The following is a 54,710-nucleotide window of genomic DNA, read 5'->3' on the forward strand; positions in this document are numbered from 1 at the left end:
GGTCGCCGATGCCGCCGTGCGACGAAGGCGTATTCACGAGCACACGCGACGTCTTCAAACGTTTGCCGAACAGCGCGACGCGATCACGCTGATTGTCCTGATCCGTATACAGCACCGACGTGTGGCCGATGCCGCCGAGTTCGACGAGCGCTTCGGCAATTTCCACCGCATGAGCAAAGTCGCGCGCGCGATACATGGCGAGCGTCGGCGACAATTTCTCGTGGGCAAAAGGTTCGTCTTCGCCGTATGACGTGACTTCCGCGATCAGGATCTTCGTGTTCTCGGGCACGCTCACGCCCGCGATATCCGCAATGGTCACTGCCGATTGCCCGACGATATCGCCGTTGAGCCGGCCGCCGACGATCAGGAAAGTGCCCACCGCGCCCGCTTCTTCCGGCGACAATATATGCGCGCCCGACTTCGCGAAGCGCTCGCGCACCGCGTCATAGATTTCATCCACGACGATCACCGATTGCTCCGACGCGCACACCACGCCGTTGTCGAATGTCTTCGACATCAGGATCGAGGCGACCGCGCGCTTGATGTCGCTGGTTTCGTCGATGACGGCGGGCGTATTGCCCGCGCCCACGCCAATGGCCGGTTTGCCCGACGAGTACGCGGCCTTCACCATGCCTGGGCCGCCCGTCGCGAGAATCAGGTTGATGTCGTCGTGCGTCATCAGGTGATCGGAGAGTTCGGCAGTCGGTGCATCGATCCAGCCGATGATATCGGCGGGGGCGCCTGCTGCAACCGCGCCTGCGAGCACGATGCGCGCGGCTTCACAGGTCGAGCGTCGCGCACGCGGATGCGGGCTGAAAATAATACCGTTGCGCGTCTTCAGCGCAATCAGCGCCTTGAAGATCGCCGTGGAGGTGGGATTCGTGGTCGGCACGATCGCGCAAACGAGCCCGACCGGTTCCGCAATCGTCATCGTGCCCGCGCTTTCATCGACGGCAATCACATCGCAGGTCTTTTCGTCTCGCCAGGCGTTGTAAATGTATTCCGACGCGAAGTGATTCTTGATGACCTTGTCTTCGAGCACGCCCATTCCCGTCTCTTCCACCGCCATGCGTGCAAGGGAAATGCGTGCTTCGGACGCGGCGAGCGCAGCGCTGCGAAAGATTTCATCGACTTTCTTCTGCGGGAAAGTGGCGAATATTTCCTGCGCTTTTTTCACGCGCGCAATCAGGGAGTCGAGCTCCGTCCTGCTGGCGACGAACATAGACAATCCTCACAAATGATGCAACACGGCCCGGCTGGCCGTGCTTCTGCAAATCTTCAACTGGCGATTTCGGCGCTCACAATCGCTATCAATATGTTGGCGCTAGACACCGAGATCGCGCGGCATATTGGTGCGCCACAATTGCATGACGGTCTCGAGCGAGGTGGTGCCGAAATCCATGTCCGAGAACATTTCCTTGACGGCGAATCCAATGTCGAGATCGCCTTCGAGCACGATCCGCCGGCTATAAAACAGCGTGTCGAAAGGCGTTTCGCCGCCGATCACCGAGCGAAAGTCCTCGAACGTCGCGCTCATTTTGAGGTCGACTTCGCCGGGCTCCGGGAGCGCTTCGAATACGCCATCGCTGACCGCGAAATCGAAACGCACGCCGATGTCGGCGACCTGCGCCTGCAGCGCGCGACCTTCGAGCAGCGAGAGCGTTTTCGCGGGGATATCGTGCCGCAGGGTTTTATTCAGCACGTTGACGAGCGCTTCGGAGCCGGGAAGCGTCGGCATGCACGACAACATGCCGCCGAGCGCGACCGAAATGCGATAAAGATAGTCATTCATACGGCGAGCCTTTCTGGATATCGATCATGTCTGGACCTCGTGCTGCGAGTGCTTGATGCGCCGTTACGTCGCCCGTTGCCACGTGGGGTTTTTTTATCCACGCGGCAACGGGCGAATTTCCAGCGCCTGAAGCACGCCGGAAATTCACGTGGCTTGCACGTTTAAAGCCAGTTGCAGAAACCAGAGTGCCGCCCGGTGCGCCGGCGCAGCACGGACACTGGATCTACTAGAAAACTCGCATCCAGAGTGCTGTGATCGGCATCGCCAACACAAGCGCGGGTAGCATGTTGGCGACAGGGAACATCTTGATTCCCGAGATACGCAGACCGGTTGCCAGCATGATTAGCCCGCCTACAGCCTTGAAGTCTGCGATCATGGGTACGGATGTCAGCGGCATGATCAAGGTCGCGCCGTATGCCAGCAGGAGTTGCACTGCGAGCACTACCACAGCGATCGTTGCAACGGAGTAGCCCAATGTGATCGCGAAGATCGCAGCGGTAAACAGGTCCAGGAACGACTTTGCGATAAGAATAGTCGCGTCGCCCGTCATGCCTTCGTTCATAGCGCCGAAAATGCCAGTTCCGCTCGCGCCGAACAGCACCAGTATGGCGACAAACTTCTCGAGAAACTCGGCTTGGGTAATCCCCTTGGGTGCTGGCGCAACTTTGTCGATGACAGCTTTGGTGCTTGCGCCAAGCTTTCCGATTGCACCCTCCAGCCCAATCAGTTCGCCAATGAGTGCGCCCAGGATGGAAGCGAGGACCATGACGGGCATGTGAGCGACCTGGGAGATCATCACGACACCCATTGCCATGGACGCTGCACCGAATGTCAACGGCATCGCGGTGCGGACATTTGCCGGAATGCGCGCGGAGAGCGCCGCGCCAGTCGACGCTCCAATCAAGACGGCAGAACTATTGATATACGGTCCGATGATCATGTTTTTGCCTCTTCGGCGGTTATGTCTGGCAATGACTCGCCCCAGCGTGGCAGGGCATCGGAGTCGAATCCCAGCAGGCCAATCGCTCGGGCCACGCTGTGGCTGATAATCTGGTCGACAGTTTGGGGTCCTGCATACAAGGCCGGTACCGGTGGGAATACGGTCGCACCGAATTCGGTCACGGCAGCCATGTTGCGGATATGGCCGAGATGCAGCGGTGTCTCGCGCACCATGAGCACAAGTCGTCGACGCTCTTTCAGAACGACGTCGGCCGATCGGGTTAGCAGGTTATCGGTAACCCCCGTGGCAATTGCTGCCAGTGTGTGCATGGAGCACGGCGCCACCAACATGCCAGCGGTGCGAAACGAGCCACTTGATATTGCAGCGCCCACTGCGCCGGTCGGGTAATAAACGTCGGCCATTGCAATCACGTCTTCGCGAGAGTAGTTCGTTTCCTGCTCTCGGGTTAGTCCGGCTGCATTCGACATCACCAGGTGCGTCTCGACCTCCAACTGCCGCAGCAGTTGGAGGGCCTTGACGCCATACTGGAAGCCCGTTGCGCCGCTAATGCCGACCACAATTCTTGGCTTTTGCATGGCGTCCTCCGCTTACTTCCGATAACCGGGAACGAAGCGTTCGGCGTCGACTTCGAGGAATTGCGAGCGCTGGAAGTTCTTCTTCAGATCGAAGGGAACGGTGCAGTCGAAGATCGTTTTGCAGGTGATGCCATGATCGCGAATCGACGAACTGAAAGCCGGATCTTGCGACGGGTCAAGCGGATGGCAGCGCACGCCGGGAATCGTGATCGTATCGACATCGCCTTGATAGCGTGTCGTCATGGCCCACATCACGTCGTTCGTGTCGAAGATGTCCACGTCTTCATCGACGAGATAAACATGCTTGAGCTCGGAGAATGCGGTGAAAGCAATCAGAGCGGCTTGACGCTGACGGCCCTCATCTTGACCCGTCCGTTTCTTCACCTGGATGAACGCGACATACTTGCCGGTGCCCGGCGACGGACAGTGGACATTCTGCACGAGACCAGGCAATGCCAATTCGGTCAGCGCGAGGATGCTGGCCTCAGTGGGGATGCCCGCCATGTTTGTGTGCTCATCGGACGGTCCGATGCAGGTTTGAAGAATCGGATCGCGGCGGGTCGTAACAGCCTTGACCTTGATAATCGGCACCGCTGCCTTTGCTTCACCCGTATAACCCGGAAACTCCGGCATCGCCTTGCCGGTATTTGTGTTCTGATCTTCACGCACGCGTACGTTCGGAAGCAACTCGCCTTCGATCACGATTTCGGCGTTGGCGATACCGCGTGCGCCCTTGACCACCGCACCTTCGACCAGTTCAACGGCCTTGCCGCGCAGACCGCCCGCGATCGAAAGTTCGTCATAGCCGAGCGGTGTCGTGGGCGCTTCGAAGCATGCGCCGATCTCAATGGCCGGGTCTACACCAATCGAAATGGTGATCGGCATCGGCTTGCCGGCTTTTTCGTACTTCTGGCGGAACTGGTCCAGATGACGGCCGGGAACGAAATACATCGAGATCTCGTCCTTGCTCTGTACGCACAGACGATGAATGGTCACGTCGTGCTCACCAGTTTCCGGGTCGGCACCGTAGCACATGCCCAACGTGAAGTAGGGGCCTGCGTCCTCCGGCGTATTCTTCGGAGCGGGCAGCAGCTTGCGCAGATCGAATTCAGCATCGCTTGCGAGGTGAATCACTTCTTGGCAGACGGCGCGTTCGCGGGGCACAACGACTGGTGCGATCGCGTTCTTCACGGCATCGCGCATCTGGAAACCGAGCTTTTCCATATCCATGCCGAACATGCGGGCCACGCGTTGACGCGAAGCGAGCATGCCAATCAGAACACGGATACCCGGATAGCCCTTGACATTGTTGAACATCAGCGCAGGCCCGGTTTGCGTCGGGCGCATGACCGTGCCTCCTGCGCCGACGTGTCGATACACGCCCGACAGTTCGGCTTCGGGATCGACCTGTACGTCGGTCTCAACATACTCACCGTCGTGTTGCTTGAGCAACTCAATGGCCGAGCGCAGGTCTGTAATGGCAGATGCCGCGGGTGTCGTCATATGGATTCTCCATTCAAGTTAGCGACGAGGTGTCAGGAAACATCTCGATCGTTCAAAGGACGCGCCTCGTTGCCGACATGGAGTCGTCACGATTCAGATGGGTTGTTTAGCTGATTGAAAATATGATTTTTTGAAACATATTTTGTAATGCTAAATTTAATCTAATGTGATGACTTTAAATCGAATTATTCGGCACTTCCTCGTGGGAATTCAATATAACTTGGCGAGGCTTGGAAACTTTGTCAAATTCTTGCAGGGCTTGAGTAAAAAGCTAAATGGCGACGTTCTGGCATGGACAGATCGTCGCGCGAAACAGGAGGGTTTTATTTTGTAAGTTAATGGAATGGCGATGCAGAATCGGCACCTTCATCATGGTGCCGAACTCGACTTATAGACGGAGAGCCCGTCAGTGCTGGCTTCGAGGGATGGGAGGGAAGACGGAATACATGCAGATATCTCACCGATATTTTAGGTTCGTGAGGTGAGGCTCCGTCATTGATCGCGTTGGCATGAATCAGCGCGGGTGTCCAGGAACGGACCGCTGCGGACGGTTGTCTGTGGCAAAGCACCACATGAGTATCACGTCGAGATCGCTGGGTTATCAACGTGGAGGCCAAAGGCCTCCACGTGTCGGCTTGAGTCGCGCCGGCTATCTGAAGCACGGCGTGAGCGGTGCATGCCCGCCGGTTATCAGATGCGCTGGAAGATTCGTAGAGAATGTTCTCAGCATCCGTTATTCAATTTTTTAACGGATGAGAAATTTGAGTAGATGTCGTCGAAAATTTTCTTCGCGACGGTTCAATACGTTCCGTACGCACACTGATGAAATTATCGACTTTTGATATTGGACGGCGGACTCTGACTCAGGTCGATATATGAATAGTTTTGGGACGGCAGATCGATCTTGGCGATCAAGCCGCCGTTGGTGCCGTTGTGTAGACTCAAATCCCCGCCATGAGCCTGAATGCAGTCTCGAGCGATCGCGAGGCCCAGCCCGACGTTGCTCCCGGCCTCACGGTGCCTCGACTCATCCATCTGAAAGAATGGCTCGAATACGCGTTCAAGCATATCCTCGGGTATCCCGGGACCATCGTCGGAAATCTCGATACGCAGGCCATCGTACCCGCGGTCGACAAGTTCAACGACGACGTGGTTTCCGTGCCTGAGCGCGTTTTCCATCAGATTATCCAATGCTCGGCGAAGCGCAGTGGTGCGGCAACTGTATGGAAGGCGCGTAGGTGAATTAAATCGGACTTTGCGGCCCAAGGCTAACCGATCATCGCAAATCTCGCCTAGCAATTCCACCAGGTCAGTTTCCTCGCTGCGCTCGGCGCGCGCGTCCTGTGCCGCGAACGTCAAGGTTTCGTTCACCATGCCGCGAATTTGCTCGAGCATGCGCAGAATTCTCGTCCGTTGTCCGCTCGACGGAAGCATTACCGCTTCCAGTTCGATCCCGGTGAGTGGGGTTCGCAAGTCATGACTGATTGCCGCAAGCATGCGGGTTCGTTCATCGACGAATCGTGTGATGCGTTGATGCATCTGGTTAAAAGCATTGGCAAGCTGACGAAGCTCTTCCGGACCCTGTACCGTGAGCGGATCGAGTCGTTCGCCACGACTCATTCTGTGAACCGCGTCGGTAAGCGCGGTGGCCGGTCGAAGGATTCGATTGACGAAGAGATACATTAAGATGAGCACTGGCGGAATCCCGATCAGCATCGAGATACGCAGTTCATCCCAATTGTCGGACCACGGCATGCGTATGGGGAGTGCCTGCCGCGTGTGCAACCATCTTCCCTCGCCAAGCGGGACGCTGATATCAACGCACTGAGAACCCGGATCTAACTCTTGTAGCGTCACCCAGCGCTGTGCATCAAGGCAAGGCATGTGGACAGCGACCACCTGTGTACCGAGCCTCTGTCGCACGGCGTCAGCGAGCGAGCGTTCGTCGTCATTCATCTCGATCACGCTCGGCACCCTGTCAATCCATAAGTGCGCCAGCGGGCCGTTGAATGAATCTAGCCATGAGTCGCCATCGAATAGAGGGTGCCTGGCGAGTCGGTAGGCCGTGGCTGCTCGAGATAAGGCATGTTCACGGGCTATCGGATGGAGTTTTCCCGCTTGCGACCAGGTCGCAAGCGCTGCGATTACGGCACCTAATAGAAACCCTCCCAGCATTAACACCACCAGTTGGGCGCCCAAACTGCGCGGGATGATCCTCACGACGCTTGTGCCTCAACCTGTGCCGCAAAAATGTAGCCTGAACCCCAAATAGTCTTGAGGAGTGCAGGGTGGCGGGGGTCGGGTTCCAACTTCCTGCGCAGCCGACTTACCTGGCTGTCGATGCTACGGTCGAAGGCCTCACTATCGGGGTCTACCAACGCGAGCAGATCTTCGCGGCTAAGCACGGTATCGGCGTGCTCCAGGAACGCCTGGAGAAGACGGAACTCAACGCAACTTAACGCGACTTCGTTCTGTCCGGGATCACTCAGGCGTCTGTGCAACAAATCGAGTGACCAGCCTTCGAAAGTCAGACGACGCGGGCGTTCATTGATGGACCGGGGAGAGCCAGATGTTCGTCGTAATACGCTGTGTACACGAGCAACCAGTTCACCGACGTTGAATGGCTTGGTCACATAGTCATCTGCGCCTAAATTGAGGCCGGCGATTCGATCCGCGAATTCGACTTTGGCGGTTAGCATGATAATTGGCGTACCATAATTCTGGCGTATATGTCTGCATACCGAAAGACCGTCCTCTCCAGGCATCATCAGGTCCAGAATTATCAGGTCGAAACGCCGCTCGCTTAGCCGTAATCTCGATGATGCTCCATCGTGCGCTGTTGAAGTTTCAAATCCTTCCTGACGCAGATATGCCGCTAGTGGCTCGCGAATTGACTCGTGATCGTCGACGACTAAAACGTAAGACATAGGAAGAATGCAGTTCGTGGTGAGTCCGCTTGATGAGGGCGCGTTGACGAAAAATCCGCGTGGACAATCGGATTTTGTCGATAAAACAAAGGGTTCGGGTGTTTTTGGCGAAATACGTGCCTGCGGTTGCATCACTATTCTGAGATGAAATTCATTATATCGAGATGGTGCTTGAGCTATGGGTGTTCTCCAATGTAATTGATCCATGTCATTTTTTATGAATTAATTCGAATGTTTAATTAATTTGTTTTATGGATTTATATGGCGTGTGTGATTGTGCGAGGGAGAAGGTGTTTGATGATTTTATGTATCGCACTTATCGATAAATGATAAATTTATTTATTGCGAGAATATTTTATTAAGTGTCGTATTTAATATAATTAACTGTATATTTTTCTATTCGATTGATTAACATGACTGGCAGCCGTGGCATGTGTCAATTGAGCGTCGACGTTGTATCGCGGCCAAGAGGACCGCTCCGCAGCGCCACGGTTCGCAGGTCAACGTTTCAGGAGACAGAGGCGAGGTGTTTCGATTTAAATAAAAGTCAACTGCGCGCGACGCTAGCGAAGTGACATGCGTGCATGACATCCATGCGCACCATAGGGGGATGCAGCCCGCAAGCGTGGTTGTGACAGTCAGTGGAGACTAGAGCGGTTCATCACGCTGCCAAAGAGTCTTTCTGGCGAAAACAAGAGAGTTATCTGTCAATTTTATTTGCGTGATCGATAGCCGCCACAAATCGGTGGAGCGCAAACGCGCAACGGGATGTCGTGCAAGATAGCGAGTCATCGCTGTCTCGAGATCGTCTCCAGAAACCAATGTGGCATCAGCCGAGAACTGAACGCCTCGAATATCGCGTATGTGCTCGGGTTGCCCGGAAATCGTTCCGGAAATCTGCTTATTCTCTTGCATGGCATGACCGTGCCTGGTTTTGACGCTTGTCATCACAAGAACGCTCGCGGTCATGGGGGCGAACGCGTAGAAGCAGCTCGCCGACCACGGTGTGCCGCCATCAATCACCGCAAGGCTGAGAACGTGATGGTCAGACATAAATTCGGTAATGCGAGACGGGAGTGGAAGCATGGCGAGTACTTCTTCATAAGGTGTGAAATACATTTGAATGCAGCGCGTCGATTCGCTCTTGCTTAGTCGATGACAGCCGTGGAATTGCCGACTTTGTCTGCAGGCTGAGATTCGCGTGCAAGGGGAGGCGCAGTTCGCTTCCTTTCAGAACGATGACAGTGGCCAAATAGAAATACGGCATCCTGAGCACCTTCGCGCGCGAGAAATATAGCGCATTTGCATCAGTAAATTGTGTATAGATGTGGCAAGCTAACTCTGTGGTTTGGGGGGGCGCGAATCGTGCCCCCAGACTTGAATGTGCGCAGATAAGGGCGCGATCACGACGATCAGCCCATCCAGCACGCACGCCATCAGCCCTCCGCGCCGGGAAATGATCCGGCTTGGTGCGCATCCGCACTTATCACCTTACAGTTTGCGATCACGATCTTCCGACTGGTCAGCAGGAGGAAGTCGATGACTGCATCGAACGAGTGGACGGCCTCGGATGGATTCGCGACAGTGAGTCCCGCAAGCGCGCAGGCGCTGGCCAGATCGATGGACGAATATGGGGTCGGCGTGCTTCACGAGATTGTCCCGGCGGCGATGCTCGCGAAACTGCGCAGTTTCATCGAGCAGCAGATCGAACAGCACGGCGGGCAGTACTTCAGCTTCGAAGGCAAATCATGGATGACCGGCACCTGTCTGCAGCCCTTATTCGAGGATGCGGGTCTGCAGGGTCTGCTGCGATCCCTCTATGAAAGGAAGATGCGCGCGTCGCCGCCGAGCAGCCGGATCTTCCCGGTTCTGCGTGTGCTGACCGGTACGCATGGATTGCGGCATGCGCTCAATTTTCACTACGACTCGTATGTCGTGACGGTGCTGATCCCCATTCTTATTCCCAATGCGCCGGGTGAACCGCCGGGTCATCTGGTGATGTTTCCGAATTTGCGCAATGCGAGGCGTTTTGCGGTGGTGAATATCCTCGAAAAACTGCTGGTCGAGAAACTGCTGAAGCGGTTATGGCGTAATGAGGGCGTGCAGCAACGCATGTCGGCGAAGCTGGTGCCGCTGACGCCGGGGAATCTCTACTTCTTCTGGGGCATGCGCTCTTTGCACGCAAATCAGGCCTGTCTGCCGACGAGCGTGCGGAGCACGGTGTTGCTGCATTTCGGCGATCCTCACGAAGACAGCGTGTTTAAAGGTCTTTCCCAGCAAATGCACGCAAGACGACTGCGACGCATGGCGAGAGATTGAATAGCGCAGCGAGTGCGGGTTCACGTCGGTTATTCAAATTCATGGTGCGCTCCATCGTTTCTCGCCGCGTGCAGCAACGCCGCTGCTTTCCACTATTCAGTAAAAAGAAATAGCTACTTTGAATAGTTGAAATTAACGCGTAAGCCGTCGCCACAATGCAGGGCGTAGCGCCCTCATTCATCTGGCGTCTCCATCAAGAACCCTTCGTCCAGCAGATCGACGTGATCGGCCGGCACGCGCACGCGTGCTGTTTCGAGTCATCGCGCCGGATTGTTCAGAATCGCCTCAAGGTAATGTGTATGTAATGATCTAAAAATACAAAAAATATGGATGACGCATTCGCATCGCGTCGGAGTTATCACAGAAAAGTGCTTGGTGGAATATTGATTTCTTCTTGACGACGTTTTTTAGCATTTGTATAAATAAACACAAATAAAGCAAAACATCGCTTTTTTCATCGTCGACCACGATGACATGACGCTTCGCGCCTGGCACGTTGGTCCGCGATCTTCGCCGACGGATTTCGACCGGATTGAAGGTGTATCGGGCAGGCCCGCTGTTCCGGTCGGATCCGCGATTGGATCCGATTCCCCACTCATCTATCACGTATCGATTAGTAACCCTTATGAAAAAAACACCACGCCTGCTGCTGGCCGGCCTCATCTTCGGCCTGATCGGCGTCGGCACGGCTCACGCGCAAAGCAGCGTTACGATGTACGGCATCCTCGATGCGGGGCTCAGCTATCTGAAGACCAGCGACGGCAATCGCTACACCTTGCAGAACGGCACGATCTACGGCAATCGCTGGGGCTTGAGAGGCAGCGAGGATCTCGGCGGCGGGCTTCGGGCTATCTTCCAGGTCGAGTCCGGTTTCCAGATCGGCACCGGCAAGTCGTCGCAAGGCAGCCGGTTGTTCGGGCGTCAATCGTTCGTCGGGCTGTCGAGTTCGCGCTGGGGCACGGTCGACGCCGGCCGCATGTATGAGCCGATCGTCGATCTCGTCCATCCGCTGACGGCGGACGGCTCATACGGTAGCGTCGTGTTCGCGACGCCGGGCGACGTCGACAACAACGACTTCAGCTCGCGTGTATCGAACGCGATCAAATACGTTTCTCCGATCATCAACGGCCTGAAGTTCGAGGCGCTGGTCGCGCCAGGCGGCGTCGCGGGTTCGCTGGGGCAGGGTTATACGTGGTCGACGGCGGCGGTCTACAGCACCGGTCCGTTCAGGATCGCGGCCGGTTATCACGACTCCGTCAACGCGAATTCGACCAATGGCGGGTTGCGTACCGGCTGGACCAGCAGCACCGACGACGGCCAGTTCGAAGGCGGCTCGATCAACTCCGCCTACGAAACCGCGCACGTGCTGGGCATTGGGCAGGCCGCGGTGCAATACGACAGCGGCCCGTGGCAGATCGGCGTGGGCTACAGCAACGCCCGCTATACCGCCGACGGCGAATCGACGTTCGCGAACACGGAAACGTACAACACGGGACGCGCGTACGCCTTCTACCGGATCACGCCTTCGGCCACCGTCGGCATGGGCTACATCTACACGTCGGCGAAGGGCGATGCATCGGCGCATTACAACGACGTGAGCGCGGGCGCGTTCTATTCCGTGTCGAAGCTGACCGAGCTGTACGCAGTCGCCACCTTCCAGCGCGCGAGCGGCGTGCAGCGCACCGCGGATGGCGGCCTGCAGGAGGCGCGCGCCGACATCTCTTCGTATGGGATCGACGGCACGGGTACGCAGACGATCGTGGTCGTCGGCATGTACCACTCGTTCTGATCCATTGCGCTAGCGGACGCCCGGCCGTGTCATGGCCGGCCGTTCCGCGTTCAACGCATCATGGCGCTGCCGGACAGCTCACCGGCTTAGCCTTGCCGTGCTCGACCTGAAGCGAGCGGACGCCACCGGCGATGGCCTGCGAGAGCGCATCGACGGCGCGTCGATGGCCGGCCACCAGCGCTTGATAACCGTCGCCGACCGGTTCATTGAGCACGCTGCGGCAGGTCATGACGATCTGCGAGTCGAGCGAACGCACGCTCCAGACCGCGTCGATCAGCGCGTGCGAGCCGGGCCACGATTCGAAGCGCTGCACGTTCACGCTCACGCGATAGACGGGCACGCCTGCGGGATGCGGCGAGCCGTACACGTCGATGGTGTTCATCTGCTGCGTGAGATCGCCCGAAAGCGCGCGGCGAATCTCGTCGCCGGGCATCGACGCCCAGCGTTCCTGTTCGAGCACGCGCACCTGGTTCGCGTCGTTCTGTACGACGAACTGCGCTTTCGCGACTTGCGGCGGCACGTCGACGGGCGCGAGTTCGATCAGCCACGCCGGATTGCCGCTCGCGGCGGCAGCGGGTTGAGTGCGCGTCGCGTCGTCGCTCGGACTCAGCGTATAGAAGTGGCTGACGGGCGACGCGCAGCCCGCGAGCGCCGCCGCGAGCGCGAGTGCCGGAACCGTGGCCCGAAGCGGCATAAACCGGAACGTCATGGTTTGTCTCCTGATTTGCCGCGCAGCAGCGACTCCGGATGGCGCTCGAGGTAATCCGAGAGCGAGTTCAGCGATTGCAGCGTGCGCGTCAGTTCCTGCAGCGCCTGGTGCACGTCCGACTGCAGTGGCGAATCCTGCTGCAGCGTGGACTGAGCGGCGCTGAAGGTTTTCTGCGCTTCGGCGAGTGTGCCCTGCATCTGGGGCAGCAGCTCGTTGTTAACCTGACCGAACATCTGATTCGCGCTTTTGAGCGACTCATTGAGGTTGTTCCCGATCTTGTCGAACGGAATCTGATTGAGTTTCTTCGTGATATCGGCGACCTGCTGCTGGAGTTCGTCGAGCGAATTCGGCACGGTCGGCAATTGCATCGGATCGTGGTCGAGATCGGCCTTCGCGGGCGCCGCCTTCGGGAACATGTCGAGCGCGACGTAGAGCTGCCCCGTCAGCAGATTGCCGTTGCGCAACTGTCCGCGCAGGCCGTGTTGCACGAGGCGCTCGATCAGCGCGTGGCTCTGCGGCGAATCCGGCGGCGGCGTCGGACTGCCGCGCGAGCGGCGCACGAGTCGCAGCGGATAAAGATTCATCGTCACCGGCATCGTGAAATTGCCGCTCTTCGCGTCATAGTCGATGCCGATGTCGGTCACCTGGCCGAGCACGATGCCGCGGAAATCCACGGGCGCGCCGACCGACAGCCCGCGCAACGACTGGTTGAAGTTCATCACCACGCGAACGGGCTTGCCGTCGGGCTCGTGCATCGCTTCGCTTTCGTCGGACGCGAGCGTGAAGCCCGCGTTCGCCGGCGCCTGAACGCCAGCCGCTTCGCCCGGCGGCGTTTCGAACGCGAGGCCGCCCGCCATGACGGTGGCAAGCGACTGCGTGTTGACCTTGAAGCCGCTCGAATCGAGCTGCACGTTCACGCCGCTCGCATGCCACCAGCGCGTGTTGACGCCCACGTACTGATCGTAGGGCGCGCGCACGAACACCTGCACGGTCACGCCCGAGCCGTCCTTGTCGAGCGAATAGTTGATCACCTGACCGACCTGCATGCGGCGATAGAAGATCGGCGTGCCGATATCGAGCGAGCCCAGATCCTTGCTGTGCAGCGCGTATTGATGACCCTTCTCGTCGATGGTCACGGCAGGCGGCGTTTCCAGACCCGTGAAGTCGTGCGCGGTTTCCGCCGAGCGGCCCGCGTCGGCGCCGATGTACGCACCGGAGAGCAACGTGCCGAGACCCGACACGCCACCCGCGCCCACACGCGGACGCACCACCCAGAAGCGGCTGTCCTTCGTCGCGAAGCTGCCGGCGTCCTTCGTCAGTTCGACCGTCGCGAGCACGTGCGAGAGGTTCGGCGAGAGCTTGACCGCACGCACCGAGCCGATATCGACATTCTTGTACTTGACCTTGGTCTTGCCGGGTTCGAGCCCTTCGGCGCTCAGAAAACTGATCGTGATGGTGGGGCCGCGCATGGCGACTGATTTCGCCACGAGGCCGATGCCGATCAGCGCGGCAATGAGCGGCACGATCCAGATGAGCGACGGCAGCCAGCGTCGCGGCTCGACGATATCCGGGTCGTTTGCATCGGGCGGTGCAGCGTCGCCGGAAGGTGGCCGGATGCCTTTCGGACTAGTCATTCGAGTGTTCCTTTGTGTGTTGCGGGCGTTTCTGCGTCGCGCCGGGAACCGGATCCCAGATGAGCCGCGGATCGAACTGCATCGACGCGAGCATCGTCAGGATCACGACGGAACCGAAGGCGATCGCGCCCGGTCCGGCAGTGACGACGCCGAACGAGCCAAAGCGCACCAGCGAAACGGTGAGCGCGATGACGAAGATGTCGAGCATCGACCAGCGGCCGATGAATTCAACAATGCGATACAGCGTGGTGCGTTCCGCCGAGCGCCAGGTGGAACGGCGCTGCGAGGTCAGCGCGAGCAGTCCGAGCGCCGAGAGCTTGAGCAACGGCACCATGATGCTGGCGATGAAGACGATGGCCGCAATCAGCCACTCGCCGGTCAGCCAGAAGTGAACGATGCCGCTCAGGATGGTGTCGCCGCGATCGTGCGCGAGCGTCGCCGTGTTCATGATGGGCAGCACGTTCGCCGGGATATAGAGGATCGCCGCGGCGGACAGCAGCGCCCACGTGCGGCGCAGCGCATCGGGCCGTCGCGTGTGCAGCGGCGTATCGCAGCGCGTGCAGCGCCGGTCGTGCGCGTGCGGCTGCCGCGCCTCCAGTTGTCCGCAGACGTGGCAGCAATCGAGGCCCGCTTCGCGCGCGGTCGTGGGGCTCGTCGCTTCGCGTCCTTCGCCATGATGAGGGTGCTGATGTTGCGGTGACGGCGAACGGTCCGTTCCGCGAGCGCGCAACCTATCGACGACATCCCAGAGCCCGCGCGGATCGAACGCCGCGATGACGGCCAGCATGAGCGTCAGCGCGGCGAATGCGAACAGCGCCGTTTCCGGAATCACGCGTGCGATGCTCACCAGTTTGACGATCGCAACGAGTATCCCGACCATGAAGACTTCGAGCATGCCCCAGGGCCGCACGAAGCGAAGCGCCTTCATCATCAGGTTGAAGCCTGGCGCGACGATGCCGCGGCGCAGCGGCAGCAGCACGTAGAGTAGCGCGACCATCTCGATCAGCGGGAACAAGAAGGTCGCGCAGAACACCAGCGACGCAACGGACTGCATGCCCTCGCGCCACAGCACCACGAGCGCGCCGAGCAGGCTCGACTGCGAGGTGATGCCGTTGGCGTCGAGTTGGATGATGGGAAACGACTGCGCGATGACGAAGGTGACGAGCGCCGCGACCGTGATCGCGCCGATGCGGTCGAGCTGCGCCGCGTTTTCGCGGTAAAGCGCGGTGCTGCAACGCGAGCAGCGCGCCGACTGGCGACGCTGCAGGCGCGGCTTGCGGTAGAGCGCATCGCAGTGGCGACACGCGACGAGTGTGGGGTAGGGCATCCGGGACTATGTGGGGAAAAGCTTGTATAACGATCCGCCTGGATTTGCCGCGTTTTCGGCTGGCAGCGCGCGAGCCCGCTGGAAGGAGCGATCGCCTTGTGCGGCGATCGCCTCCACGTTCGCGGGCCGGCGCCCGGCGATCAGGTCTGCGGCGGCTGCCAGCCCAGGCCCAGACTCTTTTGCAGCGAGACGTAGTCCTTGAGCAACTCCGCCTGGCCCGCGACCACATCCTGCTGCGCCGAAAATTCAGCACGTTGCGTATCCAGCAGATCGACGAGGCTGACCGTGCCCGCGCGATAGCGCTGACGCGTCAGGTCCGCCGAACGCAGCGCGGACTTCTGCACTTTCTCCAGCGTCGCCAGATGTTCGCGCTGGTAACCGAAACGCGAGAGACCGTCGTTGGCGTCCTTGAGCGCGCCGAGCACGGTCTTTTCGTAGTTCGCGATAGCTTCGTCGCGCGAGGCTTCCGCGCCGTGCACCGCGCCCAGCGTGCGGCCGAAATCGAACAGATTCCATGAGAGATAGGGCGCGCCGAGCCACGTGGCGTTCGACTGGCGGAACAGATGGCCGGGGTCGGCGGCCGAATAGCTCAGATCGCCGTACAGCGTGACCTTCGGGAAGAAGTCGGCGATATGTTCGCCAATCTGCGCGTTGCTCGACGCGAGGCGGCGCTCGGCGGCGCGAATGTCCGGACGTTGCGCGAGCATCTTCGCCGGATCGCCCACGGGCACCGTGGACGGCAGCGCGGGCAACGCACGCGGCTGCGCCAGTTCGGCGTCGAGCGCGCCCGGCGCCTTGCCGGTGAGCACCGCGAGTTGATCGAGCGAGATTTCCACTTGCGCGGCGAGCGGCGTGAGCGTCGAGCGGGTGTTTTCGACCTGGGTCGTCAGGCGCTCGACATCGACATCGGCGGCCGTGCCGCCCGCGCGCCGCTGCTCGGTGAGCGTGAGACTCTGCTGCTGCAGGTCGGCGGTGCGCTGCGCGATGAGCAAACGCTGCTGCTGATCGCGCAGATCGATATAGGCCTGCGCGACTTCGGCGGCCATCGAGACCTGTGCATCGGCGAGGTCGGCATTGACGGCCTGGGACTGCGCATCCGCGGCTTCGATCGCACGGCGCGTGCCGCCGAACAGATCGATTTCCCACGAGGCGTCGAAGCCGGCGGTGTAGAGCGAGAGCGGGCCGCGTCCCGACGAACCCGCGCTGGAGTCCGCCGATGACAGCGCGCTCAGATCGGGCTCGCGCATGCGGACCGCGGCGGCGTCGGCGCTGAGCTTGGGCATCTCGGCCGCGCGCTGCTGCTGCAATTGCGCGCGCGATTCGCGCAGCCGCGCCTGCGCCGCGCGCAGGTCGGGGTTATGCGCGAAGGCGGCGGCGATCAGCGTATTCAGTTGCGGGTCGTTCAGCGCCAGCCACCACTGGTTGGGAGCGGGCGCGGTCGCGACGATGCCCTTCGCGGGCGTGCGCACGAAGCTGCCCGCGCTGGCCGCCTCGGGCGCCACGGCGGGCGCGCCGTGGTAGTCCGGGCCCACCGTGCAGGCGGCCAGCAGACTGGCGGCGCAGGCCACGGCGAGTGCGCCCGCACGAGGGCGGAGGGTAAAGGTTGTCATCATGTTCGATTCTTTAGCTTCAGTGACCGGCGGAAGGAGCGGCGCCAGGGCGCGGATTCTTGAGCAGCGCGGCAAGCGGAATGCACGCGAGCAAGGCTATGCCGAGCACCCAGAACGTCTCCGAATAGGTGATGACGGTCGACTGCGTCTGGATCTGGGCAGCCAGCTGCCCCAGCGCCTGCATCTTCGCGTAGGCCATGTCGCCGGTCTGCGCGAAGAAACTCGCCGCGCTCGCGACGATATGCGCCTGTCCGTTGACCGAATTGTTCGTGACGGCCTCGCGAAGCACGGCCGTGTGGAAGGTTTCGCGCCGGTCGATCAGCGTGCCGATAATCGCGAGGCCCACCGAGCCGCCGAGATTGCGCGCCATGTTGTAGATGCCCGCCGCGTCGCCGGATTCTTCCCGCGTGACCGTGGCCATCGCCGCCTGATTGAGCGGCATCATCGAGAGGATCTGGCCGACGCCGCGCAGCAGCTGCGACCACGTGAAATCGTGCCCGACGCTCTGCGCCGTGAGCGTCGTGTCGAGCATGCAACTCCACGCGAACAGCAGCAGGCCCGTGATCACCAGCATGCGGATATCCACCTTGCCCAGCAGACGCGGCAGGAAAGGCATCGTCAACATGGCCGGGATGCCGGAGAGCAGCATCACCATGCCCGACTGCTCGGCGTTATAACCGGCGACCTGGCTCAGAAACTGCGGCAGCAGATACGAAATGCCGTACAGACCCGCGCCGACCATGAAGACGATCACGTTGACGCTGGCGAAGCGCAGGTTGCGCATCAGCGAAAGACGCAGAATCGGCTTTTTGGCGACGAACTGGGAAATGGCGATCAGCAGCATGCCGAACAGCGAAACGAAGGTGAGCGTCACGATCATCTGCGATTCGAACCAGCGTTCGCGTTGTCCCTCTTCGAGCACCACGGTCAGCGAGCTGAGACCGATGGCGAGCCCCATGATGCCGATCCAGTCGGCCTTCAAAAAGGCTTCCCAATGCGGACGATCGGGACCGAGCCCGTAAAGCAGCAGCGTGATCAGCGCGAGACAGACGGGCAGGTTGACGAAGAAGCACCAGCTCCAGCTGATGTTTTCCGCGAGCCAGCCGCCGACCACCGGACCCAGCAACGGCCCGAGCAGCGCGGTCAGCCCGAATATCGTCATGCCGACCGGCAACTGCGAAGGGGGCAGGCGGGTGCGAATGATGGTCTGCGCGGTCGGGATCATCGCGCCGCCCGTGAAACCCTGGCCGATACGCCCGGCGATCATGACGGCGAGCGAGCCCGACCAGCCGCACATCATCGAAAAACCGATGAACAGCGTGGCGTTGACGAGCAGGAAATTGCGCAGGCCGAACACGCGCGTGAGCCACGCCGCGAGCGGAATCATGACGATTTCCGACATCAGATAGCCCGTGGAAATCCACGTGCCCTCGGTGCCGGTCGCGCCGATTTCGCCCTGAATCTGCGGCAGCGCCGAGTTCGTGATCGAAATGTCGAGCGTGGCGATCAGCGCGCCGAGCGCGCCCGCCGCGACGGCGATCCAGTCCGACGTGCTTGCGCGCTCGCCGTGAGCATGCGGGGCGTGCCCCGTCATGCCGGCGGGACTGGTGGCGCTGGCGTTACTCACGATGGTTCTCGGCGTCGATGCGTCGATCGTCGTCGCGCGAGCTTCGCGTATCGACCTCGGCGGTCACCGACATGCCGGGCAGCAGCACCTTGCGCGTTTCCGGACCGGTTTCGAGGCGGATGCGCACCGGCACGCGCTGCACGATCTTCGTGAAGTTGCCGGTCGCGTTCTCCGCCGGCAGCAGCGCGAACTGCGCGCCGGTGCCCGGCGAGAAGCTGTCGACGACGCCGTGAAGCTTGTGTCCCGACAGTGCGTCGACGGAAACTTCCACCGGCTGACCGATGCGCATGCGCCCGATCTGCGTTTCCTTGAAGTTGGCGGTCAGATAGGTGTCCTGAACCGGGACGATCGAAAGCATGCGCGTGCCGGGCTGCACGTACTGACCCACGCGCACCGTGCGGTCGCCGACGCGGCCCGAAATGGAACTCGTGACGACCGTATGGTTGAGGTCGAGCTGCGATTGCGCCGCGCTCGCCTTGGCCGCTTCGAGTTGCGCGCGCGCCTGGCCGAGCTGGGCTGTCAGCGCGCCCACCTGCGAGCGCGCCGATTCGACGGCCGCGTGGTCGGCGGCGAGCGTGGCCTGCGCCTGATCGCGCGAGCTCTTGAGTTCCGAAAGCTTCTCGGCCGTTTCCGCACCCGACGCCGCGAGCGGCGTGTAGCGCGCCACTTCGTCCTGCGCATGGCGCAGGCTCACGCGCGCCACGTCTTCCTCAGCCGCGGCCTGCGCGATCTTCGCGCGCTGCTGCGTGAGCTGCGCCTCGGCCTGCTGGATATCGGCGTTGCGCGCATCGACCGTGGCGCTGGCCTGGTCGAGTGCCGCCTGATATTGGCGCGTGTCAAGACGCACGAGCGGGTCGCCGGCCTTGACGGCCTGATTGTCCGCGACGAAAACGTCGGTGATATAGCCGCTCACCTTGGGGGCGATGGTCACGCTATCGGCCTGGAGATAGGCATCGTCGGTGCTTTCGATAAAGCGCCCGACGACCCACCAGTGGCCCGCCCAGCCTGCGGCGGCGGCGAGCGCCACGAGTGCGCCCCCGATCACCATGCCGCGTCGGGAACCGCGTGCGGGCGCGTTGGAGGTGGTTTCCTGATCAGCGCGCCCCGGCGCTCCAGCAGTTGTCGACATGGTTAAAAAACCTTAATTTATTCCAGATGGACGAATTATTCCACTCGGAAGATATCTGTCAAGTGTTATATTTTGGAAGTTTTCATTGACGCTTCTTTTTGTATGAACGAACCACGACGGCCCCGTCACCCCGGCGAGGGCGGCTACGCACGCGGCGAAGAGACTCGCCGAAAGCTGATCGACGCAGCCATTTCCCTGTTCGGGCAGCATGGCTTCGCGGGCGCGTCGACGCGTGATATCGCGGCGCGCGCGGGCGTCAACGCGCCGGCGCTGCAGTACTACTTCGAAAACAAGGAAGGCGTGTACCGGGCGTGTGCGGAGGCGATCGTCGACGACGCGCTTCAGGTGCTCGAACCGGCGCTGTTACAGGCTCAAGAAACGCTGAAGGACGAGAGCGCGACGCAGGAGGCGCTGATCGAAGCGTTCGTCGCGCTGCAATGCACGATCGCCGATCTGATGTTCAAGAAGGGGCGCGAGACCGACCGCCGGCTCTTTTTTGCGCGCGAGCAGGGTGGCGGCGAGCCGGAAATCGGCACGCAGGTGCTGCGTGAACGCTTGCGTGCGCCGATGAACAAGGTCAATGCGGCGCTCGTGGCGCGCATCACCGGACGTGAGGAAAACGACCCGCTGACCATCGTGCGCATGATCAGCATGTGGGGGCAATATTTTGCGTTTCACGTCGCGCGCGAGTCGACGCTGTCGTTGCTCGGCTGGGGCGATATCGACGGGGAAAACGCGGAGTTCGTGAAGACCGTCGTCAGTGCGCAGACACGGTTGTTGCTGAATTCGTGGCGCAACGAGGCATAGGATTTTGCCGTGATAGTCCGCGCCGGTTCGGCGCGGGAGGCGAGAGTTCACCTCATCGACCAGAAAAAGCGCCGCCATCCTGACGACGCTTTCCCGATCAAGCGTTACGACACCCGCCGCCCGCGCATCAAATTTCCTTCAGCAACGTATCGGCCACACGCAGGCTCAACGCGGCGCCCGTGAGCGTCGGGTTCACGCAGCCCACGGCCGGCATCACACTGCATCCGGCGACGAACAGATTCTCGTGATCGTGCGTGCGGCAATCCGCGTCGACCACCGAATCTTTCGGATTCGCGCCCATGATCGTCGTGCCCATGATGTGCTGGCGGTTCTGATGGTTCACGTCCGTGGACGTGATGTCCGCGTTCAGAAAGCTCGCCATCCGCTGCAGATCCTTGAGCGCGAAATCGCGCCCCGCGTTCCAGTAGTCGTCCACGCTGTAGTGGATCGACGGCACCGGCAACTGCAGCGCGTCGGTTTTCGTTTTGCTCGGCGTGACGCGGTTTTGCGGCAGCGGCAGCATTTCGAAATCCACGGCCCAGTTCATGTCGCGCGCCGAATGCAGGCGGATCTGTTCGTCGAGCTGGCTGCCGAGCACGCCTTTGGCCAGCAGCTTCGAGGTCAGTTGCGCCGTGGGCACCGTGTTGCGGACCTTGGTTTTATAGCTCGGAAAGCGCTTGCGAAACTCGCCGTCGCGATAGTTCATGTAGATCAGCAATTCGGTCGGCCCCTGGCCGGGCCACATATCTTCGTGCGCGAGCATGCTGACGCTGATGCCCGTGTTGTCCATCAGATTGCGACCCACCATATCCGACGAGTTCGCCACGCCGTTCGGGAAGTCGGCCGAGGTGGACATCAGCAGCAGTTTCGGCGACTCGATCGCATGCGCGGCAAGTACGAAATAACGCGCCGTGAGCCGATGCGAAGCCCCGTCGGGCGTCTTGTAGTGCACGGCGCTGATCTTGCGGTCCGGACCGACTTCGATGCGATAGACGACCGCGCTTTCGAGCAGTTTCGCGCCGTGTTTTTCGGCATCGTCGATGTGCATGGAGCCGTCGTACTTCGCACCGATCGGACACACCGGATTGCAGTTGTTGTTGCCCGCGCAGACCGGCCGGTTGCCGTACGGCCGGGTCGCGCGGCCATTCGGTTCGCTGATCGGGTTGTAGCCGCCCGCGCGCAGCATCGCCGATGCGCGGTTGAAGAAATAGCTGTTCGGCAGCCCTTTCATCGGATACGGCTTGCTGCGCGGCGGGAACGGCGCGCCGCCGTTCCCGCCCTGGTCTTCTTCGTCCACGCCGCTCACGCCGAGTTCGTATTCGGCGCGCGAGTAGTACGGCTCCAGTTCGTCATAGGCGAACGGCCAGTCGCGCCCGCGTCCGTACAGCGTCTGGATCTTGAAGTCGTTCGGAATCATGCGCCACAGCGCCGAGCCGAAGTGCCAGGTCGTGCCGCCCACGACGCGCAGATACGCGGTCTTGTAGGGCACGGGCCCGGTCTGCTGAAGATAGTCGCCGTAAGTCGACGGCGCATACGGCATGCTGGGAAACGGCGATCCCGCGCCCTGCAGCTTCATGTTCGCGAGCGACAGTTTCACCGGCGCGTTGCGGAAGGTCTCGACGACGTTCGCGCGCTTCACGCGCGGTCCCGCTTCGAGCACGATGACTGACTTGCCTTCGCGCGCGAGCGTGCTGGCGACCAGCCCGCCCATCACGCCCGACCCGATGACGATGACATCCGCGTCAAAATTGCTCATGACTCTTTTTCTCTTTCGACTCTTGGGACTCTTGGGATAGCGAGCGGCGTGCGCGCCGCATCAGGCCGTGGCGGGCTTGTCGCCCCAGGCGAGCGGCCCCGGACCGTAGGTCGGCACCGCGAGCACGCCGCGCGTCGGGCGATACATCAGCGACTCGGCGTAGGTGATCAGCTCGGCGTCGGCCGCTTCGCCGACGATGCCGAGATACCACGCGGACACCACCTGTTTCGCCGTGCCAAACAGCGCGCTATCGACGGGCGTCGCGGCGAGGAAAGCGTCCATGTCGGCGAATTTTGCTTCGTCGATGCGCGTGATCAGCGCGCCGATTTTCGCGGCGAACGCCGGGTCGCGATGCGACAGCGCCGCGTAAAAGCGCGCGCCGGTTTCCTGGTCGAGATCCCGCTGACCGGTGACGAACATCGACAGGCGCAGGAACGCGGCCCGCAGTGCGCTCGACGCGGCTTCGGCGTCCTGTGCGGCCATGGCGCGCGGCATCAGCGACGCAATTGGCAGCGAGCCCGACGTCAGCGCGGCGAGCGCGGCGCCCGCCGCGACGGCCAGAAAAGTGCGGCGCGACGGGCAGGCCGCGCGCGCCTGAGCCTTGCGTTGCGGCGCGTGCGCCGGTTGTTCTTGCGACATGGTGAGGTCCTTCAAACTGCACGGCTGGGTGGAATCGGCGGGGCGGGTCACGGCGTCGCTCCATGCGGTTTGCCGCGCGTTTTACGTCGCGCGCGCGTCGTCCTGGCGACGAGCACGATCACGACGACGATCACGAGGGCGAGCGCGACGAGACCCGGCAGCGCGAAGCGGCCGAGCAGCGCGAGCGCGGGCGGCTTGCCGCCTTCGCGGACCGCTGCAACGTCCTTGTCGCTCACGCGCACGTCGGGATTGCCGAACTGATGCAGCACGTAATTGGCGACGTCGGCGACGTCCTGGTCCGAGAGGCGATCGGTGAAACTCGCGCTCGGGCCGAACGCGGGCATGAACGCGGGTTTGCCGTGCGCATCGCGTTGCAGGCCGAACAGGATCACTGAGATCAGGTTCGACGGATCGGCCGCGCCGGTTGCCGTGTTGTGATAGAGCGAAGGGTAATCGTGATTGTGCAGTCCGCCGCCGTCGACCTGATGGCACGCCGCGCACGAACCCGAGAAGATCTGCCAGCCGCGCGGCGGCGTGGCCTCGTTGCCGCGCAAGGCGGCTTCGGACATCGGCGTGCCGTAGGCGAAGCGCGGTTGCGTTTCGCTGTCGCGCATCGGCTTCGTTTGCTTCAGATACGCGGCGATGGCGCTCAGATCATCGTCGGAGAGATATTGCAGGCTGTGATCGATCGCCTCGGCCATCGGTCCGGCCGCCTGCGCCTTGCCCGGCACCGAGCCGGTTTTCAGATACTGCACGAGCTCCGCATCGCTCCAGCCGCCGATACCGCTGACCGGGTCCGAGCTGATGTTCGGCGCGTACCAGCTGCCGAGCGAGCCGCCCGCGAAGGCGTGCGCGCTGTCCTCGCCCATGAACGCGTTGCGCGGCGTATGGCAGGCCGCGCAATGCGCGAGCGCGTTCGCCAGATACGCGCCGTGGTTGATCAGCGGCGAGCGCTGCGGATCGGCTTCGAACGGCTTCGTGTCGAGAAACAGGGCGTTCCACACCTTCATGCTCGCGCGCACGCTGAACGGGAAGGGCAGCGCGGTCTGCGGCGGCGTGGCGTCGACGGGCGCGACCGCCTCGCGAAACCACGTGTAGAGCGCGTGCACGTCGGCGTCGCTGAGCAGCGCATAGGACGTGTACGGCATCGCCGGATAGAGATGCTGACCGTCGCGACGAACGCCGCGGCGCAACGCATTCGAGAAGTCGGCTTCGGAATAGTCGCCGATGCCGCCGTGCGTCGAAGGCGTGATGTTGGTCGAGTAGATCGTCCCCATCGGCGAGTTGATCGGGTAGCCGCCCGCGAACGGTTTTCCGCCCTGCGCCGTATGGCAGGCCGCGCAGTCGGCGGCGGTGGCGAGATAGCGGCCGCGTGCGAGCAAGGTCTGATCGGCGCTCGATGGCGCATCGGCGACGGGCGCGCTCGCCACGTCGGCGGCGACCGGCGCGCTGCCTTGTGCGAAGGTTGCGGACGGCAGGCACGCAGCGGACAGCGCGGCAACGAGCGCCGCGGCGAATACGGATTTAACAGGCATGTTATTGGGGGTTGTGCGCGGCTTGGTGTATTCGGACTTCTGGCGACGGGGCGCTGAACGACCCCGAGGCGTCACGACGATGAAGCACGCACCCGCGCGAGGGCGGGCGCGCAGGGAGACGGGCTAGAGCAGCTCGTACTCCATCATTTCGAGCGGCGTTTCGCCGCCGTTCGTGAGCGTGCGCGTGCCGGCTTCGGTGAAAAACGCATCGCCCTTATGCAGCGTCGTTTGCTTGCCGATGTCGCCGGGCGACTGCTCGATCAGACGCTCGCCGGACAGCACGACGCGCAGGCCCGGCCCGAACTGCCGGTACGGCGCGGCGATCTCGCCGGGTTGCAACCGCACGCGCCAGCCGCGCACGCGCGCCTTGTCGAGCACCAGCGAGAAGCCGCTCAGACCCGAGCGGTCGGCGTTGCCATAGTTGCCGCGTTCGAGCGCGATCACTTCGAAGGCCACCTGATGAATCAGCGCATTGCCGATATTGCTGACCTGATCGACGATGCCCGCCGTCTGGTAATCGCCGAAGCGCACCGAGCCCGTCACCATCTCCACGACCTTGCCCGCGCCTTCGCCCTTGCGTTGAATGAAGGAGCGCGATCCGTTGATGATGGTGTTGACGAACGTGAGGTTCTGCGCGTGCCACATCGTCGATTCGCCAGGCCGGATCATGACGCGCATGACGCGAATCTGGCTGTTTTGCATGACGACGTGATGCAGCGGTTCCTCGGACGTCGGTACGACGCGGCTGCCGACCGCCGCGGCCGAAGGCGGGGCGGCGCCCGTGGCGCTGTCGTCGGTTGGCGCGCTGTCGCCGGCGGCTCGCGCCGTGCCCGGCAGGAATCCGGCCACGACCGACAGCAGGGTCGATCCCGCGCCCAGCAGCATGGCGTGGCGGCGCTGGCTGTCTACGCCAGCCGCGCTGCTCGCCTTGTCCGCGTTGTCCCGAGGAATGTCACGTTCAGTCACTGATCTTTGCTCCGTTTCTAAAACCGTTCACGCCTGCGACGAATCGAATGCCGGGTTCCGGCGACCCGCCTGCGAAGTGATGAAAAACAGCATGGCGAGCACGCCCAGCAAATCGATCGCCGCGCCCAGCAGAAAGCCGCTGTCGTAGCCGCCGAGGTATTGCACGGCCATGCCCATCAGCGCCGGTCCGACGATGCCGGACGTGTTGGCGATCAGATGGACGAAGCCGCCCACGCCGCCCACGTGATCGGCGGGAATCAGCTCGTGGATGGTGGCCCAGCAGGCCTGGCACGCGGCGGAAAGAAACATCACGGCCAGTGCGACCAGCGCGACGATCACGGGCGTCGACTGCGCATGCCCGACGCTCAGCACCGAAATGCCTGAGAGCGCGAGCGGCACGATGGCGGTCAGCTTGCGCGCGAGCAGCTTGTTGCTCATGCGCTTGAAGAGAATGTCCGCGACGATGCCGCTGCCGAAGTAGCCCACGCCGCCGCAGAGCCACGGAATGACGCTTACGAGACTCATGGTCTGCACGCTCAGATGCAGGCCGTGCGTGAAGTAACTCGGCATCCACGAAATGAAGACGTAGAGCATGTAGTTCGCGGCGAACAGACCCGCCGCGACGGCGAGCGTGCTCGGTTGCAGCAGGAACGATTTGAGCGGCGCGTGCGGTTTGGCTTGCGTGTGATCTGTGCGGCGGCGGCTCGATTCGATCAGCTCGCGCTCGGCCGCGCCGACGCGGCGGTTCTCCGCTGGACGATTGGTGCCGAAGATCGCCCACGCCACGAGCCACACCAGACCGAGCGCGGCGATCACGACGAACGCGGTGCGCCAGCCGAGCGCGACCGCCGTGAGACCGACCACCGGACCGGCGATCGCGCTGCCCACGGTTTGCCCCGAGAACGTGAAGCCGATCATCGTGGCGGTTTCCTCGCGCGGGAACCAGTTCGTGATGGTGCGGTTCGTGGTGGCGTTCATCGGCCCTTCGCCGAAGCCGAACAAGGTGCGCAGAAACAGCAGCGAGAAGAAACCGGTTGCCGTGGCCGTGAGCCCGCAGATCAACGACCAGCCGCCCATCGCGAACGAGAACACGCGATGCGGGCCGTAGCGGTCGGCGAGCTGGCCGCCGACGAAGGCGAACAGCGAATACCCCACGAAAAAGGCGCTAAAAATGAAACCCATCTGCGCGGGCGCGAGATGCAGTTCGTCGTTGAGGATGGGCGCGACGACGCCGAGCGCCGCGCGGTCCATATAGTTGATGGCCCCGGCCAAAAATAGCAGCGTGGCCACGACATAGCGATATTTACCTGGTTTCATCCCGTCTCCCGGATAACAAAAGATTCTGTATTTATGGGGTGAAGCCGCGAACCGTCCTGGGGGCGCGAGGCCCCGCGCGTGGCTCGCTTTTGGCGCTATTCGAAATGCGCGATCGTCACCCAGTTCGCGTCGCGTCCGCCTGGTGCATCGTGCAGCAGACGCAGCGCGCCGCTTTCGTGATCGATGCCGTACAGCGCGACGCGCGGTGTGTTCTGGCCCGCGACGACCATGAAGCGGCCGGTCGGATCGATGGCGAAACTGCGCGGGCTTTCGAGCGTGGCGATCGTGTCCAGATGCTCGATACGGCCGTTCGCGGCATCCACCGAGAAACGGCTCAGCAGGCCGCGCGTGCGCTCCGATGTGTAGAGAAAGCGGCCGTCGGGACGCATCTGGATATCGGCGCAATAAATGGAGTCGGGCGCGTGCATGTCGTGCGCGGCGAGCGTGACGCCCGAAGGCGGACGCGCGCGGCCGGGCACCATGCCGGTGTCCGCCGGAATCGACGGCACGCATTGTCGTTCGACGAATCGCAGCGCCTGCGCGCCGTTCGCTTCCACCACGCGTTCGAATACCAGCACCGTGCCGAGCAATTCGTTCAGCACATACAGGAAGCGTCCGTTCGCCGACAGTACGGCGTGACGCGGCCCGGAACCCGGCGCGGTCGCGAGCGTATAGGCGGGCTCCGCGCTCAACTGTCCGGAGTCGGCGTCGAAGCGCAGCGCGTGAACGCGGTCGTCGCCGAGCGCGGGCACCAGTACGTGCGCGTTGTCGTGATCGACCACAGTGGCGTGAGGCATCGGGCCGATATCCACGGTACAGGCGGGCTGTTGTTGCGGCAGACCCTGGGCGTCGAGCGCATACGTGCTGACGAGATTCGCGCCATACGAGGCGGCCAGCAACCAGCGCGCCGAAGCGTCGATGCGCAGATTCACGAAACTGTTCGACACGCTCGTTTGCGCGAGCGGCGTGAGCGCGCCCGTGGACGGATCGACACGATAGCTCAGGATGGCAAAGGGCGCGCGACGCACCGCGGCGTGCAGCGTGTTCGTGACCGGGTCGAAGCAGAGCGGCATGACCAGTTGCGCCGCCGGCGTGCGCGCGAGCGGCTGCAGTTCGGCGCGCGCGGGATCGAGCCGATAAGTGCTGATGTCGCCATCCTCGGCGTTTGACACGTAAACGTAGGTATTGGCCATGTCGCAGCAGGCGGCGATCGCCGCGCTCCTCCTGATATCCGGACGTTCACGGCGACGGAGAACCACTGATCTCCGGATGCAGCAACGTGCCGCACCTTGCCGTTGACGATCTTTGTGCCGCCCTGATTGATTTGACGAATTCAATGCATCCATAATACACTAAATCTTGTAACCGATTACAAATTTAAGAGACTTGAAGGCGATCTTCCGGCGCTTGCGTGCGGTGGTCCGAAGGAAATGTCGATGACGAACCCTACGATGGATGGTGCGGGCGGTGCGGCGAAGGAAGTGGCCGAACCGTCGCGAAGCGGCAACAAACCCGCGGCAGCCGCGGTGCCGCGCGCGTTCCGCGACCTGCTTGCGCTGGACGATTTCGAGCGTCACGCAAAACGCGTGCTGCCGCCGATGATCTTTCAGTACGTGGCGGGCGGCGTGGAAACGCAGTCGGCCGTCAAGATGGCGCGCGACGCCTATTCGCGTTACGCGTTTCTGCCGCGCATGTTCGTGGACGTGTCCGGGCGCGATCAGGGCGTGACGCTGTTCGGGCGGCGCTATGCGCATCCCTTCGGCATTCCGCCGCTGGGCGGCTCGGCCTTCGTGTCCTATCGCGCCGACCTGCGTTTCGCCGAGGCGGCCAAGCGCAGCAACGTGCCGATGATTCTCAGTGCGTCCGCGCTGATCACGCTCGAAGACGTCATCGCCGAGAACCGCGATGCGTGGTTTCAGGCCTATCTGGCGGGCGATCAGCCGCGCATCGACCGGCTGGTCGATCGCGTCGAGCGCGCCGGTTACGAGACCCTGGTCGTCACGGGCGACACGCCGATGCTGGGCAACCGCGAGCACAACACGCGCAGCGGCTTCAGCATGCCGATCCGGATGACGCCGCGCGTCATGTGGCAAAGCGCATTGCATCCGCGCTGGCTGCTCGGCACCGTGGCGCAGACGTTTCTGAAACACGGCGCGCCTCACTTCGAGAACACGGATGCCGAACGCGGGCCGCCGATGATGTCGAAGAAGGTGCGCAACACCAACAAGCGCGACGAACTCGCGTGGCGGCACGTCGAGGCGATCCGCAAGCGCTGGAAGGGCAATCTCGTCGTGAAAGGCCTGATGACGCCCGCCGACGCGCGCATTGCGCAGTCCTGCGGCGCCGACGCCGTGATCCTGTCCAATCATGGCGGCCGCCAGCTGGACTACGCCATCGCGCCGCTCGACACGCTGGAAGAAGTCGCGTCGTTCAAGCAGGACATGAAGGTCATTATCGACAGCGGCATCCGGCGCGGGACCGATGTGATGAAAGCGATTTCACTGGGCGCGGACTTCGTGTTCGTCGGCCGGCCGTTTTTGTACGGCGCGGTGCTCGGCGGCACCGATGGCGTGCAGCACGCCATCAAGGTGCTGGCCGACGAAATCGATCGCGATATGGCCTTCCTCGGCGTGCGTACGCTCGATCAGCTCACGCCCGCGCACGTGCGGCGCGTGGCGTGACGTAGCGCGACTTCACGCTACGTCGCGCCTGGGAAGCGCGCCCTACGCGGCGCGCTTCGCATTCCGCTTTCTCCGCTTCCTGGCAAAGGATTCTCCATGTCTACCTCTTCCTCCCGTCTTCCCGTGCGCCTGATGTCGGGCTTCGTCGTGCAGACGCCGTTTGCGGCCGGCATCGTCCCGCGTTTCGAGCAGAGCGGCGGCGCCGTGCAGATCGAGTGGAATCCGACCTCGGTGATCGTCAAGGCGCTTCATGCGGGCCAGCGCGCCGACGTGCTGCTCGTGACGCGCGAGGCGATGGATGCGCTGGTCGAGCAAGGTATCGCCGACGCTGCGACGCGCGTCGAACTGCTCAGCTCGAATCTGGGGCTGGCGGTCCAGCGTGGCGCGCTGCATCCGCGCATCGACACCGTCGAGTCCTTTCGCGACACGCTGCTCGGCGCGCGCTCGGTGGCGTATTCGAAGGGCGGCGCGAGCGGTATCTATTTCAGCCGGCTGATCGAGCAGTGGGGCGTGGCCGATGCCTTGAACGCGCGGGCCACGATCATCCAGGACGGACTCGCGGCGGAGAAGCTGCTGACCGGCGAGGCGGATGTCGCGATCCAGCAGATCAGCGAATTGCTCACGGTGGCGGGCATCGAGATCGTCGGGCCGTTTCCGCCGGGCGCGCAGCAGCCTTTGTCGTTTTCGGTGGCGTGCTTTGCCGGGACGCAAAACGCCGAAGAGGCGAAGCGTTTCATTGCCCACATCAACGACGAAGCGGCGCGCGAGGACTATCGCCGGGCAGGGCTGGACCCGCGCTGACCGGCTCGCGCGCGCCGTCAGGCGCTGGTGGACAGCGGCGAATGCTTGCGCCGCCGGGTGGTAGCTTTCACGGGCGCGGGCCCGGTGCTGCTGCGCACGATCAGCGCCGTTTCGATGCGCGGCAGCGAAGCGGGATGCGGAATCTGGTCGAGGCAGCGCAGCAGATAATCGGCCGCCTGCTCGCCGAGCTGCGTGAGGTCGACGCTCACCGTCGTCAGGGACGGCGTGAGGTGCGCGGCGAAGTCGTAATTGTTGAAGCCGACCACCGAAAGATCTTCGGGAACCCGCATGCCTTTCGACGCGGCCGCGAGCAGCACGCCGAACGCCAGTTGATCGTTGCCGCAGACAATCGCGGTCGGGCGCGTTGCCGGGTCGGCCAGCATCTTCAGCGCCGCGAGGCGCGCTTCGTTGAGGCTGAAAGCGTTGTCGACGACGCGTTCGCGCGGCAACTGAAAACCGCTGCCGCTCAGCCGTTTGCGGATGCCGCGGATACGGTCGGTGACGCGATCGTTGGTGGGCGGAGTGCCGACGATCACGCCGATGTCGCTGTGACCCAGCTGCACGAGATGATCGGCGATCAGATGCCCGATCGCCATGTTGTCGTAGCCGATGCTGGGCCGCCGCGCGTCGATCGCGAGCATCTGCACGCAGGGCACGCCGCGCTGATCCACGCGTTCCCACATCTTGGGGTCGTGCGTATGACCCACGACCATCAGCGCATCCACGCCATGACCGAGCAGTTTGGTCACCGCTTCGAGTTCGGCGGCGGGGTTGAAGTCGGAACTGGCCAGCAGCAGCGTGTAGCCCGACTCGTTGAGCCGGCGCTGGAAGGCGTTCAGCGAGCGCGAAAAGGTCTGCGTCTCGATGGTCGGCACGACAGCGCCGATGGTGAACGTGCGGTTCAGCGAGAGCGCGCGCGCCGCGCCGTTGATCACGTAGCCAAGGGCGTCGCAGGCCTGGCGCACCGCCTCGCGCTTGTCGGCGCGCACCGAGTCGGGCTTGTTCAGCACGCGCGACACGGTCGCGGTGGACACCCCTGCGTGGCGCGCGACGTCGGCCACGCTGACGCGCGGGCGAGCGTCAGATGCCGGTTGGACGGCTTCCGTTGCCATGTTCTGGGCGGCTCCTGGAGTCGAGATCGAAAAGTGGGGCGGCGAAACAGCCATTATCGCGTGAAAGCGCCCGCGCGGCGTGGCGCGGGCAGCGATCAGCGCGACTGGAGCAAGGCTTTCATGCGGGAAACCGCGGCGTCGGGCGCGGTCAGGACCGGCACGGACGTCGTGGCCCGAACCGCGGCGGCCGCGCGCGAGGTCGAGAAATGCGCGAGCATGATGGCGTCGCAGTCGGCGAGTTCCGGCGCACGTTCCGCGACGAGGCGATTGTGGGTCTCGACGTCGCCCTTGCGCAGCAGGTCGATCGCGCGGTCGACGACGATCGTGCGCAGCGTGGCCGCGACGCCCGATTCGCGCACGTATTCGTCGAACTCGTCGGTCATCGTCTTCACCGACGGCCCGAACGTGGCGAGCATGCCGATGCGGGTGCCCAGCGCGAGCGCTTCGCGGAACATCGCTTCGTTCGGCTTCAGGACCGGAATGCCGGCGGTGGCGGCCAGCTTGTCGATCGCGGGGCCGAACGCCGAGCAGGTCACGAGGATGCCGTCCGCGTCCATCGCCTTGCCATAGAGGCCGAAATTCACGAAGCGATCGATCATCTTCTCGCTCAGTTCCGTTTCGCGGGCGCGGTCGATGGTCAGGCCGTCGTCGAGCAGATTGACCGTTTCCGCTTCGGGCCAATGTGCTTCGAAGGCGGTGTGAACCGGTTGCATGGCGACCGGCGTCGCGTGTAACAGGACAATGCGGGACATGACTTCTCCGTCAGGTTTGCTGATGCTAGAATTGTAACCGATTACAAATTTGGGCTGCAGACGGATTGAGGGAATTTTGCGTTACCGCTTTTTTTCCGCCGCTTCGCGCCGTCTGCCGCTCCGTTCCGGTCATCGATCGCTGTCCCGCCGCGCGTGGGGCGCATGGAAACTGCCATCATGAAACCTGATTCGACCTTGCTCGGCTGCATTGCCGACGATTTCACCGGCGCGACCGATCTCGCCAGCATGCTGGTGCGCTCGGGCATGCGCACGGTGCAGACCATCGGCGTGCCGGGCGTGCCGCTCGATACGTCCGCGCAGGCGGTCGTGGTCGCATTGAAATCGCGCACGTCGCCGCGCGACGAGGCCGTGGCCGAGTCGCTGGCCGCGCTCGAATGGCTGCGCTCGCTCGGCTGCAAGCAGTTCTATTTCAAATACTGCTCGACCTTCGATTCGACGGACGAAGGCAACATCGGCCCCGTCGCTGACGCGCTGATGAAAGCGCTCGGCACCGATTTCGCGATTGCCTGTCCCGCGCTGCCGGAAAACGGCCGCACGGTGTATCGCGGCACCTTGTTCGTGGGCGACGCGCTGCTCAACGAGTCGGGGATGCAGAACCATCCGCTCACGCCGATGAAGGACGCCAACATCGTGCGCACGCTGCAGCGGCAAACGCCGTCGAAGGTCGGCTTGCTGCGCTACGACGCGGTGCAGGGCGGTAGCGAAGCGCTCGCGAAGGCGCGCGAAACGCTGAAAGGCGAGGGCGTGCGTCTTGCGATTGCCGATGCCATTTCCGAAGCCGATCTTTACGCGCTCGGCGAATCGTGCGCGTCCGACCTGCTGGTGACCGGCGGTTCGGGTCTCGCACTGGGACTCCCGGGGAATTTCGCGCGCGCCGGTTTGCTGCCCGAGGACGGCGATGCGCAGGCGCTGCCCGCGGTCGACGGGCTGTCCGCCGTGCTGGCGGGCAGTTGCTCGCGGGCCACGCAGGGCCAGGTGGCGCACTGGATCGGCCAGGGGCGTCCGGCCTTTCGCCTCGACGCGCTGCGTCTTGCGGAGAATGCGCAGGCGGTGGTCGACGAAGCCTGCGAGTTCGCGCAACGCCATATCGGTCACGAACCGGTGCTGATCTACGCGACGAGCGCGCCGGAAGAAGTCGCGGCGGTGCAGGCGAAGCTCGGCACCAGCGAGTCCGGCAGTCTCGTCGAGCGGGCGCTCGCGCAGAGCGCGCAGCGTTTGCGCGATGCGGGCGTGCGCCGCTTCGTGGTCGCGGGCGGCGAAACGTCCGGCTCCGTCGTCAGCGCGCTGGATGTGGGCGCGCTCACGATCGGCCCGCAGATCGATCCGGGCGTGCCCTGGACGGTGTCCAACGGCGGCGAGCGCTACGCACTGGCGCTGAAGTCCGGTAACTTCGGCAGCGTCGACTTCTTCGAAAAAGCGCTGCAACAGTTTGAACAGATGGGAGGAGCCGCACGATGACCACGATGACGAGCGCACAATATGCCGAGAATCGCGCGCGCGAAGAGATCGCGCGCGTGGGCGCGGATCTGTATTCGCGCCGCTATACGGTGGGATCGGCGGGCAATATCAGCGCGCGCCTCGAAGACGGCTGGCTGATCACGCCGACCGATGCCTGTCTCGGTCATCTCGATCCCGCGGCGATTGCGAAAGTCGATCGCAACGGAGAGTGGGTGAGCGGCGATAAACCGTCGAAAACGCTCGCGCTGCATCGCAACGTGTACGACACGAATCCCGCGATGCACGGCGTCGTGCACACGCATTCGACGCATCTCGTGGCGCTGTCGCTCGCGGGCGTGTGGAAGCCCGACGACATCTTGCCGCCGATCACGCCTTACTACGTGATGAAAGTCGGTCACATTCCGCTGATTCCGTATTGCCGTCCCGGCGATCCGGGTGTCGCCGAGCGCGTGCGCGCACTCGCCAACGAAGTGCGTGGCGTGATGCTGGAGCGGCTGGGGCCGGTGGTGTGGGGCAAGAGCGTGTCGGAGGCGGCGTATGCGCTCGAAGAACTCGAAGAGACCGCGCAACTCTGGTTGATGACTTCGCCGAAGCCCGAGCCGCTCGGCGAAGCGCAACTCGAAGAATTGCGCGCGACGTTCGGGGCGAAGTGGTAACACCTGCCATGCAGGTGGTGGGGTCCTGCCGAGGACGGCAGGGCTCAGGCGCCGCGCGCTACGCGTATCAAACGCGGTTTAGAAACGCGGTGTAGAAACGCGGTTTAGTTGTCCGTGACGTCCTTGAGCAGCACGCGGCCGTCGAGCATCGGCTTGGCCAGCGTGATGGCGTAGCCGCTGCGAATCTGCTGGATCACGGGACGCTTCAGATTGTCCTGATGCGTCGCCTCGCTGGTCCAGCGTTCGAGCTGAACCATTTCGTTCTTGTCGTCGGCGTTCTGATAGACCTCGAACGAAACGTTGCCGGGCGCGGCGCGAAACGTCGGCGAAACGGCCGCGACGTCCTCGTGGAATTTCGCCGATTCAGCGGGTTTCACCGAAAGAAACACCAGCACATTGCTGGTCTGATCGCCCTGCGCGATCTGCTTCGGCTGAATGCCGGCGTCCGGCGTCGCCGGAATAATGCGCATATGCGCAATACCGCCGTCCAGATCGGCCTTCGCGGCCTGGTGCATCTCCAGCAGCGCCGGCTGCTTCATATGCGCCTCATAGGCGGCCTGATCCTTCCATTGTTCGAGCACGTACAGCGTAGTCGGCGAAGTCGTCGACTGAAACACGGTGAACGACAGATTGCCCGCTTCGTCGCGCGCATGGGCGGCGTTGTGACGCAGCGCCTGCAGGAAAGGCTGCAATTGCGACGCTTTAACGTGCAAGGTCGAGAGATTCGAATACGGCAGCGCGTTCGACGCGGCGTCCGGCGTGGCCGCGAAAGCCGAGGCGGCGATCAGCGCGGAACTTGCGAGCACAACGAGTTTCCCGGTGCGATTGCGGAGTGTGGCGAAGCATGAATGGCGCATGAGAAGAGGCAACTCACTCGAAAAAGGAAGTACTTCATGGTGCCAGATCCCGGGAAATCAAACATGAAGAATCCTTTAGGTTGCGCAGGTCCGCAGTCGGGCGCGACACCACGATGCTCGCCTCGCGCATCGTGAATAACTTCGGTATCCGTATTAAAAATGAATCGTGTTGCGCGTGCCCGTGCCCAGTCCGAGGCGGCGAACTACGCTTTTGCATTACTCTACGAGCGAACATGCAGGAGAAGCGGCGTTCGGCTTCCCGCCGTGACGAATGCATCCTTTCAGTCAGCTGAAGGAGCTCACATGGTTACGCTTAAACATGCGATCAAGATTTCCGCGCCGAAGCACGCGGTCTACGAGGCGCTCACCGCGCTCGAGGCCATGCGCGGCTGGCATCTGGGCGACGTCGAAGGCGCGATTTCGCCGGGTCAGGTGATGACGTTGACGCCGCGCCCAGGCCAGCGTTTCGGTTGGCGCACCGACGCGCTGGAGCCGGATACGGCCATTCAGCAGACGGAAGTCGAAGGCCCGGGCAGTTCGGTCGGCAAGACGCTGACGTTCCGGCTCTCGGCGCTGCCCGATGGCCGCACGCAGGTCGATTTGACGCATGGCGAGTGGGATGAAGGCGACGACGACCTCCCGTTCTGCAACACGCATTGGGGCGAAGTGCTGTATCGCCTCAAAACCTTTGTCGAGCGCGCCTGAAGGAGATCGCGACCATGCCGCAGAAGCGTCCCACGTCCTACCATGTCGTGAAACCCGGCGAGCCGCATCCGCAAGGCTGGAAGGTGCCGCCCGTCAACGATCTTCGCTCGGCCATCGAGCTGCTGAAAACGATTCCGGGGCAATACATCGAAACCGATCGCGAGATCGATCCCAAAGACGAACTTGCCGGCGTCTATCGCCATATCGGCGCGGGCGGCACGGTGATGCGGCCCACGCGCATCGGCCCGGCGATGACCTTCAACACGATCAAGGGCTATCCCGATGCGCGCGTGCTGGTGGGGCTCATGGCGAGCCGCGAGCGCGTCAGCCTGCTGCTGGGCGCGCCCACGCGCGAGCTGGGCATTCAGATGGCCGACGCGCGGCGCAACGTCACGCCGCCGGTGGTGATCGACAACAAGGACGCGCCGTGCCAGCAAGTGGTGTATCGCGCCAGTGACGCGGGCTTCGATCTGCGCAAGATCCTGCCCGCGCCCACCAACACGACCGAGGACGCCGGGCCGTTTTTCTGCCTCGGCCTCGTGCTGGGCAGCGATCCCGACGATCGCGACAACGTCGACGTGACCATCCATCGTCTGTGTGTGCAGAGCAAGGACGAGCTGTCGATTTTCTTCGCGCCCGGTCGTCACATCGACGCGTTCCGGCAAAAGGCCGAGGCCGCCGGCAAGCCGCTCGCCGTGTCGATCAACATGGGCCTCGATCCGGCCATTCATATCGGCGCGGAGTTCGAAGCGCCCACGACGCCGTTCGGTTTCAACGAGCTGTGCGTCGCCGGCGGCCTGCGCGGCCAGCCGGTCGAACTCGTCGAGTGCCTGACGGTGAAGCAGCGCGCCATCGCGCGCGCCGAGATCGTGATCGAAGGGGAAATTCTGCCGAACGTGCGCGTGGCGGAAGATCAGAATACGCACACGGGCAAGGCCATGCCCGAGTTTCCCGGCTATACGGGCGAAGCCAATCCGTCGCTGCCGGTCATCAAGGTCACGGCGATCACGACGCGCCGCAATCCGATTCTGCAGACGCTGGTCGGGCCCGGCGAGGAACACGTGAGCCTCGCGGGCATTCCGACCGAGGCGTCGATTCACATCGAGTGCGAGGACGCGTTGCCGGGACTCGTGCAGAACGTGTACGCGCACAGCTCGGGCGGCGGCAAGTTCCTCGCGGTGCTGCAGGTCAGGAAGCGCAACAACGGCGACGACGGCATGACGCGCCAGGCGGCGCTGATCGCGCTGGCGGTGTATCGCGAGTTGAAGAACGTGATACTCGTCGACGAGGACGTGGACCTGTTCGACACCAACGACGTGCTCTGGGCGATGCAAACGCGCTTCTCCGGCGACATCGACACGATCTTCGTGCCGGGCGTGGCGGGGCATGTGCTCGATCCCTCGCAGACGGCGCTGTACGATCCGCGCGTGACCGCCAAAGGCACGACGACCAAGACGATCTACGACGCCACGGTGCCGTTTCACCTGAAGGAGCACTTCGTGCGCGCGCAGTTCAAGGACGTCGATCCGAGTCTGTGGGCGCCTTCGCTGTTCGGCAAACAGGCTGAGTGATGTGGAAGCCGTGGGGCGTTCGACGCTCAACGTCGAAGCCTCCCCACGGCGTCTTACACGAAGACTTCCGGATACACGAATCGCGCGACGTCGACGCGTTGCTTGATGAGCCCGAGCCCATGGAACGTATCGACGATATCCTGCTGTTCCTTGACGATGTCGGGCGTCACCGCCACGGTCGTGTAGTGGCGGCGTTCGGTCGATAACTGCAGAACCGCGGGCGGCACGCCCAGTTGCGGCGCGAGCAGGCTGGCCGTTTCCTGCGGATGGCTTTGTGTCCAGGTGTTCGCGTTGCGCAGTTCGCGAAAGAGCACGCGGATCACGTCCGGATTCGCTTTCACGAATTCCGGGCGCGCGAGATGGAAGGTCCGGTTATTCGAGAGACCGGTGCCGTCGCGCAGCACGCGCGGCGACGTGGCGAGTTGCTGGCTGGCGAGGAACGGATCCCAGAGCCCGGCGGCATCGACATTGCCGGAGAGATAGGTGGCGCTCACATCGGCCGCGCTCGTGAGATAGACGGGCTCGATGTCCGTGTATTGCAGACCGGCTTCGTCGAGCGCTCGCACCAGCAGATATTGCACGTTCCAGCCGCGCCCGATCGCCACTTTCTTGCCGCGCAATTCGCGGATCGATCGTATCGGCGAGTTGGCCGGCACGAAGATCCCGATTCCCTTCGGATACGGTTGCTCGGCGCCGAGATAGACCGCGTTCACGCCCGCGGCGTTAGCAAAGGCCGAAGGCGTATCCGCCGCGTGACCGAAGTCGAGCGCGCCCGCATTGAGCGCTTCCGTGAGTTGCGGCCCGGCCGTGAACTCGGCCCAGCGCACGTTCCAGCCCAGCGGTTCGAGCGCGCGTTCGAGATGGCCGGTGCCCTTGAGGATATTGAGCGTGTTGAACTTCTGATAACCGATGCGCAGCGTGCGTGTCTCGGCGGCGCGCGCGATCGACATGAAGGCGGGCGCGGCGACGGTGCCGAGCGTGGCGGCCGTCAGCGTGTTGATGAAACGTCGACGTTGAATATCCATAGGATGACTGATCAAAGTAAAAATATCGAAGCCGCGATCGACCGCGATCGGTCGCGGCTTGCGTTGAACTAGCTCAGCAGCGCTTTCACGCGCGGGACGACGTGCTGCGCGAACGTGCGCATATCCGCCTCGAAGGGCTGGAATTGCAGCATGAACAGTTCGACGCCGGCGCGATGAAAGTCGGCGATGCGCTGCGCGACCGCGTCATAGCTGCCCACGAGTTGCGCGGCCGTGCCGCCGTTCGATCCCACGCGGGCCGATTGCGCAAAGGTCTGGAACATGACGGCCTTCGGGTCGATGTTCGCCTGCTGGCGCTCGCGCAGCGGACGGTCTTTTTCCGCGAGCGCGAAAAGGTGAGCGTGATGTTCGTGCGCCTGCGCGTCGGTCTCGCGCGCGATCACGAAAGCCGAGAGACCGTAGCGCAGCGCGGGGCGGCCTTGCGGGCGCGCGCGGGCGGCAACGTCGCCGATCAGACGCTGCACGTCGTCGAGCGGCTGGCCGTTGATGAACCACACGTCGCCTTTATCCGCCACCAGTTGACGCGCCGGTTCGGATTCGCCGCCCACATAAATGCGCGGACGTTCACGGAAAGGATCGGTGGGGCGCAGCGCGTAATCGTCGACGCGAAAATGTTCACCGTCGAACGACGTGCGTTCGCCGCGCAACAGCGAATCGACCACCGTGATCCACTCGCGGCCGTAGGCGTAGCGCGCGTCGTGTTCAGCGAAGCCGATGCCGGCGCGCTCCAGTTCGGGACGATTCCACGCGTTGACGAGATTGATCGCGAAACGGCCGCCGCTGATGTGTTCGATCTGCTGCGCCATCTTGGCGAGCACGACGGGATGGTAAAGATAAGGCTTGATGGCCGCGATGATCTCGATGCGCTCGGTGAGCGCCGCGAGCGCGGCCGACGCGGTCCAGGCTTCGAGCTGGTCGAGTTGCGGATCGTGCGGATTGATCGTGTGCTGAGCCACGAGAACCGAGTCGTAGCCGAGGCGTTCGGCCTCGAGCACGAGGGCCTTGTTGCGAGCCCACGACGCGTCGTAGGGCTCGGCGGGATCTTGCAGGGCGGCGCGGCTGCCGTGGACCAGAGCCCAGACACCGAAACGGGGCAGCGGGTGAGACATGAGCATCATCTAGGTTGACGGAACGATCCGCCATGATGCGCTTTTGGTCGCTCGCGCGAGCGAAGCATTTTTGCTATCGATGTTCCTGGAATGGCTAACGCGCGGCGGGGCGAACCATCACCAGATCCCGATGCAGATCGTCACCGCATACAAACGTGGTTTCGCCGACCGTCGCAAATCCATTGCGCTCGTAAAAGCGGATGCCGCGCGCATTCTGATCGTTGACGGTCAGCCGGATCGCGCCATTCAACGCGGCCAGCGTCGCTGAAACCAGCTTTTGCGCCGCGCCGGTGCCGTGATACGCCGGGAGCACGTAACACCGCGTCAATTCCGCCATGCCGTCTGCGAGCGGCATGTCCAGCACGTCAGGACGATGAGTCAGCACGCTGAAACCGACGACATGGCCGCCATCGTCCGCGACGCGCACATCGAAATTGCCGTCGGCCAGAATCGATTCGAAGCGTGACGGCGTGAGATTCTCGTCGATATATTTTCGAAGCTCGATGTCCGGCGTATTCGCGGGACAAGCGAGTGCGAAGGCCTGAATCGCGACTGCGCTGATGGCTTGTGCGTCGGTTTGCGAAGCTGTACGAATGTGCATGGTTTAAACCCGTCAATTACACCGATGGTGTGAATCACTCGTTTAAGCGATCACGGAAGCGGGCCGGGGACGCGCCGCGAGTGCCGTGGCCGCCTCGATACCGATGCCGGTCATGCAGAGCAGGCGCACGACGATCTCATCCTTGACGCTGCCCGAAATCCGGTCCGTGGTGATGGCGAGGCTTGCGCCGACGATCGCGTGCGCGCTCAGGTGCCAGACGAGATCGGGATCGGTCACGCTGAACAGTCCCGCCTCGACGGCGCGGCGCAAATCGCGAATCGCAAACGGCCCCATGCGCCGGAACAGCGCGTCGGCGATCACCTCCGAGCGGAACAGCATTTCCTTCCAGCGGATATCCGTCGTGGCCGCTTCGAGCACCGTGCGAATGCCGAACGCGTAGACCTCGGCTGGATCGGACAGGCCGGCGGTCGCGCGTTCGATGCGCAGCGCCAGCTCGTGCATCATGTCCTCGAGCACCGCGATCGCGAGTTCGTCCTTCGATTTGAAGTAGTTGTAGACCGTTCCCGCGCCGACATCGGCGAGATCGGCGATCTCCAGCATCGTCGCGGCGTCGATCCCTTTCTCGCTCATGATCGTGCCGGCGGCCTTGATCAGCGCCTCGCGGTTACGGCGCTGCCGCCGCGCCACGCGTCCTTCCTTCTCGCTTTCGTTGGCCGAAGCGCTCATCGAAATCTATCCAGAGTCATTGTTGACGATCATTCTAATCCGAATGGGCGCCCGCCAGGCTGTGCGCCGGTGCGTTCCATGGGGACAAATGATCCGCGATGATTGACTGTGAGCGAATATCGAATCTGATCGTTTACCATATGTGACGACCATTCAGTTTTGACCTACATTCTGTCTCAAGCGGCGTGCGGATGCGCGGATGGCCGGGCGGCAGGCGTCCCGGACAGCGGCATCGCACCTTGCAACATCAGCCCAGCAGGGCGACGAATCCAGGAGACAGAACATGAACGCCCCCGCCTCAAGCCCGAATTCCCGCTTCGATGCCGACGTCGCCATCATCGGCGGCGGTCCTGTCGGCACGCTGCTCGCCATCCTGCTCGGTCAGCGCGGCAAACGCGTCACGCTGGTCGAGCGCTGGTCGAAGGCGTACGGGCGGCCGCGCGCCGTCACCTACGACCACGAAATCGCCCGCATTCTCGCGACGCTCGGGATCGACTCGGAGCACGATCCGGCCATCTCGTATCACGACGAGCTGTATTACTGGAAAGACGCGCGCGGCGAGAATCTGCAGATCGTCGATTGGCAGAGCCAGTCGGCGTCGGGCTGGCGCGTGCGTTACTGGTTCAATCAGCCCGACCTCGAAGCGCGGCTCACGCGCATCGTCGACGGCATGCCGGGCATCACGCAGCTGCGCGGATGGGAGGGCACAGAGCTGGTTCAGGACGATGACAGCGTGACGGTGTCGCTCAGACGCACGCCGCAGGAAGTTGGCGAGGGCGTTGGCGATGTCGATACCCGCGTGCTGCGCGCGAAGTACCTCGTGGGCGCGGACGGTGCGAACAGCTTCGTGCGCGAGGCGCTCGGCATCGAGAACGAGGACCGCGGCTATTTCTTCGACTGGCTCATTCTCGACCTCATCCCGCGCGAGGCCTACACCGCGCAGCCGATGCAGTGGCAACTGTGCGATCCGAAGCGCCCGACGACGATCGTGCCCGGCGGCCCTGGCCGTCGTCGCTGGGAGTTCATGGTCCTGCCGGGCGAGTCGGCGCAGGAGTTGCAGACGACGCGACGCGCGTGGGAACTGCTGGCGCCCTGGGGCATGACGCCCGACAAAGCCGAACTCGAACGCAGCGCGGTTTATCGTTTTCAGGCGCGCTGGGCGAAGACCTGGCATCGCGGCCGTTGCGTGATTGCGGGCGACGCCGCGCATCTGATGCCGCCGTTTGCGGGCGAGGGCATGTGCGCGGGGTTGCGCGATGCGTTCGCGCTCGGCTGGCGTCTGAACGCGATGCTCGAAGGCCGGATGTCCGACGCCGTGCTCGACAGCTACACCACCGAGCGCCTTGAACACGCGAAGCATTACATCGAGTTCAGTCAGGAGCTGGGCAAGATCATCTGCATTGCTAACGAAAATGAGGCCGCTGAGCGCGATGTGAAAATGAAGGCCGATTTGCAGGCGCGCAATCATCAGCCGGTACCGACCGATGTGTGCCATCTGGGACCGGGCGCCTGGTCCGCCGGATCGGCGCATGCGGGCGAGTTGTCGGTGCAGGGCGTGGTCGAGGCGAACGGGCGGCGCGACCGGTTTGATCAGGCCGTGGGGCATGGCTGGTTCGTGATTGGTCTGGATGCCGATCCGGCGCAGGCGCTCGGGCCCGAGCGGCTGGAGCAACTGGCGCTGATCGAAGGCCGCACGGCGCGCATCGGCACGCCGGGTGGTGAAAATACGCCTTGCGATGCGCTCGATATCGACTCAACGTACCGGCAGTGGCTCGAAAAAATTGATGCCAACTTTGTCGTGCTGCGCCCCGACTTCTACGTGGCGGCCACGGCGAGCAGCGCGGCGCAGTTGCGCCAGCGTTTCGACGAAGTCATCGCGAAGCTCCATGTTCGCGTTCGCGAAGTCGCCTGAGTACGGAGTGCGTTCATGACTGCGAGCTTTACCTACGATATGCATCCGGGTCGCATTCTGTTCGGACCCGGAACGCTTGACGCCGTCGCCGACGAAATCGCGCGACTGGGCGCGAAGCGCGCGCTGATTCTCTCGACGCCGTCGCAACGCGCCGACGCGCACAAACTGGCCGCGCAGATCGGCCCGCTGGCGGCGGGCGTGTTCAGCGAGGCGGCGATGCACACGCCCGTTGCGGTGACGCGCGATGCGCTCGCCGCATTCGACGCGGCGCGCGCGGATTGCCTCGTGGCGCTCGGCGGCGGATCGACGATCGGCCTGGGCAAGGCCATCGCGTGGCGCAACGACGCCCCGCAGATCGTGGTGGCGACGACCTATGCCGGTTCGGAAGTCACGCCGATCCTCGGTCAAACCGAAGACGGCATCAAGACGACCGTGCGCGATCCGAAAATTCTGCCGGAAGTGGTGATCTACGATCCGGCGCTGACGCTCGGCCTGCCGGTCGCGATGAGCGTGACGAGCGGCCTGAACGCGATCGCGCACGCGGTGGAGGGCGTCTATGCGCGGGATCGCAATCCGGTGACGTCGCTGATGGCCGTCGAAGGCGTGCGGGCGTTGCGCGATGCGCTGCCTGCAATCGTCTCGCGTCCCGACGATCTCGCCGCCCGATCCCGTGCGCTTTTTGGATCGTGGCTGTGCGGCTCGGTGCTCGGCACGGTCGGCATGTCCTTGCATCACAAACTCTGCCACACGCTGGGCGGCAGCTTCGATCTGCCTCACGCGGAAACGCACGCCATCGTGCTGCCGCATTCCGCGGCCTATAACGCCAAAGCGGCAGCGCAGGAACTTGAGCCGCTTGCGCAGCTGTTCGGTGGAACGATCGGCGGCGGCCTCTACGACTTCGCGCGCTCGCTTGGTGCGCCGCTTTCCCTGCGCGATCTCGGGCTGACATCCGCGCAACTCGACGCAGCCGCCGACCTCGCGGTGCGCAACCCGTACTGGAATCCGCAGCCTGTCGAGCGCGACGCCGTGCGTGCGTTGCTGCAGCGCGCGTGGGAAGGCACGCGGCCGGAATAACGGCCCGTCAAATCATTAAAAGGAATCCTTAATATGTCCCAGTTCTTTACCGAAGCGAATTCGGAGCAGGCCGTGAATGCACGCATGGGCGCGGAGGTCGACGCGCGCCTGAAGACGGTCATGGCCTCGCTCGTCACGCATCTCCACGCCTTTATCAAGGACGTGCATCTCACGCAGGACGAGTGGGAACGCGCCATTGAATTCCTGACGCGCACCGGACAGATTTGCGGCAACGAGCGCCAGGAATTCATTCTGCTGAGCGACACGCTGGGCGTGTCGATGCTCGTCGATGCGATCAACCACCGTCGCCCCGACGGCGCGACCGAAAATACCGTGCTCGGTCCGTTTCATGTGGCCGAGTCGCCGCAGCGCGAGATGGGCGCGTGCATCACGCTCGATGGCAAAGGCGAAAGCTGCGTGTTCGAAGGGCGCGTGCTCGATCTTCAGGGTAATCCGGTGGCCGACGCGCGGCTCGATGTCTGGTCCGATAATCCGGATGGCTTTTACGACGTTCAGCAGCCCGGCATTCAGCCGAAATGGAACAATCGCGGCATCTTCACGACGGGTGCCGATGGCGCATACCGATTTATCGGCATTAAACCGGTGTCGTATCCGATTCCCGACGATGGCCCGGTCGGCAAGATGCTGGCGGCGCTCGGGCGGCATCCGTATCGGCCCGCGCATATGCATTTCATTGTGACCGCGCCCGGTTTCGAGAAGATCGTCACGCACACCTTTGTGGGCGACGACGCCTATCTGAAATCCGATGCGGTATTTGGCGTGAAGGAAACGCTCGTTGCACCGTTCGAACGCGTGAACGACGGCAGCACGCGCTGGCGGTCGGCATTTGATTTCGTGCTGACGCCGGAGTGAATAAGGCGTTGAGTTTGCCGACTCGATTGCAAAGTGCTTAATAAGCCATCCAATTTACTTATTGAATGGATGGCGAAAAGCGCTATCCGCGCAAGGTGTGGATAGAGCGTTAGCGCTTGCGTCCTTTCGATGACTTGCCGTTTACCCTCGATAGTCCCGCTCACGCGCGTTTCCTATGTTGTGCAAGCTGGCCGGGAAACCGGCCGGCGAACCCACAACGGTCGAACAGGAACGACAATGAACGGCAGCGCAGGCGCTCGCGACAATGGCTACGGAAAGGGTGCGGTGAACGCCGCAGGCGGTTGGCCAAGTATGGCCGCGATGCTGTCCAGCGGAATCGTGGCGGGCCTCACGGGCGCGATCTGCATCTGGATTTACGAGGCGGTCGTGTGGGTTGGCGTGCAGCATCTATTGACGCTCGGCGGCATCCCCAGCAACGCCACGGGCCTCGTGTTCGGCAAGCATGTTCAGCAGAGTCTGGGCGTTGGCGCCTATGTGCTCGGCACGATCATTCACTTCGCGTTCGCCGCCGCGTGGGGCGTGCTGTTCGCACTCGTCTGGCCGTATTTTCAGCGTCGCGGCTACGAGGCGACATTCATCGCGTTGTTCTACGCGATCCTTGCGTGGATCGCCATGCACGTGGCGATTTCCATCGCGTCGGATAATCACCCGAATTACTTCGATCCCAATGTCGTCATTGGCGGATTCATGTCGCATTTCTGCTTCACGGTGCCGCTGGCGCTCGTGGTGAAGCGGCGCTACGCCGCGCTGCGAGCATCGCAACGATAAGGCGCCGCGCCTCGCCGTCACGCTCGCCTGTCTACGCGGATGGCGGGTTCTTCTGCAGGCTTGCCGCGCGCAGGAAATCGAAGTCCACGCCTTCGTCGGCTTGCGTGACGGTCTGCAGAAAGAGCTTGCGGTAGCCGCGCCCGGCCGTGGGCCGCGTGATCGGCGTCTGCGCCGCGCGCTGCTGCAGTTCTTCCTCTGAGACGAGCAGCGTGACCTCGCGGTTGCGCACGCTCAGGCGAATGCGGTCGCCGTTTCGGACATAAGCCAGCGTGCCGCCCGCAGCGGCTTCGGGCGTCACGTGAAGGACGATCGTGCCGAACGCGGTGCCGCTCATGCGGCCGTCGGAAATGCGCACCATGTCTTTCACGCCGGCCCGCGCGAGCTTGCGGGGAATCGGGAGGTAGCCCGCTTCGGGCATGCCAGGCGCACCGAGCGGACCGATGTTCTTGAGGACGAGCACGTCGTCGGCGTTCACGTCGAGCGCTTCATCGTCGATGCGCTGCATGAGGTCTTCAACCGTCTCGAACACCACGGCGCGTCCCTCGTGCTCCATCAATCGCGGATCGGCGGCCGACTGCTTGATGATGGCGCCGCCGGGCGCGAGATTGCCGCGCAAAACGGCGAGGCCGCCTTGCGGATAAACCGGCTGCGAAAACGCACGCACGACCGTTTGCGCGAAGCCCGGACCGCTCGCCTCGATCTGCTCGCCGAGCGTGAGGCCGCTGACCGTCATCGCATCGAGATGCAGCAGCGGCTTCAACTCGCGCAGCAGCGTGGCGACGCCGCCTGCGTGATGGAAATCTTCCATGTAGTGCTGGCCGGTCGGTTTGAGGTCGAGCAGCACGGGCGTTTCCTTGCCCATCCGGTCGAGCGCGTCGAGATCGATCTTGTGACCGACTCGCCCGGCGATCGCGCTCAGATGCACGATGGCGTTGGTGGAGCCGCCGATCGCCAGCAGCACGCGCATCGCGTTTTCGAAGGCGTGAGGCGTGAGAATCCGGTCGATGGTCAACCGTGTTTTGGTGAGCTTCACGGCGGTCGTGCCGGTTCGCTCCGCCACGCGGATGCGATCGGCCGTGACCGCGGGCGGCGACGCGCAGCCGGGAACCGTCATGCCGAGCGCTTCCGCAATGCAGGCCATCGTGCTCGCGGTCCCCATGACGGAGCACGTTCCCACGCTCGCCACGAGCTGGTTGTTGACGTCGTCGATCTCGTCCTGATCGATTTCATTCGCGCGGAACCTGGCCCAGTAGCGGCGGCAATCCGTACACGCGCCCACGCGCTCGCCGCGATGCGAGCCCGTCAGCATCGCGCCGGTGACGAGCTGAATGGCGGGCAGACCGGCCGAGGCCGCGCCCATCAATTGCGCGGGCACCGTCTTGTCGCAACCGCCGATCAGCACGACGGCGTCCATCGGCTGCGCGCGAATCATTTCTTCAGTGTCCATCGACATCAGATTGCGCAGATACATCGACGTCGGCGACGCGAAGCTTTCGTGAATCGAAATGGTCGGAAAGTCGATCGGCAAACCGCCCGCGAGCATGACGCCGCGCTTCACGGCTTCGATCAGTTGCGGCATGTTCGCATGGCAGGCGTTATAGCTGCTGCCGGTGTTCACGATGCCGATCACCGGACGTTCGAGCGCCTCGTCCGTGTAACCCGCTCCCTTGATGAACGCCTTGCGAAGGAACAGCGAAAACCCCTGATCGCCGTAAGCGGTCAACCCGCGCGTCATGCCCGTTGCTTCAGCGGGGTGGTGCGGGGCGTCTTTCTTGTCAGCCATGGCGTTCTCCGGAAGGTGTGCTGGCTAGGGCCGTTCGTTGTTTGACGACGTGCGTTTGCTGCCAGCGTACACCGCTTGCCGATTCAGCCACGCCGGGCGGAACGCGCGTCGGACGGAGCGGGCATCGCGCGTCTGAACGCCACGCGCGACGCCGCCACGAAGCGCGCCAGATTAAATAGTTCCGTATCGATTTCCCGCGCCGCGAGCCCACCCGTCAAGGCTTCCCGCGACCCGACAACCCCCGATCTTCCTGACGTCCGCGAAACACGCCGTAATTTTCCGTGCGATGTAAATGAGAATGCTTCTCATGTATATTCACCAACCTTAATGATTCTGTCGGCTTACGTGACGAAAAAGTAAGCCAATCAAAAGGGGAAGATGGTGTTTCAGCGAAGAATTCTGGCGATTTTGATTCCACTGGCGCTCGCGGAACTCACGGGCGCGCAAGGGGCCTCGGCCCAGACGGCCCCGTCGGCGGCTGCCGCGACTGCGGCCTCGGACGCTGCATCGAGCGCAACGTCCGCAGCGAGCGCAAAAACCGCGAAGAGCGCGACATCGCGCGCGGAAAGCCAGTTGAACGTCATGTCGGTCACGGCGAACCGCATCGGCAAGACGGACCCGACCAAATCGGCGGCGACGGTGTCGGTCATCACGTCCGACGACATGGAAGAGAACAACGCCAAGGACATCAAGGACGCGCTGAAATACGAGCCGGGCGTGGCCGTCAATCGCCAGGCCTATCGCCCGAGCGGCATCGGCAGCTCGACGGGTCGCGCCGGCAACGACGGCATCAACATTCGCGGTCTCGAAGGCAATCAGGTCCTGCTGCTCGAAGACGGCATTCCGCTGCCGCAATCGTTCTCCTTCGGCTCCGGCTCGGCGGGTCGCGGCGACTATCTGAACACGGACCTGTACGAACGCGTCGAAGTGTTGCGCGGACCCGCGTCCGTGCTCTACGGCAGCGATGGCCTGACCGGCGCGGTGAACTTCGTGACGAAGGATCCCGCCGACCTGCTGAGCATCTACGGCAAGAAAACGTACTTCTCCGTGCGCTCGGACTATGACTCGAGCGATCGCAGCTGGGGTGGCACTGCGACCACAGCCTTTAGCACTGCGAATGGCGCGGTGCAGGGTTTGCTGATGCTGTCGGGCCGTCATGGCCACGAACTGGACAATCACGGCAGCACCGGCGGCACGGGCGCGAATCGTGACGAAGCCGATCCGGCGACGTACAACAACCGCTCGGCATTGGCGAAACTCGTCTTCAGGCTCTCGGCGACCGACAAGCTCAAGCTGACCGCCGAAACGCTCAACAATTCCAATGAAGTCGACAGTCTGTACGAGATTGGCAATTACACCGCCAAGACCACCTCGTACAACACGACCAATAACGTGACGAGCAATCGCGTGAAGCTCGAATGGGATCACGACGACGAAACGAATCGCTGGGTGCAGCACGTCAAGAGCTCGGTGTTCTACCGCAACGCGGCGACCGACCAGTCGCTTCTGATCGGCGAAACGACGACCGACGTCACGCGTTACAACCACTACGGCGAGAGCATCGTCGGTGGCAATACCGTGGCCGAAAGTTCGTTCAAGACCGGTCCGTTCTCGCACAAGCTCGTGTACGGTTTCGACCTGAGCGTGTCGCAATACAGCACCGATTCGAATGGCAATACGGTCGATACGACCTCCGGTTATCTGGAGAATTTCCCGAAGACGCAAACGCTCAATCTCGGCGCGTACATGCAGGACAGCATCAGCTGGAACAAGCTGACTTTCGTGCCGGGCCTGCGCTTCGACTACTACCACATGACGCCCGATGCCGACAGCACCTATACGTCGGCCGCGAGTTCGTCGACGCAGCCGCTGTCCAATTCGAGCGGCAATGCACTCTCGCCGCGCCTCGCGTTCCTGTATGAAATCAGCCCGGCGCTCGTGCCGTATGTGCAATACGCACGCGGTTTCCGCGCGCCGTCGGCCAATCAGGTCAACAGCTATTACGGCGGCGGCGTGGCGGCCTCGCTGTATCACACCTATTACGAGCAGGTCGGCAATCCGAATCTGAAGCCGGAAACCAGTAACTCGTTCGAAGCGGGGATGCGCGGCAAGCTCGCATTCGGCACGAATCGCGTGGCGTATAGCGCGTCGGCATTCTATGGCCGCTACAAGAACTTCATCGACTCGGAAGTGGTGGGCGGCAGCATTACCTCGGCGAGCGATCCGGAGAAGTTCCAGTACATCAATTTCAGCAAGGCGACCATCAAGGGCGTCGAAGCGAAATTCGACTGGTTCGCGGGCGAGTCGGTCGAGGTCAAGGGCGGCGTGGCCTATATCGACGGCACCGAGCAGAACACCGACGGCACGAGCAGCGGGATCATGTCGGTTCCGCCGCTGGCCGCCGTGCTGGGGATCAAATACCGCGCGGACGATCGCTGGTTCGTGGGCGCCGACGTGACCTACAACTCGCGCCGCAACACCAGCGACGTGAACACGTCGAGCACCAAGTATTTCTCGACGCCGTCGTACACGATCGTCGACCTGCATGCGGGCTACAAGATCACGCAACACGTGAGCGTGACCGCCGGCATCAACAATCTGTTCAATCGCAAGTACTGGCGCTGGAGCGACGTGCGAGACCTGTCGGGTTCCTCGAGCTACGCGACGCTTAACGCCTATACGGCACCCGGACGAAACTTCAACGTCGGCATGAAGATCGACTTCTGAAACTCGTCCCTCACATACGAAGGATAGTCATGACTCAAACGGATTTTTCGGACCCCGAAGCATGTGCGCAATGGCGGGAATCGTATTTCGCGCACAAGACGGTGAACAAGCTGCGTCAGCGCGATGCCGCCGCGGCGATGCAGGTCAGTGAAGCGCAGGCGGTGGCGGCTTTTGTCGGCGTCAACGTCGTGCGTCTGAAGCCTGATTTCATGGGGCTGATCGCGCAAATGCCGCGACTGGGCGCCGTGATGGCGCTGACCCGCAACGAAGCGGCCGTGCACGAAAAAGACGGCGTATTCGAAAAGGTGAGCGCGGAAGGCCATGTCGGCCTCGTGCTCGGCGCGGATATCGATCTGCGTGTTTTTCATCGACGCTGGGCCTTTGCGTTCGCGGTTCGCGACGCGTCGGCCAATGGCGAGATGAAAAGCCTCCAGTTCTACGACGCGCAGGGCGAAGCCGTATTCAAGGTGTTTCTGCGCGCGCATAGCGATCACGCGGCATTCGATGCGATCGTGTCGGAGTGGGCTGATGCCGGGCAATCGGCGGCGCTCGCACTGCCGCCCGCGCAGCCCGCACCGTCGCCGCGCGCCGATGAAACCATCGATCGCGCCGGATTCCACGCCGCGTGGGCCGCGATGAAAGACACGCACGAGTTCTTCCCGTTGCTGGGCAAGTTCGGCCTGACGCGCACGCAGGCGCTGCGGCTCGCCGAGCCGCACTACGTGACGCGACTCGCCAATGACGTGATCGAGACGCTGCTGGTCGAGGCCGCGCGCGAGCAGGTGCCGATCATGGTGTTCGTGGGCAACGCCGGCATGATCCAGATTCATACCGGTCCCGTGACGAACATCCGCACCATGGGCGATTGGGTCAACGTGCTCGACGAACGTTTCAATCTGCATTTGCGCAACGATCTCGTCGCGAGCGCGTGGCTCGTGCGCAAGCCGACTGATGACGGCATCGTGACGTCGGTGGAACTGTTCGACGCGCAAGGCGAAAACATCGCCATGCTGTTTGGCGCGCGCAAACCGGGCGCGCCTGAACTGGCGGCGTGGCGTGAACTGGCCGGCGCGTTGAAATCGCATGCGCAATTGAGCGCGGCCTGAGGCGGCAACGTCTCGTTGCACGCCGACGTGCTGACACCTTGAAACTTTCCGGCCACGGGCCGGAGTTAGGGAAACCGGGGAGGGCATGCCGTTGCGGATGCCGCTTTCCCGGTATTGACACTATGGGAAAAATTGAGCCGGTTAGTTCGAAGTACTTTGCTCACCGCGATTCCGTCGTCAAGTACATGAACGAGATGGGCGTTCGTGTCACGCCGACGCGAATCGGTGTTCTGACATCGATGTTCGAAATCGAGCGCGGCGTGAAAGCCGACGAGATTTATAAATTCGCGCTCAGAAAGAAAATCGGCTTGAGCAAGGCGTCGATTTATCGCGCGCTCGTCGATTTCGAAAGCGCAGGTATCGTGTCGAGACAATGGGCGGCCGGCAATACCGGCGCGCGGGCGACGTTCTTTCTTCAATGCCCGTACGAAGCCGAAAAGATGCACTCGATTTCGTGCAGGAAATGCGGTCGGCGCGTGCGTTTCAAGAATCCGGGTTTTCTGGATGCAGTGAAAGCGGCGTCGCAGGTCGATATTTTTGGATCGCTGGAGCAGACCGTCAATATTCTGATTGTCTGCGGGACGTGCGAGTGAAGGGCGGCGCGAATTGAAGCGGGTGGCGAACCCGGTTATTCGCCGCCCTTTAACGCCCGAATCCTCACGCCTTCCTGACAAACTCCGTCTTCAGGCTCATCGCGCCGAAACCATCGATCTTGCAATCGATATCGTGATCGCTATCCACGAGGCGGATATTCTTGACCTTGGTGCCCATCTTGATCACGCCGCCCGAGCCTTTGAGCTTCAGGTCCTTGATGACCGTGACGGTATCGCCGTCCTGCAGCACATTGCCCGCCGAATCGCGATAAACCTTCGCGGTTTCCGCGGGCGCGCCCGCCTCGCCCGACCATTCATGCGCGCATTCGGGGCAGATGAACATGCCCGCGTCTTCGTAGGTGAACGCGGAACTGCATTTCGGGCAGGGCGGCAAAGTGCTCATGGGGAATCCTTGGTGCGTGGGCTGACAACGGCAGCGGACAACGAAAGCGCGCAAGTATAGCGCGCTCGCCGACGCACCCTGTCTGAAGCGGACGTCTTAAAAAATCGAGCGGCCGATGCGCGTCGTCAGCCATTCGAGCGCCAGCGAGCCGACCGCCGAGTTGCCCGTCGCGTCGAGTCCCGGCGACCACACGCAGACGGCGAATTCGCCCGGCAGCACCGCGACGATGCCGCCGCCCACGCCGCTTTTCGCGGGCAGGCCGACGCGGTAGACGAAATCGCCGGCAGCGTCGTACGTGCCGCAGGTCAGCATCAGCGCCGAAAGCCGCTTGGCCGAACTGGCGTCGAGCACGCTTTCGCCGCTCGCGGGCGAGACGCCGCCGTTGGCGAGAAAGAGCGCCGCGCGCGCGAGTTCCACGCAGCTCATCTCGATCGCGCATTGCCGGCAATACGCGTCGATGACCGTATCGGCGGGCATTTCCAGGTTGCCGAAACTGGCGATGAAATGCGCCATCGCGCGATTGCGTTCGGCGTGCGCGAGTTCCGATTGCGCGACGCGCAAATCGTAGCCGATGCCCGCTTCGCCCGAGAGCCGCCGCACGAAATCGACGAGCGCCGTTTCGGCCTGCACGAAGCGCCGGCACAGCACGTCGGTGACCACGAGCGCGCCCGCGTTGATGAACGGATTGCGCGGCTTGCCCGCTTCGAATTCCAGCTGCACGAGCGAGTTGAACGCGGTGCCCGACGGCTCGCGGCCCACGCGTTCCCAGAGCGCGTCGCCGAGCAGCTGGAACGCCAGCGTGCAGGCGAACAGCTTCGAAATGCTCTGGATGGAGAAGCGCACATCGGCGTCGCCGGTGCGATAGACCTGGCCGTCGACGGTGACGATCGCCATGCCGAAGTGATCGGCGCGGACCTTGGCGAGTTCGGGGATGTAATCGGCGACGCGGCCCGAGCCGAGATGCGGTTGCAGGTCGCGGCGGATCGCGTCGAGGATGGGCGTGTAGTTCATGGACATCGCGGACAAGGGCGAGGAGCAGGGAGCGAAGGGCGGCGCGGTGGCCGCCGCCATCCCGGCGATTGTAGCGGCTCCGGCCGCGTTAGCCGCTTCGTTCTTGCGTTGCGCGCGCTTGCCCGAATTAGCCCGGCTTGCCCGGCTTGTTCCGATTCGCGCGCGACGATGCGCCTGCGGCTTTACGCCGCGTCGCCCTTCATCTCGCGAAGATGCTTGTAGACGGTCGCGCGCCCCATGCCCAGCACCTTGGCCACGTAATTCGCCGAACTCTTGCCCTTGAACGCGCCTTCGGCATGCAGCGCCTCGACGAGTTCGCGCCGATGCTCGCGCGTGAGCGAGTTGAGCGCCACCTGGCGCTCGCGCAGCCAGCCGTGCAGGAAAGTGTTGATGCGCTCCTGCCAGTCGTCCTTGAACAGCTCCTCGGGCTGCGCGATCACGCCCGCGCCGCGCAGGAACAGATCGAGCGTCGCCTGCATGTCCTCGAACGCCGCGATGTTGAGGTTGATGCACATGACGCCCGCCGCGCGGCCGTCGTCGTCGAACAGGGCGGTGCTCACGCAGCGCATGCGCCGCCCGTCCCAGTTCACTTTCTCGTACGGCCCGAGCAGCTTGTTGCGCGTGGTTTCCTCGATATCTTCGAGCGCGGAATCGTCGCCGATCTCGCGCTTCGAGAGATTGTTCGACAGATACGCCACGGTCTGGTCCGCGAGATCGTGGATCACGACTTCGGCGAACGGAAAGAACAGCGTCGTGATGCTGTCCGCGACGTGCGCGTAGCGTTCGAGCAGACGCGCGCGCGTGTCCGGAAGGCGGGGCGCGGCGGTTTTCGCGGGTGCTTTTTTCGGCATCGGAGCGGACCTGTGGGCGACGTATGGGTGGCGCGGTGTGGCGCGATTGCGGAGGACGTCGATGATACTGCTTATCGCGCCGCGCGCAGATGCGTGTAGAGCGTGTACGCGACGGCGATGTCTTCGAGGCCGAGGCCGATCGAACGGAAAAACGCGTGGCGCGCGTAGGTCGGACGCGGACAGGCATCGTTGGCGAGATCGGCGAGATCGCCCACGATCGCGTCCGGCGACCAGCCGTGCTCGCGCGCGGCGATCGTCATTTCGCCCGCACTGTGCGGCGTGGTGCGGCGGTAATCGCAATAGACGTCGAGCGTGGGCAGCGCGGCCGGATCGATCTCATGCGCCTGCGCGACGTTCGTGCTGATCGAGGTGATGAGCGCGGGTTTCGTCAGCGTGTCGAGCGCGAGCACCGGCTTGCCCGACGAGGTGCAGAGCATGACAACGTCGGCGTCGGCGACGCAGGCTTGCGCCGAGCTTTCGACGCTCACGCGCGCATCGGTCGCGCGTACCTGCTCCGCGCGCGCGGCGTCGCCCGCGAGCGACGGCGAAAACACGCGGATGCTCTCCCACGCGCGCAGCGGCGCGGCGTGGCGGATATGCGCGAGTGCCACC

At 62.9% G+C, this 54,710-nt stretch carries 49 protein-coding genes and 1 pseudogene; 16 read left to right on the forward strand and 34 right to left on the reverse strand.

Annotated elements, in window-relative coordinates; genetic code table 11:
* From G3N97_RS07965 to G3N97_RS08005, 9 genes are all read right to left on the reverse strand, one after another.
* The coding region (locus G3N97_RS07965) for an aldehyde dehydrogenase family protein (RefSeq protein ID WP_205992733.1) at positions 1-1,222 on the reverse strand (1,222 nt) is incomplete at its 3' end.
* 102 nt (positions 1,223-1,324) lie between these two features.
* Complete coding sequence (locus G3N97_RS07970; protein ID WP_205992734.1) at positions 1,325-1,792, reverse strand: SCP2 sterol-binding domain-containing protein; 468 nt, start codon at positions 1,790-1,792, stop codon at positions 1,325-1,327.
* Positions 1,793-2,018: 226 nt separating this feature from the next.
* Complete coding sequence (locus G3N97_RS07975; protein WP_205992735.1) at positions 2,019-2,732, reverse strand: DUF554 domain-containing protein; 714 nt, start codon at positions 2,730-2,732, stop codon at positions 2,019-2,021.
* A complete protein-coding gene (locus G3N97_RS07980; RefSeq protein ID WP_205992736.1) occupies positions 2,729-3,328 on the reverse strand; it encodes a UbiX family flavin prenyltransferase in 600 nt (199 codons plus the stop codon). The genes G3N97_RS07975 and G3N97_RS07980 overlap by 4 nt, the downstream gene beginning before the upstream one ends.
* Positions 3,329-3,340: 12 nt before the next feature.
* Complete coding sequence (locus G3N97_RS07985) at positions 3,341-4,831, reverse strand: UbiD family decarboxylase (protein ID WP_205992737.1); 1,491 nt, start codon at positions 4,829-4,831, stop codon at positions 3,341-3,343.
* An 828-nt stretch (positions 4,832-5,659) separates the two neighbouring features.
* Positions 5,660-7,051, reverse strand: coding sequence for an ATP-binding protein (locus tag G3N97_RS40135; RefSeq protein ID WP_205992738.1), 1,392 nt, complete (start codon positions 7,049-7,051; stop codon positions 5,660-5,662).
* A complete protein-coding gene (locus G3N97_RS07995; protein ID WP_241030458.1) occupies positions 7,048-7,965 on the reverse strand; it encodes a response regulator transcription factor in 918 nt (305 codons plus the stop codon). The genes G3N97_RS40135 and G3N97_RS07995 overlap by 4 nt, the downstream gene beginning before the upstream one ends.
* A 441-nt stretch (positions 7,966-8,406) precedes the next feature.
* The gene (locus tag G3N97_RS08000) at positions 8,407-8,844 is read right to left on the reverse strand and encodes a pyridoxamine 5'-phosphate oxidase family protein (RefSeq protein ID WP_205992739.1); all 438 of its coding nucleotides are present in this window, start codon (positions 8,842-8,844) and stop codon (positions 8,407-8,409) included.
* Between the two features lie 13 nt (positions 8,845-8,857).
* Positions 8,858-9,235 (reverse strand): hypothetical protein, encoded by a 378-nt coding sequence (locus G3N97_RS08005; protein ID WP_205992740.1) that lies wholly within the window; start codon positions 9,233-9,235, stop codon positions 8,858-8,860.
* A 62-nt stretch (positions 9,236-9,297) separates the two neighbouring features.
* On the opposite strand from G3N97_RS08005, the gene G3N97_RS08010 reads away from it, so the two are divergent.
* Positions 9,298-10,077, forward strand: coding sequence for a hypothetical protein (locus G3N97_RS08010; protein WP_205992741.1), 780 nt, complete (start codon positions 9,298-9,300; stop codon positions 10,075-10,077).
* 625 nt (positions 10,078-10,702) lie between these two features.
* Positions 10,703-11,866 (forward strand): porin, encoded by a 1,164-nt coding sequence (locus tag G3N97_RS08015; protein ID WP_205992742.1) that lies wholly within the window; start codon positions 10,703-10,705, stop codon positions 11,864-11,866.
* A 58-nt stretch (positions 11,867-11,924) separates the two neighbouring features.
* Here G3N97_RS08015 and G3N97_RS08020 read toward each other — a convergent pair whose 3' ends face one another.
* The 6 genes from G3N97_RS08020 to G3N97_RS08045 form a co-directional block, all read right to left on the reverse strand.
* Entirely contained in the window at positions 11,925-12,575 is a 651-nt protein-coding gene (locus G3N97_RS08020; RefSeq protein ID WP_205992743.1) for a PqiC family protein, read from the reverse strand.
* Positions 12,572-14,209 (reverse strand): MlaD family protein, encoded by a 1,638-nt coding sequence (locus G3N97_RS08025; RefSeq protein ID WP_205992744.1) that lies wholly within the window; start codon positions 14,207-14,209, stop codon positions 12,572-12,574. Before G3N97_RS08025 ends, G3N97_RS08020 begins: the two co-directional genes overlap by 4 nt.
* The gene (locus tag G3N97_RS08030) at positions 14,202-15,536 is read right to left on the reverse strand and encodes a paraquat-inducible protein A (RefSeq protein WP_205992745.1); all 1,335 of its coding nucleotides are present in this window, start codon (positions 15,534-15,536) and stop codon (positions 14,202-14,204) included. Before G3N97_RS08030 ends, G3N97_RS08025 begins: the two co-directional genes overlap by 8 nt.
* Positions 15,537-15,676: 140 nt before the next feature.
* Positions 15,677-17,146 carry an efflux transporter outer membrane subunit gene (locus tag G3N97_RS08035; RefSeq protein WP_205992774.1) on the reverse strand — a complete coding sequence of 490 codons (1,470 nt, stop codon included), beginning with the start codon at positions 17,144-17,146 and terminating at the stop codon, positions 15,677-15,679.
* A gap of 19 nt (positions 17,147-17,165) precedes the next feature.
* Positions 17,166-18,740: an MDR family MFS transporter gene (locus tag G3N97_RS08040; RefSeq protein ID WP_205992775.1), complete on the reverse strand. Its 1,575-nt coding sequence runs from the start codon at positions 18,738-18,740 to the stop codon at positions 17,166-17,168.
* Between the two features lie 25 nt (positions 18,741-18,765).
* On the reverse strand, positions 18,766-19,902 hold the full coding sequence (locus G3N97_RS08045; RefSeq protein WP_205992746.1) for an HlyD family secretion protein: 1,137 nt from the start codon (positions 19,900-19,902) through the stop codon (positions 18,766-18,768).
* Between the two features lie 102 nt (positions 19,903-20,004).
* Between G3N97_RS08045 and G3N97_RS08050 the strand changes: the two genes are divergently transcribed.
* Positions 20,005-20,709, forward strand: a complete 705-nt coding sequence (locus G3N97_RS08050) for a CerR family C-terminal domain-containing protein (RefSeq protein ID WP_205992747.1) — start codon at positions 20,005-20,007, stop codon at positions 20,707-20,709.
* A 127-nt stretch (positions 20,710-20,836) separates the two neighbouring features.
* Here G3N97_RS08050 and G3N97_RS08055 read toward each other — a convergent pair whose 3' ends face one another.
* The 6 genes from G3N97_RS08055 to G3N97_RS08080 form a co-directional block, all read right to left on the reverse strand.
* Entirely contained in the window at positions 20,837-22,465 is a 1,629-nt protein-coding gene (locus G3N97_RS08055; protein ID WP_205992748.1) for a GMC family oxidoreductase, read from the reverse strand.
* A 60-nt stretch (positions 22,466-22,525) separates the two neighbouring features.
* A complete protein-coding gene (locus tag G3N97_RS08060; protein ID WP_205992749.1) occupies positions 22,526-23,104 on the reverse strand; it encodes a sugar dehydrogenase complex small subunit in 579 nt (192 codons plus the stop codon).
* Positions 23,105-23,151: 47 nt separating this feature from the next.
* On the reverse strand, positions 23,152-24,639 hold the full coding sequence (locus G3N97_RS08065) for a c-type cytochrome (RefSeq protein WP_241030459.1): 1,488 nt from the start codon (positions 24,637-24,639) through the stop codon (positions 23,152-23,154).
* Between the two features lie 123 nt (positions 24,640-24,762).
* Positions 24,763-25,605 (reverse strand): cupin domain-containing protein, encoded by an 843-nt coding sequence (locus G3N97_RS08070; protein ID WP_205992750.1) that lies wholly within the window; start codon positions 25,603-25,605, stop codon positions 24,763-24,765.
* A 27-nt stretch (positions 25,606-25,632) separates the two neighbouring features.
* On the reverse strand, positions 25,633-26,922 hold the full coding sequence (locus tag G3N97_RS08075; RefSeq protein ID WP_205992751.1) for an MFS transporter: 1,290 nt from the start codon (positions 26,920-26,922) through the stop codon (positions 25,633-25,635).
* A 95-nt stretch (positions 26,923-27,017) separates the two neighbouring features.
* A complete protein-coding gene (locus tag G3N97_RS08080; protein WP_205992752.1) occupies positions 27,018-28,115 on the reverse strand; it encodes a beta-propeller fold lactonase family protein in 1,098 nt (365 codons plus the stop codon).
* Positions 28,116-28,373: 258 nt separating this feature from the next.
* Here G3N97_RS08080 and G3N97_RS08085 point away from each other — a divergent pair, with 258 nt between their 5' ends.
* Both G3N97_RS08085 and G3N97_RS08090 read left to right on the forward strand, forming a co-directional pair.
* A complete protein-coding gene (locus tag G3N97_RS08085; protein ID WP_205992777.1) occupies positions 28,374-29,603 on the forward strand; it encodes an alpha-hydroxy acid oxidase in 1,230 nt (409 codons plus the stop codon).
* 96 nt (positions 29,604-29,699) lie between these two features.
* Positions 29,700-30,404 (forward strand): substrate-binding domain-containing protein, encoded by a 705-nt coding sequence (locus G3N97_RS08090; protein ID WP_205992753.1) that lies wholly within the window; start codon positions 29,700-29,702, stop codon positions 30,402-30,404.
* A 17-nt stretch (positions 30,405-30,421) separates the two neighbouring features.
* On the opposite strand, the gene G3N97_RS08095 is transcribed toward G3N97_RS08090, so the two are convergent.
* Together G3N97_RS08095 and G3N97_RS08100 are read right to left on the reverse strand one after the other, a co-directional pair.
* Positions 30,422-31,516 carry a LacI family DNA-binding transcriptional regulator gene (locus G3N97_RS08095; protein ID WP_205992754.1) on the reverse strand — a complete coding sequence of 365 codons (1,095 nt, stop codon included), beginning with the start codon at positions 31,514-31,516 and terminating at the stop codon, positions 30,422-30,424.
* 95 nt (positions 31,517-31,611) lie between these two features.
* Positions 31,612-32,268, reverse strand: coding sequence for an aspartate/glutamate racemase family protein (locus tag G3N97_RS08100; protein WP_205992755.1), 657 nt, complete (start codon positions 32,266-32,268; stop codon positions 31,612-31,614).
* A 177-nt stretch (positions 32,269-32,445) separates the two neighbouring features.
* Here G3N97_RS08100 and otnK point away from each other — a divergent pair, with 177 nt between their 5' ends.
* Together otnK and G3N97_RS08110 are read left to right on the forward strand one after the other, a co-directional pair.
* On the forward strand, positions 32,446-33,747 hold the full coding sequence (gene otnK / locus G3N97_RS08105) for a 3-oxo-tetronate kinase (protein WP_241030460.1): 1,302 nt from the start codon (positions 32,446-32,448) through the stop codon (positions 33,745-33,747).
* A gap of 5 nt (positions 33,748-33,752) precedes the next feature.
* Entirely contained in the window at positions 33,753-34,403 is a 651-nt protein-coding gene (locus G3N97_RS08110) for an aldolase (protein ID WP_205992778.1), read from the forward strand.
* A gap of 104 nt (positions 34,404-34,507) precedes the next feature.
* Here G3N97_RS08110 and G3N97_RS08115 read toward each other — a convergent pair whose 3' ends face one another.
* Positions 34,508-35,209 carry an antibiotic biosynthesis monooxygenase gene (locus tag G3N97_RS08115; protein ID WP_205992757.1) on the reverse strand — a complete coding sequence of 234 codons (702 nt, stop codon included), beginning with the start codon at positions 35,207-35,209 and terminating at the stop codon, positions 34,508-34,510.
* Between the two features lie 354 nt (positions 35,210-35,563).
* Between G3N97_RS08115 and G3N97_RS08120 the strand changes: the two genes are divergently transcribed.
* On the forward strand, positions 35,564-35,965 hold the full coding sequence (locus G3N97_RS08120; protein ID WP_205992758.1) for an SRPBCC domain-containing protein: 402 nt from the start codon (positions 35,564-35,566) through the stop codon (positions 35,963-35,965).
* A gap of 14 nt (positions 35,966-35,979) precedes the next feature.
* Positions 35,980-37,536: a UbiD family decarboxylase gene (locus G3N97_RS08125; protein WP_205992759.1), complete on the forward strand. Its 1,557-nt coding sequence runs from the start codon at positions 35,980-35,982 to the stop codon at positions 37,534-37,536.
* A gap of 53 nt (positions 37,537-37,589) precedes the next feature.
* Here the strand turns inward: G3N97_RS08125 and G3N97_RS08130 are convergent, their stop codons facing one another.
* The 4 genes from G3N97_RS08130 to G3N97_RS08145 all read right to left on the reverse strand — a co-directional run bounded on the left by G3N97_RS08130 (position 37,590) and on the right by G3N97_RS08145 (position 40,976).
* Entirely contained in the window at positions 37,590-38,561 is a 972-nt protein-coding gene (locus G3N97_RS08130) for an aliphatic sulfonate ABC transporter substrate-binding protein (protein ID WP_205992760.1), read from the reverse strand.
* A gap of 68 nt (positions 38,562-38,629) precedes the next feature.
* The gene (locus tag G3N97_RS08135) at positions 38,630-39,688 is read right to left on the reverse strand and encodes an LLM class flavin-dependent oxidoreductase (RefSeq protein ID WP_205992761.1); all 1,059 of its coding nucleotides are present in this window, start codon (positions 39,686-39,688) and stop codon (positions 38,630-38,632) included.
* Positions 39,689-39,782: 94 nt separating this feature from the next.
* The gene (locus G3N97_RS08140) at positions 39,783-40,289 is read right to left on the reverse strand and encodes a GNAT family N-acetyltransferase (protein WP_205992762.1); all 507 of its coding nucleotides are present in this window, start codon (positions 40,287-40,289) and stop codon (positions 39,783-39,785) included.
* A 42-nt stretch (positions 40,290-40,331) separates the two neighbouring features.
* Positions 40,332-40,976, reverse strand: a complete 645-nt coding sequence (locus tag G3N97_RS08145) for a TetR/AcrR family transcriptional regulator (RefSeq protein ID WP_205992763.1) — start codon at positions 40,974-40,976, stop codon at positions 40,332-40,334.
* A gap of 283 nt (positions 40,977-41,259) precedes the next feature.
* Here G3N97_RS08145 and G3N97_RS08150 point away from each other — a divergent pair, with 283 nt between their 5' ends.
* From G3N97_RS08150 to G3N97_RS08165, 4 genes are all read left to right on the forward strand, one after another.
* On the forward strand, positions 41,260-42,888 hold the full coding sequence (locus G3N97_RS08150; protein WP_205992764.1) for a bifunctional 3-(3-hydroxy-phenyl)propionate/3-hydroxycinnamic acid hydroxylase: 1,629 nt from the start codon (positions 41,260-41,262) through the stop codon (positions 42,886-42,888).
* Positions 42,889-42,903: 15 nt separating this feature from the next.
* Entirely contained in the window at positions 42,904-43,962 is a 1,059-nt protein-coding gene (locus G3N97_RS08155; RefSeq protein WP_205992765.1) for a maleylacetate reductase, read from the forward strand.
* A 33-nt stretch (positions 43,963-43,995) separates the two neighbouring features.
* The gene (locus G3N97_RS08160; protein WP_205992766.1) at positions 43,996-44,835 is read left to right on the forward strand and encodes an intradiol ring-cleavage dioxygenase; all 840 of its coding nucleotides are present in this window, start codon (positions 43,996-43,998) and stop codon (positions 44,833-44,835) included.
* Between the two features lie 321 nt (positions 44,836-45,156).
* On the forward strand, positions 45,157-45,624 hold the full coding sequence (locus G3N97_RS08165) for a hypothetical protein (RefSeq protein ID WP_241030462.1): 468 nt from the start codon (positions 45,157-45,159) through the stop codon (positions 45,622-45,624).
* Positions 45,625-45,655: 31 nt separating this feature from the next.
* Here the strand turns inward: G3N97_RS08165 and G3N97_RS08170 are convergent, their stop codons facing one another.
* Together G3N97_RS08170 and G3N97_RS39350 are read right to left on the reverse strand one after the other, a co-directional pair.
* A complete protein-coding gene (locus tag G3N97_RS08170; protein WP_205992768.1) occupies positions 45,656-47,407 on the reverse strand; it encodes an IlvD/Edd family dehydratase in 1,752 nt (583 codons plus the stop codon).
* 386 nt (positions 47,408-47,793) lie between these two features.
* The gene (locus tag G3N97_RS39350; protein WP_241030463.1) at positions 47,794-47,991 is read right to left on the reverse strand and encodes a hypothetical protein; all 198 of its coding nucleotides are present in this window, start codon (positions 47,989-47,991) and stop codon (positions 47,794-47,796) included.
* Here G3N97_RS39350 and G3N97_RS08175 point away from each other — a divergent pair.
* Genes G3N97_RS08175 through G3N97_RS08185 form a run of 3 tightly spaced genes read left to right on the forward strand, consistent with a single transcriptional unit; the run spans position 47,990 to position 51,833 of the window.
* Positions 47,990-50,134, forward strand: a complete 2,145-nt coding sequence (locus tag G3N97_RS08175; RefSeq protein ID WP_241030465.1) for a TonB-dependent hemoglobin/transferrin/lactoferrin family receptor — start codon at positions 47,990-47,992, stop codon at positions 50,132-50,134. The genes G3N97_RS39350 and G3N97_RS08175 overlap by 2 nt on opposite strands.
* A gap of 29 nt (positions 50,135-50,163) precedes the next feature.
* Positions 50,164-51,240: a ChuX/HutX family heme-like substrate-binding protein gene (locus tag G3N97_RS08180; RefSeq protein ID WP_205992770.1), complete on the forward strand. Its 1,077-nt coding sequence runs from the start codon at positions 50,164-50,166 to the stop codon at positions 51,238-51,240.
* A gap of 38 nt (positions 51,241-51,278) precedes the next feature.
* A complete protein-coding gene (locus tag G3N97_RS08185; protein WP_205992771.1) occupies positions 51,279-51,833 on the forward strand; it encodes a transcriptional repressor in 555 nt (184 codons plus the stop codon).
* A 64-nt stretch (positions 51,834-51,897) separates the two neighbouring features.
* On the opposite strand, the gene G3N97_RS08190 is transcribed toward G3N97_RS08185, so the two are convergent.
* The 4 genes and pseudogenes from G3N97_RS08190 to G3N97_RS08205 form a co-directional block, all read right to left on the reverse strand.
* Positions 51,898-52,236, reverse strand: coding sequence for a zinc ribbon domain-containing protein YjdM (locus tag G3N97_RS08190; protein WP_065060663.1), 339 nt, complete (start codon positions 52,234-52,236; stop codon positions 51,898-51,900).
* A gap of 96 nt (positions 52,237-52,332) precedes the next feature.
* Positions 52,333-53,247 carry a glutaminase gene (locus tag G3N97_RS08195; RefSeq protein ID WP_074982668.1) on the reverse strand — a complete coding sequence of 305 codons (915 nt, stop codon included), beginning with the start codon at positions 53,245-53,247 and terminating at the stop codon, positions 52,333-52,335.
* 182 nt (positions 53,248-53,429) lie between these two features.
* Positions 53,430-54,098 (reverse strand): PAS domain-containing protein, encoded by a 669-nt coding sequence (locus tag G3N97_RS08200; RefSeq protein ID WP_205992772.1) that lies wholly within the window; start codon positions 54,096-54,098, stop codon positions 53,430-53,432.
* 71 nt (positions 54,099-54,169) lie between these two features.
* Positions 54,170-54,710, reverse strand: a pseudogene (locus tag G3N97_RS08205) (ornithine cyclodeaminase family protein); the annotation flags it as partial.

Origin of the sequence: Paraburkholderia sp. Ac-20347 (assembly GCF_017104805.1) — a bacterium.
Lineage (GTDB): Bacteria > Pseudomonadota > Gammaproteobacteria > Burkholderiales > Burkholderiaceae > Paraburkholderia > Paraburkholderia tropica.

Excerpts from the sequence above, each read along its gene's own strand:
- G3N97_RS08175 (WP_241030465.1), top strand. The coding sequence starts at position 47,990 with ATGTCGGTCACGGCGAACCGCATCGGCAAGACGGACCCGACCAAATCG.
- G3N97_RS08095 (WP_205992754.1), bottom strand. The coding sequence starts at position 31,516 with ATGGCAACGGAAGCCGTCCAACCGGCATCTGACGCTCGCCCGCGCGTC.
- otnK (WP_241030460.1), top strand. The coding sequence starts at position 32,446 with ATGAAACCTGATTCGACCTTGCTCGGCTGCATTGCCGACGATTTCACC.
- G3N97_RS08050 (WP_205992747.1), top strand. The coding sequence starts at position 20,005 with ATGAACGAACCACGACGGCCCCGTCACCCCGGCGAGGGCGGCTACGCA.
- G3N97_RS08015 (WP_205992742.1), top strand. The coding sequence starts at position 10,703 with ATGAAAAAAACACCACGCCTGCTGCTGGCCGGCCTCATCTTCGGCCTG.
- G3N97_RS08130 (WP_205992760.1), bottom strand. The coding sequence starts at position 38,561 with ATGGATATTCAACGTCGACGTTTCATCAACACGCTGACGGCCGCCACG.
- G3N97_RS08035 (WP_205992774.1), bottom strand. The coding sequence starts at position 17,146 with ATGACAACCTTTACCCTCCGCCCTCGTGCGGGCGCACTCGCCGTGGCC.
- G3N97_RS08005 (WP_205992740.1), bottom strand. The coding sequence starts at position 9,235 with ATGCGCACCAAGCCGGATCATTTCCCGGCGCGGAGGGCTGATGGCGTG.
- G3N97_RS08195 (WP_074982668.1), bottom strand. The coding sequence starts at position 53,247 with ATGAACTACACGCCCATCCTCGACGCGATCCGCCGCGACCTGCAACCG.
- G3N97_RS08150 (WP_205992764.1), top strand. The coding sequence starts at position 41,260 with ATGAACGCCCCCGCCTCAAGCCCGAATTCCCGCTTCGATGCCGACGTC.
- G3N97_RS08170 (WP_205992768.1), bottom strand. The coding sequence starts at position 47,407 with ATGGCTGACAAGAAAGACGCCCCGCACCACCCCGCTGAAGCAACGGGC.
- G3N97_RS08085 (WP_205992777.1), top strand. The coding sequence starts at position 28,374 with ATGGATGGTGCGGGCGGTGCGGCGAAGGAAGTGGCCGAACCGTCGCGA.
- G3N97_RS08055 (WP_205992748.1), bottom strand. The coding sequence starts at position 22,465 with ATGAGCAATTTTGACGCGGATGTCATCGTCATCGGGTCGGGCGTGATG.
- G3N97_RS08060 (WP_205992749.1), bottom strand. The coding sequence starts at position 23,104 with ATGTCGCAAGAACAACCGGCGCACGCGCCGCAACGCAAGGCTCAGGCG.
- G3N97_RS08165 (WP_241030462.1), top strand. The coding sequence starts at position 45,157 with ATGCTGTCCAGCGGAATCGTGGCGGGCCTCACGGGCGCGATCTGCATC.
- G3N97_RS08125 (WP_205992759.1), top strand. The coding sequence starts at position 35,980 with ATGCCGCAGAAGCGTCCCACGTCCTACCATGTCGTGAAACCCGGCGAG.
- G3N97_RS07970 (WP_205992734.1), bottom strand. The coding sequence starts at position 1,792 with ATGAATGACTATCTTTATCGCATTTCGGTCGCGCTCGGCGGCATGTTG.
- G3N97_RS08120 (WP_205992758.1), top strand. The coding sequence starts at position 35,564 with ATGGTTACGCTTAAACATGCGATCAAGATTTCCGCGCCGAAGCACGCG.
- G3N97_RS08160 (WP_205992766.1), top strand. The coding sequence starts at position 43,996 with ATGTCCCAGTTCTTTACCGAAGCGAATTCGGAGCAGGCCGTGAATGCA.
- G3N97_RS08025 (WP_205992744.1), bottom strand. The coding sequence starts at position 14,209 with ATGACTAGTCCGAAAGGCATCCGGCCACCTTCCGGCGACGCTGCACCG.
- G3N97_RS08000 (WP_205992739.1), bottom strand. The coding sequence starts at position 8,844 with ATGCTTCCACTCCCGTCTCGCATTACCGAATTTATGTCTGACCATCAC.
- G3N97_RS08020 (WP_205992743.1), bottom strand. The coding sequence starts at position 12,575 with ATGACGTTCCGGTTTATGCCGCTTCGGGCCACGGTTCCGGCACTCGCG.
- G3N97_RS07985 (WP_205992737.1), bottom strand. The coding sequence starts at position 4,831 with ATGACGACACCCGCGGCATCTGCCATTACAGACCTGCGCTCGGCCATT.
- G3N97_RS08200 (WP_205992772.1), bottom strand. The coding sequence starts at position 54,098 with ATGCCGAAAAAAGCACCCGCGAAAACCGCCGCGCCCCGCCTTCCGGAC.
- G3N97_RS08190 (WP_065060663.1), bottom strand. The coding sequence starts at position 52,236 with ATGAGCACTTTGCCGCCCTGCCCGAAATGCAGTTCCGCGTTCACCTAC.
- G3N97_RS08010 (WP_205992741.1), top strand. The coding sequence starts at position 9,298 with ATGACTGCATCGAACGAGTGGACGGCCTCGGATGGATTCGCGACAGTG.
- G3N97_RS08080 (WP_205992752.1), bottom strand. The coding sequence starts at position 28,115 with ATGGCCAATACCTACGTTTACGTGTCAAACGCCGAGGATGGCGACATC.
- G3N97_RS08155 (WP_205992765.1), top strand. The coding sequence starts at position 42,904 with ATGACTGCGAGCTTTACCTACGATATGCATCCGGGTCGCATTCTGTTC.
- G3N97_RS08065 (WP_241030459.1), bottom strand. The coding sequence starts at position 24,639 with ATGCCTGTTAAATCCGTATTCGCCGCGGCGCTCGTTGCCGCGCTGTCC.
- G3N97_RS08110 (WP_205992778.1), top strand. The coding sequence starts at position 33,753 with ATGACGAGCGCACAATATGCCGAGAATCGCGCGCGCGAAGAGATCGCG.
- G3N97_RS08030 (WP_205992745.1), bottom strand. The coding sequence starts at position 15,536 with ATGCCCTACCCCACACTCGTCGCGTGTCGCCACTGCGATGCGCTCTAC.
- G3N97_RS08140 (WP_205992762.1), bottom strand. The coding sequence starts at position 40,289 with ATGCACATTCGTACAGCTTCGCAAACCGACGCACAAGCCATCAGCGCA.
- G3N97_RS39350 (WP_241030463.1), bottom strand. The coding sequence starts at position 47,991 with ATGACGTTCAACTGGCTTTCCGCGCGCGATGTCGCGCTCTTCGCGGTT.
- G3N97_RS08040 (WP_205992775.1), bottom strand. The coding sequence starts at position 18,740 with ATGACGGGGCACGCCCCGCATGCTCACGGCGAGCGCGCAAGCACGTCG.
- G3N97_RS07995 (WP_241030458.1), bottom strand. The coding sequence starts at position 7,965 with ATGGATCAATTACATTGGAGAACACCCATAGCTCAAGCACCATCTCGA.
- G3N97_RS08045 (WP_205992746.1), bottom strand. The coding sequence starts at position 19,902 with ATGTCGACAACTGCTGGAGCGCCGGGGCGCGCTGATCAGGAAACCACC.
- G3N97_RS08145 (WP_205992763.1), bottom strand. The coding sequence starts at position 40,976 with ATGAGCGCTTCGGCCAACGAAAGCGAGAAGGAAGGACGCGTGGCGCGG.
- G3N97_RS08090 (WP_205992753.1), top strand. The coding sequence starts at position 29,700 with ATGTCTACCTCTTCCTCCCGTCTTCCCGTGCGCCTGATGTCGGGCTTC.
- G3N97_RS08135 (WP_205992761.1), bottom strand. The coding sequence starts at position 39,688 with ATGTCTCACCCGCTGCCCCGTTTCGGTGTCTGGGCTCTGGTCCACGGC.
- G3N97_RS08100 (WP_205992755.1), bottom strand. The coding sequence starts at position 32,268 with ATGTCCCGCATTGTCCTGTTACACGCGACGCCGGTCGCCATGCAACCG.
- G3N97_RS07975 (WP_205992735.1), bottom strand. The coding sequence starts at position 2,732 with ATGATCATCGGACCGTATATCAATAGTTCTGCCGTCTTGATTGGAGCG.
- G3N97_RS08180 (WP_205992770.1), top strand. The coding sequence starts at position 50,164 with ATGACTCAAACGGATTTTTCGGACCCCGAAGCATGTGCGCAATGGCGG.
- G3N97_RS08075 (WP_205992751.1), bottom strand. The coding sequence starts at position 26,922 with ATGAAACCAGGTAAATATCGCTATGTCGTGGCCACGCTGCTATTTTTG.
- G3N97_RS07980 (WP_205992736.1), bottom strand. The coding sequence starts at position 3,328 with ATGCAAAAGCCAAGAATTGTGGTCGGCATTAGCGGCGCAACGGGCTTC.